Source organism: Phenylobacterium sp. (assembly GCF_036563285.1).
Taxonomy (GTDB): domain Bacteria; phylum Pseudomonadota; class Alphaproteobacteria; order Caulobacterales; family Caulobacteraceae; genus Phenylobacterium.
Genome location: NZ_DATCMR010000004.1, coordinates 1 through 48,412, shown reverse-complemented (window position 1 = coordinate 48,412; position 48,412 = coordinate 1). Strand labels below are relative to the sequence as shown.

Annotated in this window: 49 protein-coding genes, 1 tRNA gene and 1 pseudogene; 27 read left to right on the top strand and 24 right to left on the bottom strand. The window is 70.6% G+C overall.

What is annotated here, in order from left to right; translation table 11 throughout:
• Positions 1 to 442: pseudogene (locus VIL76_RS03255) on the top strand (dihydrolipoyl dehydrogenase); the annotation flags it as partial.
• A 471-nt stretch (positions 443 to 913) separates the two neighbouring features.
• Here VIL76_RS03255 and VIL76_RS03250 read toward each other — a convergent pair.
• The 3 genes from VIL76_RS03250 to VIL76_RS03240 form a co-directional block, all read right to left on the bottom strand.
• Positions 914 to 1,351: a hypothetical protein gene (locus VIL76_RS03250; protein ID WP_332043555.1), complete on the bottom strand. Its 438-nt coding sequence runs from the start codon at positions 1,349 to 1,351 to the stop codon at positions 914 to 916.
• A complete protein-coding gene (locus tag VIL76_RS03245; protein ID WP_332043554.1) occupies positions 1,348 to 2,904 on the bottom strand; it encodes an AMP-binding protein in 1,557 nt (518 codons plus the stop codon). The genes VIL76_RS03250 and VIL76_RS03245 overlap by 4 nt, the downstream gene beginning before the upstream one ends.
• Before the next feature lie 238 nt (positions 2,905 to 3,142).
• A complete protein-coding gene (locus tag VIL76_RS03240) occupies positions 3,143 to 4,030 on the bottom strand; it encodes an SIMPL domain-containing protein (protein WP_332043553.1) in 888 nt (295 codons plus the stop codon).
• 121 nt (positions 4,031 to 4,151) lie between these two features.
• Here VIL76_RS03240 and lipA point away from each other — a divergent pair, with 121 nt between their 5' ends.
• Positions 4,152 to 5,111 carry a lipoyl synthase gene (gene lipA, locus VIL76_RS03235; RefSeq protein ID WP_332043552.1) on the top strand — a complete coding sequence of 320 codons (960 nt, stop codon included), beginning with the start codon at positions 4,152 to 4,154 and terminating at the stop codon, positions 5,109 to 5,111.
• A 9-nt stretch (positions 5,112 to 5,120) separates the two neighbouring features.
• Positions 5,121 to 5,621: a type II toxin-antitoxin system RatA family toxin gene (locus tag VIL76_RS03230; RefSeq protein ID WP_414695407.1), complete on the top strand. Its 501-nt coding sequence runs from the start codon at positions 5,121 to 5,123 to the stop codon at positions 5,619 to 5,621.
• Between the two features lie 136 nt (positions 5,622 to 5,757).
• On the opposite strand, the gene VIL76_RS03225 is transcribed toward VIL76_RS03230, so the two are convergent.
• Positions 5,758 to 6,249 (bottom strand): CinA family protein, encoded by a 492-nt coding sequence (locus tag VIL76_RS03225; RefSeq protein WP_332043551.1) that lies wholly within the window; start codon positions 6,247 to 6,249, stop codon positions 5,758 to 5,760.
• 65 nt (positions 6,250 to 6,314) lie between these two features.
• On the opposite strand from VIL76_RS03225, the gene VIL76_RS03220 reads away from it, so the two are divergent.
• Positions 6,315 to 8,603 (top strand): fused MFS/spermidine synthase, encoded by a 2,289-nt coding sequence (locus VIL76_RS03220; protein WP_332043550.1) that lies wholly within the window; start codon positions 6,315 to 6,317, stop codon positions 8,601 to 8,603.
• 1 nt (position 8,604) lies between these two features.
• Here the strand turns inward: VIL76_RS03220 and VIL76_RS03215 are convergent, their stop codons facing one another.
• Complete coding sequence (locus VIL76_RS03215) at positions 8,605 to 9,750, bottom strand: bifunctional 2-C-methyl-D-erythritol 4-phosphate cytidylyltransferase/2-C-methyl-D-erythritol 2,4-cyclodiphosphate synthase (RefSeq protein WP_332043549.1); 1,146 nt, start codon at positions 9,748 to 9,750, stop codon at positions 8,605 to 8,607.
• Positions 9,751 to 9,840: 90 nt separating this feature from the next.
• Between VIL76_RS03215 and dusB the strand changes: the two genes are divergently transcribed.
• The 9 genes from dusB (at position 9,841) to VIL76_RS03170 (ending at position 20,516) form a co-directional block, all read left to right on the top strand.
• Positions 9,841 to 10,848: a tRNA dihydrouridine synthase DusB gene (dusB, locus tag VIL76_RS03210; protein ID WP_332043548.1), complete on the top strand. Its 1,008-nt coding sequence runs from the start codon at positions 9,841 to 9,843 to the stop codon at positions 10,846 to 10,848.
• Positions 10,845 to 11,957: a two-component system sensor histidine kinase NtrB gene (locus VIL76_RS03205; protein ID WP_332043547.1), complete on the top strand. Its 1,113-nt coding sequence runs from the start codon at positions 10,845 to 10,847 to the stop codon at positions 11,955 to 11,957. The genes dusB and VIL76_RS03205 overlap by 4 nt, the downstream gene beginning before the upstream one ends.
• Positions 11,958 to 11,962: 5 nt before the next feature.
• The gene (gene ntrC / locus VIL76_RS03200; protein WP_332043546.1) at positions 11,963 to 13,384 is read left to right on the top strand and encodes a nitrogen regulation protein NR(I); all 1,422 of its coding nucleotides are present in this window, start codon (positions 11,963 to 11,965) and stop codon (positions 13,382 to 13,384) included.
• A 66-nt stretch (positions 13,385 to 13,450) separates the two neighbouring features.
• Positions 13,451 to 15,676, top strand: coding sequence for a PAS domain-containing sensor histidine kinase (locus VIL76_RS03195; protein ID WP_332043545.1), 2,226 nt, complete (start codon positions 13,451 to 13,453; stop codon positions 15,674 to 15,676).
• Between the two features lie 13 nt (positions 15,677 to 15,689).
• Positions 15,690 to 17,081 carry a sigma-54 dependent transcriptional regulator gene (locus VIL76_RS03190; protein ID WP_332043544.1) on the top strand — a complete coding sequence of 464 codons (1,392 nt, stop codon included), beginning with the start codon at positions 15,690 to 15,692 and terminating at the stop codon, positions 17,079 to 17,081.
• Positions 17,081 to 17,944 (top strand): D-amino-acid transaminase, encoded by an 864-nt coding sequence (locus VIL76_RS03185; protein WP_332043543.1) that lies wholly within the window; start codon positions 17,081 to 17,083, stop codon positions 17,942 to 17,944. Before VIL76_RS03190 ends, VIL76_RS03185 begins: the two co-directional genes overlap by 1 nt.
• A 102-nt stretch (positions 17,945 to 18,046) precedes the next feature.
• Complete coding sequence (hfq, locus tag VIL76_RS03180) at positions 18,047 to 18,292, top strand: RNA chaperone Hfq (RefSeq protein WP_332043542.1); 246 nt, start codon at positions 18,047 to 18,049, stop codon at positions 18,290 to 18,292.
• Positions 18,293 to 18,336: 44 nt separating this feature from the next.
• Positions 18,337 to 19,605 (top strand): GTPase HflX, encoded by a 1,269-nt coding sequence (hflX, locus tag VIL76_RS03175; RefSeq protein WP_332043541.1) that lies wholly within the window; start codon positions 18,337 to 18,339, stop codon positions 19,603 to 19,605.
• Positions 19,605 to 20,516 (top strand): M20/M25/M40 family metallo-hydrolase, encoded by a 912-nt coding sequence (locus tag VIL76_RS03170; protein WP_332043540.1) that lies wholly within the window; start codon positions 19,605 to 19,607, stop codon positions 20,514 to 20,516. Before hflX ends, VIL76_RS03170 begins: the two co-directional genes overlap by 1 nt.
• On the opposite strand, the gene mazG is transcribed toward VIL76_RS03170, so the two are convergent.
• Together mazG and VIL76_RS03160 are read right to left on the bottom strand one after the other, a co-directional pair.
• Complete coding sequence (gene mazG, locus VIL76_RS03165; RefSeq protein ID WP_332043539.1) at positions 20,513 to 21,325, bottom strand: nucleoside triphosphate pyrophosphohydrolase; 813 nt, start codon at positions 21,323 to 21,325, stop codon at positions 20,513 to 20,515. The two genes, VIL76_RS03170 and mazG, sit on opposite strands and share 4 nt — an antisense overlap.
• 79 nt (positions 21,326 to 21,404) lie before the next feature.
• The gene (locus VIL76_RS03160) at positions 21,405 to 21,890 is read right to left on the bottom strand and encodes a hypothetical protein (RefSeq protein WP_332043538.1); all 486 of its coding nucleotides are present in this window, start codon (positions 21,888 to 21,890) and stop codon (positions 21,405 to 21,407) included.
• Between the two features lie 195 nt (positions 21,891 to 22,085).
• Here VIL76_RS03160 and VIL76_RS03155 point away from each other — a divergent pair, with 195 nt between their 5' ends.
• Positions 22,086 to 23,276 (top strand): MFS transporter, encoded by a 1,191-nt coding sequence (locus tag VIL76_RS03155; RefSeq protein WP_332043537.1) that lies wholly within the window; start codon positions 22,086 to 22,088, stop codon positions 23,274 to 23,276.
• Between the two features lie 33 nt (positions 23,277 to 23,309).
• Positions 23,310 to 24,017 carry a nuclear transport factor 2 family protein gene (locus VIL76_RS03150; protein ID WP_332043536.1) on the top strand — a complete coding sequence of 236 codons (708 nt, stop codon included), beginning with the start codon at positions 23,310 to 23,312 and terminating at the stop codon, positions 24,015 to 24,017.
• Positions 24,018 to 24,076: 59 nt separating this feature from the next.
• On the opposite strand, the gene purN is transcribed toward VIL76_RS03150, so the two are convergent.
• From purN to VIL76_RS03120, 6 genes are read right to left on the bottom strand one after another with little or no spacing between them, the layout of a single operon-like run.
• Positions 24,077 to 24,682 carry a phosphoribosylglycinamide formyltransferase gene (gene purN, locus VIL76_RS03145; protein ID WP_332043535.1) on the bottom strand — a complete coding sequence of 202 codons (606 nt, stop codon included), beginning with the start codon at positions 24,680 to 24,682 and terminating at the stop codon, positions 24,077 to 24,079.
• The gene (locus VIL76_RS03140) at positions 24,679 to 25,503 is read right to left on the bottom strand and encodes an MBL fold metallo-hydrolase (protein WP_332043534.1); all 825 of its coding nucleotides are present in this window, start codon (positions 25,501 to 25,503) and stop codon (positions 24,679 to 24,681) included. Before VIL76_RS03140 ends, purN begins: the two co-directional genes overlap by 4 nt.
• Positions 25,500 to 26,276, bottom strand: a complete 777-nt coding sequence (locus VIL76_RS03135) for a TatD family hydrolase (RefSeq protein WP_332043533.1) — start codon at positions 26,274 to 26,276, stop codon at positions 25,500 to 25,502. Before VIL76_RS03135 ends, VIL76_RS03140 begins: the two co-directional genes overlap by 4 nt.
• Positions 26,277 to 26,293: 17 nt before the next feature.
• Positions 26,294 to 27,289: a DNA polymerase III subunit delta' gene (locus tag VIL76_RS03130; RefSeq protein ID WP_332043532.1), complete on the bottom strand. Its 996-nt coding sequence runs from the start codon at positions 27,287 to 27,289 to the stop codon at positions 26,294 to 26,296.
• Entirely contained in the window at positions 27,282 to 27,917 is a 636-nt protein-coding gene (gene tmk / locus VIL76_RS03125; RefSeq protein ID WP_332043531.1) for a dTMP kinase, read from the bottom strand. The genes VIL76_RS03130 and tmk overlap by 8 nt, the downstream gene beginning before the upstream one ends.
• Positions 27,918 to 27,948: 31 nt before the next feature.
• The gene (locus VIL76_RS03120) at positions 27,949 to 28,527 is read right to left on the bottom strand and encodes a septal ring lytic transglycosylase RlpA family protein (RefSeq protein ID WP_332043530.1); all 579 of its coding nucleotides are present in this window, start codon (positions 28,525 to 28,527) and stop codon (positions 27,949 to 27,951) included.
• 130 nt (positions 28,528 to 28,657) lie between these two features.
• Here VIL76_RS03120 and VIL76_RS03115 point away from each other — a divergent pair.
• Positions 28,658 to 28,747: transfer RNA gene (locus tag VIL76_RS03115), tRNA-Ser, on the top strand.
• 22 nt (positions 28,748 to 28,769) lie between these two features.
• Entirely contained in the window at positions 28,770 to 29,063 is a 294-nt protein-coding gene (locus VIL76_RS03110) for a DUF1294 domain-containing protein (protein WP_332043529.1), read from the top strand.
• On the opposite strand, the gene VIL76_RS03105 is transcribed toward VIL76_RS03110, so the two are convergent.
• Together VIL76_RS03105 and VIL76_RS03100 are read right to left on the bottom strand one after the other, a co-directional pair.
• Complete coding sequence (locus VIL76_RS03105) at positions 29,048 to 29,194, bottom strand: hypothetical protein (RefSeq protein WP_332043528.1); 147 nt, start codon at positions 29,192 to 29,194, stop codon at positions 29,048 to 29,050. The genes VIL76_RS03110 and VIL76_RS03105 overlap by 16 nt on opposite strands.
• Positions 29,195 to 29,245: 51 nt before the next feature.
• Positions 29,246 to 30,265: an AraC family transcriptional regulator gene (locus tag VIL76_RS03100; RefSeq protein WP_332043527.1), complete on the bottom strand. Its 1,020-nt coding sequence runs from the start codon at positions 30,263 to 30,265 to the stop codon at positions 29,246 to 29,248.
• Positions 30,266 to 30,368: 103 nt separating this feature from the next.
• Between VIL76_RS03100 and VIL76_RS03095 the strand changes: the two genes are divergently transcribed.
• The 4 genes from VIL76_RS03095 (at position 30,369) to VIL76_RS03080 (ending at position 33,278) form a co-directional block, all read left to right on the top strand.
• A complete protein-coding gene (locus tag VIL76_RS03095) occupies positions 30,369 to 30,737 on the top strand; it encodes a GntR family transcriptional regulator (RefSeq protein WP_332043526.1) in 369 nt (122 codons plus the stop codon).
• 3 nt (positions 30,738 to 30,740) lie between these two features.
• Positions 30,741 to 31,613 (top strand): ABC transporter ATP-binding protein, encoded by an 873-nt coding sequence (locus VIL76_RS03090; RefSeq protein WP_332043525.1) that lies wholly within the window; start codon positions 30,741 to 30,743, stop codon positions 31,611 to 31,613.
• Positions 31,610 to 32,512 carry a hypothetical protein gene (locus VIL76_RS03085; RefSeq protein WP_332043524.1) on the top strand — a complete coding sequence of 301 codons (903 nt, stop codon included), beginning with the start codon at positions 31,610 to 31,612 and terminating at the stop codon, positions 32,510 to 32,512. The genes VIL76_RS03090 and VIL76_RS03085 overlap by 4 nt, the downstream gene beginning before the upstream one ends.
• A 94-nt stretch (positions 32,513 to 32,606) precedes the next feature.
• Complete coding sequence (locus VIL76_RS03080) at positions 32,607 to 33,278, top strand: hypothetical protein (protein WP_332043523.1); 672 nt, start codon at positions 32,607 to 32,609, stop codon at positions 33,276 to 33,278.
• 3 nt (positions 33,279 to 33,281) lie between these two features.
• On the opposite strand, the gene VIL76_RS03075 is transcribed toward VIL76_RS03080, so the two are convergent.
• Positions 33,282 to 33,725, bottom strand: coding sequence for a cupin domain-containing protein (locus VIL76_RS03075; protein WP_332043522.1), 444 nt, complete (start codon positions 33,723 to 33,725; stop codon positions 33,282 to 33,284).
• Positions 33,726 to 33,808: 83 nt separating this feature from the next.
• On the opposite strand from VIL76_RS03075, the gene VIL76_RS03070 reads away from it, so the two are divergent.
• On the top strand, positions 33,809 to 34,798 hold the full coding sequence (locus VIL76_RS03070; protein WP_332043521.1) for an isopenicillin N synthase family dioxygenase: 990 nt from the start codon (positions 33,809 to 33,811) through the stop codon (positions 34,796 to 34,798).
• 141 nt (positions 34,799 to 34,939) lie between these two features.
• Here the strand turns inward: VIL76_RS03070 and VIL76_RS03065 are convergent, their stop codons facing one another.
• Both VIL76_RS03065 and VIL76_RS03060 read right to left on the bottom strand, forming a co-directional pair.
• Positions 34,940 to 35,482, bottom strand: coding sequence for an MOSC domain-containing protein (locus tag VIL76_RS03065; protein WP_332043520.1), 543 nt, complete (start codon positions 35,480 to 35,482; stop codon positions 34,940 to 34,942).
• A complete protein-coding gene (locus VIL76_RS03060) occupies positions 35,479 to 36,588 on the bottom strand; it encodes an S-(hydroxymethyl)glutathione dehydrogenase/class III alcohol dehydrogenase (protein WP_332043519.1) in 1,110 nt (369 codons plus the stop codon). The genes VIL76_RS03065 and VIL76_RS03060 overlap by 4 nt, the downstream gene beginning before the upstream one ends.
• Positions 36,589 to 36,690: 102 nt before the next feature.
• Between VIL76_RS03060 and VIL76_RS03055 the strand changes: the two genes are divergently transcribed.
• Positions 36,691 to 36,972 (top strand): hypothetical protein, encoded by a 282-nt coding sequence (locus tag VIL76_RS03055; protein WP_332043518.1) that lies wholly within the window; start codon positions 36,691 to 36,693, stop codon positions 36,970 to 36,972.
• A gap of 105 nt (positions 36,973 to 37,077) precedes the next feature.
• Complete coding sequence (locus VIL76_RS03050; protein ID WP_332043517.1) at positions 37,078 to 37,416, top strand: hypothetical protein; 339 nt, start codon at positions 37,078 to 37,080, stop codon at positions 37,414 to 37,416.
• A 4-nt stretch (positions 37,417 to 37,420) separates the two neighbouring features.
• Here VIL76_RS03050 and VIL76_RS03045 read toward each other — a convergent pair whose 3' ends face one another.
• Positions 37,421 to 38,872, bottom strand: a complete 1,452-nt coding sequence (locus VIL76_RS03045) for an MFS transporter (RefSeq protein WP_332043516.1) — start codon at positions 38,870 to 38,872, stop codon at positions 37,421 to 37,423.
• Positions 38,873 to 38,957: 85 nt separating this feature from the next.
• Here VIL76_RS03045 and VIL76_RS03040 point away from each other — a divergent pair, with 85 nt between their 5' ends.
• Positions 38,958 to 39,188, top strand: a complete 231-nt coding sequence (locus VIL76_RS03040; RefSeq protein WP_332043515.1) for a sulfurtransferase TusA family protein — start codon at positions 38,958 to 38,960, stop codon at positions 39,186 to 39,188.
• On the opposite strand, the gene VIL76_RS03035 is transcribed toward VIL76_RS03040, so the two are convergent.
• From VIL76_RS03035 to VIL76_RS03025, 3 genes are all read right to left on the bottom strand, one after another.
• Positions 39,163 to 40,014 (bottom strand): YihY/virulence factor BrkB family protein, encoded by an 852-nt coding sequence (locus VIL76_RS03035; protein WP_332043514.1) that lies wholly within the window; start codon positions 40,012 to 40,014, stop codon positions 39,163 to 39,165. The two genes, VIL76_RS03040 and VIL76_RS03035, sit on opposite strands and share 26 nt — an antisense overlap.
• A 278-nt stretch (positions 40,015 to 40,292) precedes the next feature.
• Positions 40,293 to 41,429 carry a CaiB/BaiF CoA-transferase family protein gene (locus VIL76_RS03030; RefSeq protein ID WP_332043513.1) on the bottom strand — a complete coding sequence of 379 codons (1,137 nt, stop codon included), beginning with the start codon at positions 41,427 to 41,429 and terminating at the stop codon, positions 40,293 to 40,295.
• A 186-nt stretch (positions 41,430 to 41,615) separates the two neighbouring features.
• Positions 41,616 to 42,242 carry an SDR family NAD(P)-dependent oxidoreductase gene (locus tag VIL76_RS03025; protein ID WP_332043512.1) on the bottom strand — a complete coding sequence of 209 codons (627 nt, stop codon included), beginning with the start codon at positions 42,240 to 42,242 and terminating at the stop codon, positions 41,616 to 41,618.
• Positions 42,243 to 42,355: 113 nt separating this feature from the next.
• Here VIL76_RS03025 and VIL76_RS03020 point away from each other — a divergent pair, with 113 nt between their 5' ends.
• Positions 42,356 to 43,687 (top strand): diguanylate cyclase domain-containing protein, encoded by a 1,332-nt coding sequence (locus VIL76_RS03020; protein WP_332043511.1) that lies wholly within the window; start codon positions 42,356 to 42,358, stop codon positions 43,685 to 43,687.
• Entirely contained in the window at positions 43,687 to 44,241 is a 555-nt protein-coding gene (locus VIL76_RS03015; RefSeq protein ID WP_332043510.1) for a hypothetical protein, read from the top strand. The genes VIL76_RS03020 and VIL76_RS03015 overlap by 1 nt, the downstream gene beginning before the upstream one ends.
• Position 44,242: 1 nt before the next feature.
• On the opposite strand, the gene mfd is transcribed toward VIL76_RS03015, so the two are convergent.
• Together mfd and VIL76_RS03005 are read right to left on the bottom strand one after the other, a co-directional pair.
• Positions 44,243 to 47,710 carry a transcription-repair coupling factor gene (mfd, locus tag VIL76_RS03010; RefSeq protein WP_332043556.1) on the bottom strand — a complete coding sequence of 1,156 codons (3,468 nt, stop codon included), beginning with the start codon at positions 47,708 to 47,710 and terminating at the stop codon, positions 44,243 to 44,245.
• A 13-nt stretch (positions 47,711 to 47,723) separates the two neighbouring features.
• A complete protein-coding gene (locus VIL76_RS03005; protein ID WP_332043509.1) occupies positions 47,724 to 48,017 on the bottom strand; it encodes a succinate dehydrogenase assembly factor 2 in 294 nt (97 codons plus the stop codon).
• Positions 48,018 to 48,412: the final 395 nt, after the last annotated feature.

The following is a 48,412-nucleotide window of genomic DNA, read 5'->3' as shown; positions in this document are numbered from 1 at the left end:
GGCCCACAAGGCGTCCCACGAGGGCGTCCACTGCGTCGAGCACATCGCCGGCCTGAAGCCCACCAACCTGAAGAGCCCGATCCCCGGCTGCACCTATTCGAACCCGCAGATCGCCTCCGTCGGCCTCACCGAGGCCCAGGCTAAGGAGCAGGGGCTGGAGCCGAAGGTCGGCCGCTTCCCCTTCCGTGTGAACGGCAAGGCCATTGCGGCCGGCGAAACCGAGGGCTTCGTGAAGACGGTGTTCGACGGCAGGACGGGCGCCCTCATCGGCGCCCACATGCTCGGCCACGAGGTCACCGAGATGATCCAGGGCTTCACCCTGGCCATGACCCTGGAAGCGACCGAAGCCGAGCTCCAGGCCACCGTCTTCCCGCACCCCACCATGAGCGAGGCCATGCACGAGGCCAGCCTCGACGCCTACGGCCGGGTGCTGCATATCTGAGAGCTGTGCTCGATGAGGTCCCATGCCACCGCGCATAAGAGGCAGACCGACGTCCAGATCAGCACCACCTCGCTCCACGGAGGGGTGGTGTACGGCAGCGGCCAGACGTGCTCCATCAATTCCAAGCGGTAAGTCAGGCGGGACATCGCCGCCGCGGCTGCGGTGCAGGCCGCTACCCGAGCCACACGCACCCATGGCCTGAGTGGCGCCCACACGCCGCACAGGAGACCTGCCCCGATAGGCGCCAGCCCTCCAAGCGCGGTGATCGCAAAGATCTCAAGCGGGAGGAAAATGAGGGCGCCGAGAAGAGCCACGCCTGGAGGCAGAGCATCCGCGACTGGGGCCGCAAGAAGCCGCGCAAATCGGGCGAGCCCGGCCAGGAAGCTGCCAGCCCCGACAAAGAACAGAAGGGCCGCAACAGGGCGTTGCTTACGGCGGGCGCTGCGCGAAATGCTCCCCATCTGAGCGCGATCAGAACCGGGCCGCCCGGGGCCAGGCCAGCGTGCAGATCGCGGAGGCGAGGGCCCACACGGTCATGACATGCCAGGCCTCCGGCGCGCGAACGAATTGGCCGTCGCCTGGCGGGAAGAGGCGATAGGTGAGCAGGGCTGCGGCCCCCGCGGCGGCCGTGCAAGTCGCGACGCGGATCACCGGGTGGCGGCGGGCGCCATAGACGATGGCGGCGGCCGCAGGCGCCAGGAATCCGGCGAAAAGGGCGATCCCGCTCGCTGCGAACCAGAAGTAGAGGTAGGCGAAGATCTCGAAGGGGTTCACGCCCACTGCGGCCCGCGCCTCGGGGTAGGGCCGGTTCAGCGCCAGTGCGCCGAGCAGCAGCGCCAGTCCGGCGATCGGCGCCCCAGCGAAGTAGTAGAAGCCGATCCTGTGGAGGAGCTGGAGCCTGGGGCTCACGCGGCCCGGCGCTCTTCGGCGTCGACGATCCTCTGCAGGGCCACGTAGTCGGTCTTGCCGCTGCCCAGCACCGGGATCTCAGGGACCCGGATGATCCGGCGCGGGACCGCGATCTCGGGCGCGCCGATGGCCTTGGCGTGGGCGATCAGCGGGGCGGAGTCAGCGTCGCGGAAATCGGTGACCAGCACCAGGCGCTCGCCCTTCTTCGGGTCGGCCACCGCCACCACGGCGTGCCGGCAATCCGGCCAGACGGAGCTCGCCAGGTCCTCCGCCGCCGTCAGCGAGACCATCTCCCCGCCCACCTTGGCGAAGCGCTTCACCCGGCCCAGGATCTTGATCCACTTGTCGTCGCTGATCGAGACCACATCGCCGGTGTCGTGCCAGCCGCCGACCGGCGGCTCGACGGTCCCGTCGGCCGCCAGGTAACCCGCCATCACGTTGGGGCCGCGGACGTAGAGCTTGCCGCCGCCGGGGATGCCCTCCACTGGCTCCAGCTTGGTCTCGATGCCCGGCAGGAGGCCGCCCACCGTGCCACGACGGTTATCGTTGGGCTTGTTCACCGCGATCACCGGCGAGGCCTCGGTCGCGCCGTAGCCCTCCAGCAGCGGTATCGGCCCGAACCGCTCGGTGATCAGGTTGTGCGTCTCCTCGCGCACCTTCTCCGCCCCGCAGACCACGAACTTCAGGCCGGAGAGGTCGCCCGGGTCGGCGGCCCGCGCGTACTGGTTCACGAAGGTGTCGGTGGCGAGCAGCACGGCCGCGCCTGTGTCCTTCAGCAGCGGCGGGATCTGCCGGGTGTGCAGCGGCGAGGGGTACTGGAAAGCCTTCATGCCGGTGAGGATCGGCAGGATCACCCCGCCGGTCAGGCCGAAGCAGTGGAAGGTCGGCAGCGGGTTGAAGAAGACCCACGAGGGGTCGAGGTCGATATGCGCCTCGATCTGCCGGGCGTTGGCCACCAGGTTGCGGTTGGAGAGCACCACGCCCCGCGGTGAGCCGAAGCTGCCCGAGGTGAACAGGATGACGCCGGGGTCCTCCGCCCGCACGGGCGCCCGGAACCGCAGCGGGAAGGCGCCGGCCGCCGCCGCGAACGCCTTGTCGGCGATCCCCACCGTCTCGCGGACGTCCTCCAGGTAGGTCACCGTCGTCATCGTCTCCAGCGCGTCGACGATGTCGTGCAGCTTGCCCTGCTCGACGAAGCGGTGGGAGGTGAGCACCCGCTTGACGCCCGCCAACTCGCACGCCGCCCGCAGGTTGCGGATGCCGGCCGTGAAGTTGAGCATCGTCGGGATGCGGCCGAAGGCGTGCAGGGCGAAGAAGGTCACCACCACGCCTGCGCTGGACGGCAGCAGCACGCCCACCCGCTCGCGGGGCTTAGTGAAGGCCGAGATCTTGCGGCCGAGCGCGAACGAGGCCCGGATCAGGTCCTGATAGCTGAGGGGCCGGCGCTCCTGGTCCTCCAGGATCGGCTTCTTGGCCCCGTGGACGCGGCTTGCCTCGATGAGCGCGTCGAAGACCGAGGTCTCCGCGCGGCGGACGTCAAACGGCGGCGCCAAACGGCGGCCCTCCCACGTTTTCGTTGGAGCTGAACCTATCCCCCGGATTCCCGGATGAAAACCTTCCTTTCCCGCCGAAGGCGGGAGAGGGGGACCGCGCCCCGCAGAGGGCGTGGTGGAGAGGGAGGGCGGCCGCACTGCCTCGGCCCGCCGTCTCCGCCACCCGCTCTTCGGCTCGCTGGCGCCAGCCTCGACGGGCGGTCCCCCTCTCCCCGCTTTGCGGGGAAAGGAAGGGAACTCACCCCAGGCTGTAGACCACGCACGCCCGCGCCTCGAGCCGCTGCAGCGGCGGCTGGACCGGCAACTGGATGGCCTCGACGTTCAGGCCCACCTCGCGCGCCCGGCGAGCGGCGGTGACGGTGATATCCTCCATCACGGCCGGCGGCGCAGGCGGGGGCGGGGGCGGAGGCGGCGGGGCGACCTGGTAGGCGTCCCGGTCGCCGCCGTAGCTGCGTCCGGCGCCGGCCACCAGCACGTCGGTCTCGCAGGCCCGCCCCGTCGGATCGATCAGCTTCACCGCGCCGACCAGGGTCCCGGCGGCGTCGGTGGCCAGGCTCGCCCTGCGGCGCGCGTCCTCGACCGCCAGCCTGAACATCTGGGTGCGGGTCTCGTTCTCCGGCTCCAGCCGGAAGGTCACCGGCCGGGTGGAGGACGGCTTGGCCGCCATCAGCGTCGCATAGACCCGCTCGGCCAGGCGCACGTCGCGGATCTCCGTGCGCACCTCCGCCACCACCTGGTAGCGCTCGATCTGGTCGGCGCGGCGGTTCTCGTTCACTTCGCCCTGGCGGTCGCGGTACTGCTCGTAGAGCGGCTGGACCCGGAACGAGGTCTCCACGCGGACCTTCTCGGCGCCGTAGGCGGCCAGCGCCTGCCCCAGGGCCCGGACCTTGTCGGCGGCGGCCTTCTGGGCCTGGGAGAGGTCCTTGTCGACCGCCTCGTAGGTGGCGGCGGCGTTGGCCCGGTTCGCGGCCACCTCGGTCCAGACGTAGCCGGTCGAGGCGATGATCGGCTTGTCCATCCACCAGGGCGCGGGGTCGTAGGCGCGCGGCGTCACCGGGACGACGGTCTGGGCGGCCGCGGGCGAAACGAGGGTGGCGAGCGCTAGGGCTGCGAAGGCAAGGCGCATGGATGCTCCGGCATCGAATGTCCCCCCACGGACAGACTAGACGAGCTTTGCCGCCCCTGTCTCCCGTCCACATCGCCACGCCTGGGTTGATCCTGACGCCCGGACAGACGATCTAGGGCCCATGGCCGTGGTCATCGACACGACGGGGAAGCGCCCCCGCCACCCGGAGAAGCAGGCGAACCCCGACACGCCGATCCTCCGCAAGCCCGAGTGGCTGCGTGTCCGCGCGCCCGGCTCGCCGGGCTATGCCGCCACCCGCGAGATCGTGAAGACCCACCGCCTCGTGACCGTCTGCGAGGAGGCGGCCTGCCCCAACATCGGCGAGTGCTGGGACAAGAGCCACGCCACCTTCATGATCCTGGGCGAGGTCTGCACGCGCGCCTGCGCCTTCTGCAACGTGGCCACCGGCAAGCCCGCGCCGGTGGACCTGGACGAGCCCGCCCGAGTCGGCGACGCCGTCGCCAAGATGGGGCTGAAGCACGTCGTCATCACCTCGGTGGACCGAGACGACCTCGCCGACGGCGGCGCGCGGCAGTTCGTGGACGTGATCCGCGCGATCCGCGCCGCCTCGCCCGCGACCACTATCGAGATCCTGACGCCGGACTTCGCCCGCAAGCCGATCGCCGCCCTTGAGAGCGTCATCGACGCCCGGCCGGACGTCTTCAACCACAACCTGGAGACCGTCCCGCGCCTCTACCTCGGCATCCGACCGGGGGCCCGCTACTACCACTCGCTGCGCCTGCTGGAGCGTGTGAAGGAGCGCGATCCGACCCAATTCACCAAGTCGGGCGTTATGGTCGGTCTGGGGGAGACCAAGGAGGAGGTGATGCAGGTCATGGACGACATGCGCTCGGCCCGCGTCGACTTCATCACCATCGGCCAGTACCTGCAGCCCACCCGGAAGCACGCGCCCATCGACCGCTTCGTCCATCCCGACGAGTTCCGGGCGCTGGAGGAAATTGCCCGAGCCAAGGGCTTCCTGATGGTCGCCTCGTCTCCGCTGACCCGCTCGTCGCACCACGCCGGCGACGACTTCGCCCGCCTGCAGGCCGCGCGCATCGCGCGCGAGAGCGCCGCTTAGGAGCGGACGGTGCGCCACCACGTCTCCAAGATGCTGCCCTATACGCCGGACCAGCTGTTCCAGCTGGTGGGCGACGTGGCCAGGTACGCCGACTTCGTCCCCTGGGTGACCGAGATGCGCACCTGGAACGGCCGCAAGCTCTCCGAGGGCGTCGATGCGGTCGACGCCGAGGCGAAGGTGGGGTTCTCGTTCCTGAAGGAGCGGTTCTCCACTCGGGTGCGGCGCGACGCCATCAACAAGCAGATCGACACCAGCCTGCTCTCCGGCCCGTTCAGGAAGCTGGAGAACCGCTGGCGCTTCCTCGACGCCGGCCACGGCTGCACCCGCATCGAGTTCGACATCGACTTCGAGTTCAAGAGCCGCCTGCTGTCGGCCCTGCTGACCGCCAACTTCACCACCGCCGTCGACCGGCTGATGCATTGCTTCGAGGCCCGCGCGAAGAAGCTCTACGGCGAGCCGGGCCAGCCTCTCCCCCAGCAGGTCGCCGCCGAAGCGGCGTCCCCGGGCTGACCCACCAATACTTTGGCGTTGGAGGCGTACACTCTCGCGTACGCTCTTTGACGCGTTAATTCAGAGACTTAGTCCATCTCGAGAGTTGTCGCGCTGGGTGGTGCAAATAGCGCTGACGCGGCGTGTGACACGCCGCTCAGGCCATCCGGTCGCGCAGCATCTGCAGGGCCGACTGCACCGCCGCCAGCTGGATGCCCTCGCGGGTCTCGTCCTCGAAGAACTCCTGCCTGTGCATGAGCCGCTGGTTGGACCTCGCCGTGGCGATGTGCACCGTGCCCACCGGCTTCATCGGCGTGCCGCCGGCCGGGCCCGCGATCCCGGTGATCGCCACCGCCAGGTGGGCGTTGGAGTTCTCCAGGGCGCCCTCCGCCATCATCCGCGCCACCGGCTCGGAGACCGCGCCGAGGTCGGCGATCAGGTCGCCCGGCACCCCCAGCATCTCCTGCTTGGCCCGGTTCGAATAGGTGACGAACCCCCGCTCGAACACGTCCGAGGCCCCCGACACCTGGCAGATGGCGCCCGCTACCAGGCCGCCGGTGCAGCTCTCCGCCGTGACGATGCGCAGGGACCGCTCCCGCGCCTCGTCCACCAGCAACCGGGCCAGGGTGACGATCTCCAGCGAAAACATTTGGGCGCGCCCCCGAAGCACTCATAAGGTCCGCCGACCACAGCACAGCAGGGCCGACCGCGTCCATGACCTCAGCCGCCGCCGTCAGGCCAGCCGCACGACCGCCCGAGGCCCTGTTCGCGATCACCGTCTTCTCCTCCGCCGCCCTGGTCTTCCTGGTGCAGCCGATGGTGGCCAAGCTGGTCCTGCCCCTGCTGGGCGGCAGCCCGTCAGTCTGGAACACCAGCATGGTGTTCTTCCAGGCCGCCCTGCTGGCGGGCTACGGCTACGCCCACGCCCTGCAGCGGATCGCCAGCGTCAGGACCCAGGCCTTGGTCCACTGCGCCGCCCTGCTGGTCGCCGCGCTCGCCCTGCCGCTGCGGGTCAACGAGCTGCTCGGCCAGCCCTCTGTGGAGCACCCGAACCTGTGGCTGCTCGGCGTGCTGGCGCTCTCCATCGGCGCCCCCTTCGCGGTGCTCTCGGCCACAGCCCCGCTGGTGCAGGCCTGGCACGCCCGCACGGTCGGCAACGAGGACGGCAAGGAGCCGTACGTCCTCTACGCCGCCAGCAACCTCGGCAGCCTGCTGGCGCTGCTCGCGTACCCGATCGCCGTGGAGCCCGCCTTGACGCTCGCCGGCCAGAAGGGCGGCTGGAGCCTCGGCTACGCCGCCTTTGTGGCGCTGATGGCGGGGCTGGCGCTGTTCGTCGGCCGCGCCCGCACCGCCGCCGCGGTGGAAGCCGACAGCTCGGCCCCGGCTCCGCCGATCACCTGGCGCGACCGCCTGGCCTGGGTCGCCCTGGCGGCGATCCCGTCGAGCCTGATGCTGGGGGTCACCACCCACATCACCACCGACGTGGCCTCGGCGCCCTTCCTCTGGGTCGTGCCGCTTGCGCTGTACCTCGCGACCTTCATCATCGCCTTCCAGGCGCGGCCGCTGATCCCGCCGGATGTGACGCTGCTCCTGCAGGCCGCCGCCGTCGCCGCCTGCGCGGCCATGCTGCCCTTCAAGTCGTCGAATTACCTGATGCAACTGGGCGTCCACCTCGCGGCCTTCTTCCTGACGGCGCTGATGTGCCACCAGACCCTGGTGGCGCGACGCCCCGACCCGCGGCGCCTGACCGAGTTCTACCTGCTGATGTCGCTGGGCGGGGTGCTCGGCGGGGCCTTCAACGCCCTTCTGGCCCCGGTGATCTTCAGCAACATCTGGGAGTACCCCGCGGTCCTGGCGCTCTCCTGCCTGGTGCGGCCGATGGGGCCGGCGAAGGTGGGCCTGTGGGACTGGACCTGGCTCTTCCTGGGCGTGGCCGCCGCCGCGTTCGCGCCCGTGGTGATGACCTTCATCGCGCCCAGCACGACCGTCGAGCCGGTGCTCGGCAACTTCAGTCAGCGCGAGCTTGTGGAGATCGGCACCCGCACCCTGCTGGCCACGGCCGTGGTGTCGGCCTTCCTGCTGCGCCGCTACGCCATCATGTTCTTCGGGGTGATCGTGGTGATCTCGGTCTGCGCCCAGGCGGTCGGCAACCGTGTCGAGGAAAGCCGCACGTGGCGCAGCTTCTTCGGGGTGCTGGAGAAGTCCCACACCTATGTCCCCGGCTTGAACGGTCGGGTGAACATGCTGGCCCACGGCACCACCTTGCACGGCGCCCAGGCGACCGCGCCGGAGTTCCGCTGCAGCCCGCTCGTCTACTACACCCCCAACTCGCCCATCGGGCAGGTGTTCGACGCGGTGAAGGCGGACAAGCCGGCCATCCGCGTCGCCGCCGTGGGCCTCGGCACCGGCACGGTGGCCGCCTACACCCGGCCCGGCGACCACCTGACCTTCTTCGAGATCGATCCGCTGGTGGTGAAGGTGTCCACCGACCCGAAGAACTTCAGCTACACGACCGAGTGCGCCAAGGGTCGGATCGACTATGTCCTCGGCGACGCGCGCCTCACGGTGGCCAAGCAGCCCAAGGCGCTGTTCGACGTGATGCTGATCGACGCCTTCTCGTCGGACGCCGTCCCGGCCCACCTGCTGACCGTCGAAGCCGTGCGCGACTACCTCACCCACCTGACGCCTGACGGGGTGCTGATCCTGCACCTCTCCAACCGCAACCTCGACCTGATGGGCCCGGCGCAGGCGGTGGCGGCGGCCGCCGGCGGCGTGGCCATGGTGCAGGAGTACCGGCCCGGAGACGACCCGGCGGGCACCTGGGAGTCTGCGGAGGACGCGGTCATCGTCGCCCGGTCGCCGGCCGGAATGGCCTGGTTCGCCGACGACCCGCGCTGGCGGCGCGTCGACGCCGGCAAGGCCCGGCCATGGACCGACGACTACATCAACATCGCCGGCGCGCTCTATCGCCGCCTGAAGGAGAACTGGACCTGGCTGCCGTGAGCTAGAGGGGGGTCTCGACGGCCACGACGGCCTGGGCCATCAGCCCTTCCTCGCGGCCGGTGAAGCCCATGCCTTCGGTCGTCGTGGCCTTGACGCTGACCCGGTCCGTCGGCACCCGCAGCAAGTCGGCGATCCGTTGGCGCATGTCGGCCCGGTGCGGCCCCACCTTCGGCCGCTCGCAGACTAGGGTGACGTCGGCGTTGAGGATCCGGCCGCCGCGCGCAGTGAGCATAGCCACCGCGTGGGTGAGGAACTGGTCGGACGAGGCGCCTTTCCAGCGGGGGTCAGAAGGCGGGAAGTGCTCACCGATGTCGCCCGCGCCGATCGCGCCCAGGACGGCGTCCGTCAAGGCGTGAAGACCGGCGTCGGCGTCGGAGTGGCCGACCAGGCCCACGTCGTGCTGGATGCGGATGCCACACAGCCAGACCACGTCGCCCGGCCCGAACCTGTGGGCGTCGATCCCCAGCCCCATGCGTACGATCCGCCGCGAAGCCGCCAGCTGCTCGGCCATGAGGAAGTCCTCAGGGTAGGTCAGCTTCATCAGCATGGGGTCGCCGGGGATCATGGCGACGCTGCCGCCGGCGCGCTCCACGACAGCCGCATCGTCGGTCGGCTCTTCGCCGGTCGGCCAACGGCGGTAGGCGGCCTTCAGGCGGCCGAGGCGGAAGGCCTGCGGGGTCTGCGCGCGGTAGAGCCCTTCGCGGGAGACCGTCTCGTCCACGAGGGAGTCGCCGCGCTTCAGGGTGTCAGGGACGGGCAGGGCAGGGACCGCCCCGTCGGCGAGGTCGAGGGCCGCCAGCAGCCGGTCGACATGGGTGCGGGTGACGAACGGGCGGGCGGCGTCGTGGACCAGCACCGGCTGGTTGCGCGGCGCGGTCACCGCGGCGAGGCCCGCCTGGACGGAATCGGCGCGAGTGACGCCTCCCGTCACGGCCTTCCAGCCCTCAAGGCCGGCCAGCGCCTCGTCCACCTGGCCCAGCCGCTCGCGCGCCACCACGACGATCACCTCGCGCGCGCCGGCCGCCAGCAGGCCCTCGACGGACCAGCGCACGAGCGGTCGGGAGCCGAGTGTCCGCCAGGCCTTGGGCTCACCCGGCCCGGCCCGCAATCCCGCCCCCGCCGCGACCACCACCGCGGAAAAACTCATGGCTGTTGTTTAGGGCGGGAATCCGCGCGGTTCCAGCTTTACGGCGCCGCACAATGTGCCTAAAAAGACGGCGTTTGGGATGATTAGAAAATGAGCAGTGCGCTCGAGCTTGGTCGAGTCAGGGTCCGCGGTCGCGTCTGGATCGCGCCGATGACCGGCGTTTCGGACCTCCCGTTCCGCCGCGCCGCCAGCCGCTTAGGCGCGGCCTATGTCTCCACCGAAATGGTGGCCTGCGCCGAGCTCGCCCGCGGCCGGCCCGACGTGGTCCGCCGGGCGGCAGTCGGCGAAGGCCTGCCGCTGATGGTGGTCCAGCTGATCGGCCGCGAGCCCGCCGCGTTGGCGGAAGGTGCTCGGCTGGCCGCACGGGCGGGCGCCCAGGTCATCGACCTCAACTTCGGCTGCCCGGCGCGCGAGGTGACCGGCGCGCAGTGCGGCTCGGCGCTGATGCGCGAGCCGGACCTCGCCATGGAGCTGGTCTCCGCAGCCGTGGAGGCGGTCGATGTCCCGGTGACGGTCAAGATGCGCCTGGGCTGGGACGACAGATCAAGGAACGCTCCGGAGTTCGCGGCCCGCGCGGAGGCGCTGGGGGTGAAGGGCATCACCGTCCACGGCCGCACGCGCTGCCAATTCTACAAGGGCCGCGCCGACTGGGCCGCCGTGGCCGAGGTGAAGAGGGCGGTTTCTGTTCCCGTCACTGTCAACGGCGACATCGTCGATACCGCCACCGCCCGGCAGGCGCTGGAAGCCTCCGGCGCGGACGCGGTGATGATCGGCCGCGGCGTCTACGGGAGGCCTTGGATCGCCGCCCAGATCGGGACGGAGCTGGACGGGCGAGCGTTCGCTGAGCCTGGCCCCGAGGAACGTCTGCAGATCGCGCTGGCCCACTTCCGAGACAGCATCGCCTTCTATGGGGAGCGGCTCGGGATCCGCATCTTTCGCAAGCACCTGGCGTCCTACATCGAGAACGCGCCCTGGCCGGCGTCCCCAGAGGCGCGCCGGCAGGCGCGCTCGACGCTCTGCCGTCTGGAGGATGCCGCCGCCGTCGAGCGGGGGCTCACCGAGCTCTGGCTGAACGCCGGCGCAAGGCTGGCGGCATGACCGGCAGCACGCGCACCCGCGCCAAGGGGCTCGACGGCGACGCCCTGAAGGCCGCGGCTTTCGAGCTCTCCCCCGACCCAGCGATGGTGGTGGATGCCGACGGCGCGCTTGTGGCGGTCAACGAGGCCGCCGAGGCGCTGTTCGGCCAGGGGCTGGGCCTGCTCGCCCGCGGCCGTTTCCGGGCCGCCCTGCCGCCCGGCTCGGCGCTGGTCTCCCTGCTCACCCGTGCGCTGGAGGAGGACGCCCGCGTCCGCGAGCGTGGGGTGGAGATCAACCTGTTCGGCCTCCCGCCGTTCGAGGCGGACGGCGCGGCCGCGCCGCTCGGCGACGGCTCGGTGCTGCTGACGCTCTCGGTCCGGACTGGGCTGGGCGTGGAGCGCGGCGGGGCGGAGGCGGCGGGCCTTCGCTCCATCGTCGGCCTCGGCCGAATGCTGGCCCACGAGATCAAGAACCCGTTGGCGGGCATCCGCGGGGCGGCGCAGCTGCTCAAGTCCGGCGCCAAGCCTGAGGACGCCCCGCTCGCCCAGCTGATCGTCGACGAGACCGACCGCGTGCGCCGCCTCGTGGAGCGGATGGAGGCGTTCTCCGACGACCACCTGCCGTCGCTCACCCCCCTGAACATCCACCAGATCCTGGACCGGGTGCGCGCGCTGGCGGCCAACGGCGTCGCCGACGGGCTGGTGCTGCGCGAGCAGTACGATCCCTCGCTGCCGCCGGTGCTCGGCGACGAAGACCAGCTCATCCAGGTCTTCCTGAACCTGGTGAAGAACGCCGCCGAGGCCGCGCACGCCCGTGGGGACGGCCGTGGCGAGATCGCCATCTACACCGCCTACCGCCACGGCGTGCGCGTCCGCGCCGCCAAGGGCCAGTCCCTGCGCGGTGCGCCGCTGGAAGTGCGGATCGTGGACAATGGCCCCGGCGTGCCGGCCCACCTGCGCGAGCACCTGTTCCAGCCCTTCGTCACCTCCAAGCCGAACGGCGCGGGGTTAGGCCTGGCCCTGGTGTCCAAGCTGGTCGCCGGCCACGGCGGCCTGATCGACTTCGAGTCCGAGCCCGGCCGCACGGTCTTCCGGGTCTTGCTCCCCATCGTTTCCGAAGAGGACGTCTGAGGCCCATGAACGCGGCTACGAAGAAGATCCTGATCGCCGACGATGACGCTTCCATCCGACTGGTGCTCAGCCAGGCCTTCACGCGGCTGGGCTATCAGGTCCGGGCGACGGGCAACGCCGCCACGCTGCTGAAGTGGGTGTCGGACGGGGAAGGTGATCTGGTGGTCACCGACGTGGTCATGCCCGACGAGAACGTCTTCGACGTCCTGCCACGCATCAAGAAGGAGCGGCCGAAGCTCCCGATCATCGTGATGAGCGCGCAGAACAACCTCCTTACCGCCGTCAATGCGGCCGAGGTGGGCGCCTTCGACTATGTGCCGAAGCCCTTCGACCTGGATGACATGACCTCGGCCGCGCGCCGGGCCCTGTCGCGGCCCGCCGACGCCGAGGCCGCGAAGGCGCAGGCGCGGGCGGTGCGCGACGACCGTCTGCCGCTGATCGGGCGGTCGGGGCCGATGCAGGACGTCTACCGGACCATCGCGCGACTGGTGGGCGCCGACCTCACCGTCCTCATCCTCGGCGAGAGCGGCACCGGCAAGGAGCTGGTCGCTCGCGCGCTGCACGACATGGGCCGTCGCCGCGACGGCAGGTTCGTGACCATCAACCTGGCCGCCGTGCCGCGCGAGCGGGTGGAGGCCGAGCTGTTTGGCAAGGAGGACGGCGACCACGGCAAGCTGGTGGAGGCCGACGGCGGCACGCTGTTCCTGGACGAGATCGGCGACATGCCGCTGGACGCCCAGACCCGCCTCCTGCGGGTGATCGACGGGTCCGAGCCCGCCCTTAACCCCAAGACCGGGCGGCGGCCGAACGTCCGCATCATCGCCGCCACCAACCGCGACCTGCGCGCCCTCATCCGTGAGGGTCTGTTCCGCGAGGACCTGTTCTTCCGCCTCAACGTGGCGCCCCTGCGCCTGCCGCCGCTGCGCGACCGGACGGAGGACATCCCCGACCTCGCCCGCGCCTTCCTGCTGCGCGCCAACCGCGAGGGCCTGCCGGCCAAGACCATCGACTCGGGCGCGCTCGAGCGCCTGAAGCGCCACGCCTGGCCGGGGAACGTCCGCGAGCTGGAGAACCTGATCCGCCGCGTCTGCGCGCTGTACGGCGAGGACCTGATCTCCGCCCGCATCGTCGAGCGCGAGCTCGCCGACCAGCAGCCCGCGGCCGAAGGGCAGGAGGGCCCGACGACGCTCTCCCAACTCGTGGAGCGCAAGCTCTCCACCTACTTCGCCGACCAGCCGGACGGCCTTCCGCCTGCCGGCCTGTACGACCGCGTCCTTGAGGAGGTGGAGCGGCCGCTCATCCAGCTGACCCTGGCGGCCACCCGCGGCAACCAGGTCCGCGCCGCCGAGATCCTCGGGCTGAACCGCAATACCCTGCGCAAGAAGATCCAGGACCTCGGCGTCGAGATGGGCCGTGGCCGGCGCTGAGTTAAGTGCCCCATTGGCAACATAGCTGTTGAGTTTAGGGCACAGTGCCGTAGGCTCCCCTCGCTCATGGCGTTGCTTGCGGAACACATCTGGTCCAGCGCGGGCGCCGCCCGGGTCTGGCGGGCGGTGAATTCCCGCGCAGTGCTGGTCGGGGGCTACGTCCTGGCCGCAGTGCTGACCGGCGTGGCCATCCTGCTCGCCACCTCGCCGCCGCCCAGCGGCACGCCGATCGGCCCGGCGAGCCGGGTGATCCTCACCGTCCTTTCGCTCAACCTGGTGCTGATCGTGGCCCTGGCCACCATCGTCGCCGTGCGCTTCGCCGCCCTGGTGAGCGCCCGCGAGGTGGACGCCGGGGCGCGCCTGCACGTGCGCTTCGTCATGCTGTTCGCGCTGGCCGCGGTCGTCCCGGCCGTGGTGTCGCTGGTCTTCTACGGCGTGCTGGTCACCCGCGGGGTGGACAACTGGTTCAGCGAGCGCGTGCGCTCGGCGATGGAGAACTCGGCCACCGTTTTCCGCACCTACATCGAGGAGCAGAGCCGCTACATCGGAGACCACGTCACCCCGATGGCCGCCGATCTCAACCGCGAGACGCCCGCCCTGCAGGGCCGCTCCAACGAGGCCTCACGTTACCTGGAGGCGCTGGCCTCCTACCACGCGTTCCCCTCGGCCTACATCATCGACTCCCGGGGAAGGATCCTGGCCCGCGCGGAGGCGCCGGACGCGCCGGCCTTCCAGGCGCCGCCGCCCACGAGCTTCAAGGCTGCCGACGAGGGCGACATCGCCGTGCCCGAGTTCCGCGAGTCGGAGGTCATGCGGGCCCTCTACCGGCTGCGCGCCTATCCCGACGCCTATCTGTGGGTCTCCCGGCCGCTGCAGGCCGGGATCATGTCGTCCCTGCGGGAGGCCGAGGGCGCGATAGCCCCATATCAGGAGGCCGAGCGGGACCGGCAGCTGATCCAGATGATCTTCGCCCTGTCCTACGCGGAGACGGCGCTGCTGGTGCTGGTGGGCTCGGTCTGGCTGGGCATGGGCGCCGCCAACGCCATCTCCGCGCCGGTGGGCCGGCTCGTGCAGGCCGCCGGCCGGGTCGCGAGCGGCGACCTCTCCGCCCGCGTCGATGCCGAGTCCGACCCGGAGGAGATCGCGGTCCTCAGCCGGGCCTTCAATTCCATGACCCACGACCTGCAGGCCCAGCAGGAGGCGCTGCGGCGCGCCCACGAGGAGGCCGAACGGCGGCGGCAGTTCATCGAGACCGTGCTGGCCGAGGTGAGCGCCGGCGTCATCGGCCTCGACCGCAATGGCAAGATCTCGGCCGCCAACAGGCAGGCCGCCCTGCTGCTCGACCTTCCCGGCGACCACGGCCGCGGCCGCAAGCTCGCGCAGGTGGCGCCGGAGCTGAAGGGCATCACCGAGCAGGCCGGCCGCGGCGGCGAGGCGGAGGACGAGGTCGACGTGGTGCGGGGCCGTGAGAGCCGCCGCCTGCGCGTCCGCGCCAGCCGCTCGGAGGATGGCCTGGTTCTGACCTTCGACGACATCACCCGCCTGGTCACCGCCCAGCGCAACGCCGCCTGGCGCGACGTGGCCCGCCGCATCGCGCACGAGATCAAGAACCCGCTGACGCCCATCCAGCTGTCGGCCGAGCGGCTGCGGAAGAAGTACCGCAAGGACATCGCCGAGACGGAGCTGGAGACCTTCGACCGCTGCACCGAGACCATCGTGCGCCAGGTCGGCGACATCGGCCGCATGGTCGATGAGTTCTCCGCCTTCGCCCGCATGCCCGCGCCGAAGTTCGCCAAAAACGACGCCGCCGAGCTGATCCGGGCCGCCGTCTTCGCCCAGCGCGTGGCGAGCCCCGAGATCGAGGTCGAGCTTGAGGAGCCGACGCCGGAGGCCACGGTCCTGGCCGACGGCCGGATGCTCGGCCAGGCCTTGACCAATGTGCTCAAGAACGCGGCCGAGGCCGTCAGCGCCCGGCACGCCAAGGCGCCGAATCTGAAGGGCAGGATCACCGCGCGGCTGGTGCTGGACGACGCTGGCCTCGCCTTCGAGGTCGAGGACAACGGTATAGGCCTGCCGGAGAAGGATCGGGACCGGCTGACGGAGCCCTATGTGACGACCCGCGAGAAGGGCACCGGCCTCGGCCTCGCGATCGTCAAACGGATCATGGAAGACCACGGCGGCGAGCTCGAGCTCGCCGACGCGCGGAGCGGGCAGGGGGCGCTGGCGGTCCTGCGCCTGCCGCAGAGCGCGGTCGTGCAGGCGCAGGCGCCTGCCGAAGCCGTGACGGCTTGAAGGGAAGAGACGAATGGCGGCTGACGTTCTGGTGGTCGACGACGAGGCGGACATCCGCGAGCTGGTTGCGGGCATCCTCTCGGACGAGGGCTACGCCGTGCGGACGGCGACGGATTCGGAATCGGCGCTGGCCGCCATCCGCGCGCGCAAGCCCGCGCTGCTGATCCTTGACATCTGGATGACCGGCGGCGGGATGGACGGCCTGGAGCTGCTCGACCTCGTCAAGCAGCTCGATCCGGACCTGCCTGTGATCATCATCTCCGGCCACGGCAACATCGAGACTGCGGTGAGCGCCATCAAGCGCGGCGCCTACGAGTACCTGGAGAAGCCGTTCAAGTCGGACCGGCTGGTGCTGTGCGTCGAGCGTGCGCTGGAAGCCACGAACCTGCGCCGCGAGAACCGCCGGCTGCGCGTCCAGGCGATCACGCCCGAAGGCCTGATCGGCCGTTCCGTCGCCGCCCAGCAGCTGCGCCAGATGATCGCCAAGCTTGCGGGCGCCAACAGTCGGGTGCTGATCTCCGGGCCCCCAGGTTCCGGCAAGGAGACGGTCGCCCGCCTGATCCACGGCGCATCGCCGCGCGCCCGCAACGAGTTCGTCGTGCTCTCCGCTGCCGGCATGACGCCCGAGCGCATGGACGTCGAGCTGTTCGGGGAGGAGGGCGAAGCCGGCCGCACGGCGAAGATCGGCGTCTTCGAGCGCGCCCACGGCGGCACACTCTACCTCGACAAGGTCGCCGACATGCCGCGCGACACCCAGAGCCGGATCCTGCGTGTGCTGGTCGAGCAGCGCTTCCGCCGCGTCGGCGGCGACAGCGACGTGCAGGTGGACGTGCGCGTGATCTCGTCCACCTCCAAGGACCTGCGCGAGGAGATCGCCGCCGGCCGGTTCCGCGAGGACCTGTTCCACCGCCTCAACGTGGTGCCGGTGAACGTGCCGGGCCTCTCTGAGCGGCGCGAGGACATCCCGGAGCTGGTGGACTACTTCATCGACCGGATCTGCGGCGCCACCGGCATGCCGCGGCGCAAGCTCGCCGACGATGCGCTGGCGACCCTGCAGGTGCGCGCCTGGCCGGGGAACCTGCGCCAGCTGCGCAACAACGTGGAGCGGATGCTGATCCTGGCCTCGGGCGTTCCGTCCGAGCCGATCACGGCCGACATGCTGCCGGCCGAGGCCACGGTGAACGACCAGGCCTCCAGCCTGGGCGCCGAGCGGATCATCGCCCTGCCGCTGCGCGAGGCGCGCGAGGTCTTCGAACGTGAGTACCTGAACGCCCAAATGCTGCGGTTCTCCGGCAACATCTCGCGCACCGCCGCCTTCATCGGCATGGAGCGCTCGGCCCTGCACCGGAAGCTGAAGTCGCTCGGCCTTTCCGGAGGTCGCCAGCTCGAGGAAGAGGTCGGCTGATGGGCCGCGTCGCCTACGTCAACGGCCGCTTCGTGCCGCATGCCGACGCGGTCGTCCACATCGAGGACCGCGGCTACCAGCTGGCCGACGCCGTCTACGAGGTCTGGGCCCTGTTCGACGGCAAGCTGGCCGACGCGGAGGGCCACTTCGCCCGGCTGGAGCGCAGCCTCTCGGAGCTCTCGATCCCCATGCCGATGAGCCGGGCGGCCCTGACGCTCGTCCTGAGGGAGGCCGTACGCCGCAACCGCGTCCGCGACGGCCTGCTCTACCTGCAGGTCAGCCGCGGCGTGGCGCCCCGCGACCACGCCTTCCCGGCCGTCCTGGTCCGTCCAGCGGTGATCATGACGGTGAAGGCCGTCGATCGCGCGAAGGACGAGGCCCGCGCCGCCATGGGCGTCGGCGTCGTCACCACGCCGGAGAACCGCTGGGGCCGCTGCGACATCAAGACGGTGGGCCTGCTCCCCAATGCGCTGGCCAAGCAGAAGGCCCGCGAGGCGGGCGCCGCCGAGGCCTGGTTCGTCGACGAGCTCGGATTCGTCACTGAGGGGGCCTCCTCCAACGCCTGGATCGTCGACGGCGAAGGCCGCCTGCGCACCCGCGACACCAACGCCAACATCCTGCGCGGCGTCACCCGCCACACCCTGCTGGACGTAATCTCGAACGAGGGCCTGCAGGTGGACGAGCGGCCATTCACGCCCGCCGACGCGCTCGCCGCCAAGGAGGCCTTCATCACCGGAGCCGGCACCCTGGTGCTGCCCGTGGTGAGCGTGGATGGCAAGAAGGTGGGCGACGGCGCCCCGGGACCGGTGGCGACGCGGCTGCGGCGTCTCTATATCGAGCGGGCCAGGGCGACCGCGATCTGACGGCGCGGTGCGTGATTGCGCCCGTCGCAATTCCCGTTCTAGCGTGACTTTGCGTGTGTGGGCGGCGCGTGGCCGGCCGATTCAAAAAAAGGCGGAAAGCCGATGAGCGACAAGAAACAGAACCTGCAGGACACCTTCCTCAACAGCGTGCGCAAGTCGAAGACGCCGCTGACCATCTTCCTGGTGAACGGCGTGAAGTTGCAGGGGGTGGTGAGCTGGTTCGACAACTTCTGCGTTCTGCTCCGCAGGGACGGGCAATCCCAGCTCGTCTACAAGCACGCCATCTCCACCATCATGCCGGCCCAGCCCGTGCAGTTGTACGAGCCGGCTGAAGACGAGGCCGATTGAACTCGAAATCCATAGACCGTGAGGCGCCCGTACAGGGCGCGGTCGTGATCCACCCCGACCGGGAAGGCCGTGGCTCTTCGCGGGCCCCTGAAGCACGCCTCGAGGAAGCCATCGGCCTGGCCGAGGCGCTTGACCTGGACGTGCGCGAGAGCCTGGTCGCGTCTTTGCGCAAGCTCACGCCCGCGACCCTGTTCGGCAAGGGCAAGGTCGAGGAGATCGCCGCCACCGTGCGCGCGGTGGAGGCCGACGTCGTCATCGTCGACGACGCGCTCACGCCCGTGCAGCAGCGCAACCTCGAGAAGGCCTGGGACGCCAAGGTCATCGACCGCACGGGCCTGATCCTGGAGATCTTCGCCCGCCGCGCGCGCACCCGCGAAGGGCGCCTGCAGGTGGAGCTGGCGAGGCTCACCTACGAGCGCTCGCGCCTGGTCCGCACCTGGACCCACCTGGAGCGCCAGCGCGGCGGCTTCGGGGTGATGGGCGGTCCCGGCGAAACCCAGATCGAGACCGACCGGCGGCTGATCTCCGAGAAGATCACCAAGCTCAAGAAGGAGCTGGTGGAGGTGCGCCGCACGCGCACCCTTCAGCGGTCCGGGCGCAAGCGCGTGCCGTACCCGACCGTCGCGCTGGTGGGCTACACCAACGCCGGCAAGTCGACGCTGTTCAACCGGCTGACCCACGCCGAGGTGGTGGCTGAGGACATGCTCTTCGCGACCCTGGACCCGACGCTGCGCGCCCTGAAGCTGCCCGACGGCCGCCCGGCCATCCTGTCCGACACGATGGGCTTCATCTCCGACCTGCCGCACGAGCTGGTGGAGGCCTTCCGCGCTACCCTCGAGGAGGTGCAAGAGGCGGACGTGGTGCTCCACGTGCGCGACATCGCCAGTGAGGAGAGCCAAGCCCAGGCGGCCGACGTGCGCACTGTGCTGGAGCGGCTGGGCGTCGACATGGACGAGCGTCGGATCCTGGAGGTCTGGAACAAGGTCGACCTACTTCCCCAAGAGGACCGCGGAGATCTTGCCGGCGACGCCCGGCGGGCCCATCCGCCCGCCATCCCCGTGTCTGCGGTCACGGGTGAGGGGGCCGACGAGCTGCTCCGCGCGGTCTCGGCCCTGGTGGACGAGGCGCCGCCGGTGGACGTCTATGCCCCGGCAGGCGAGGGGGCCGCGATCGCCTGGCTCTACCGCCACGGCCGGGTCGTGGAGCGCAACGATGGCAAGGACGGCAGCGTCCGCCTGGCGGTAAGCCTCTCGCCTCAGGCGCTCGGCCAGTTCGAGCAGCTGTTCCCGCAGGCGGAAGTGCGCGCCCACTGATGCTTCGCCTTGCGGCCGTAGCCGCCGCCGTCCTCTGCCTGGGCGCAGCTCCTGCTGACCGGATCCTGGACGACGTGCGCGTCCTCTCCGCCGACGACATGCAGGGCCGCGAGATCGGGTCGCCGGGCTCCGCGAAGGCGCGCGCCTACCTCCTGCAGCGGTTCAACGAGATCGGCCTGAAGCCGGTTGGCGCGACCTTTGAGCAACCCTTTGCCGGCGTCATTCGCGGCCAGCCCAGGGACGGCGTGAACCTGGTCGGCCGCATCGAGGGACGCTCGCCGTCAGGTCCCATCCTGCTCGTCTCCGCCCACTACGACCACCTGGGCGTCCAAAACGGCGAGGTCTTCAACGGCGCGGACGACAATGCCTCGGGCGTGGCCGCCGTGCTCGCCATCGCCGAGGCCTTCCGGGAAGACCCGCCGCGTCACACCGTGATCATCGCTCTGTGGGACGGGGAGGAGGGCGGCCTCGCCGGGTCGCGGGCTTTCGTGAAGGCCTATCCGGCGCGGGTGGCCCGCACGGCGCTCATCATGAACCTCGACATGGTCGGCCGGGGGGACAAGGACGAGCTCTATGTGGCCGGCGCCAGCCACTATCCGTTCCTAAAGCCGCGGCTGGAGGCGCTGGCCACGCGGGCGCGGGTGAAGCTCAAGCTGGGGCACGACGGGCCGCCCTGGACCGGTCACGAGGACTGGACGCACCAGTCCGACCACGCCGCCTTTCACGCCGCCAAGGTCCCCTTCGCCTACTTCGGGGTCGAGGACCATCCAGACTACCACAAGCCCACGGACCACTTCGAAAAGATCCCCGCGGCCTTCTATCGCCGCTCGGTCGCTACCCTGGTCGAGGCCGCGCGGATGTTCGACCGCGAACTCGGCGCGATCGCCAAGGAGTCCGGCCGCAGCTTCTAGGCCTTGTCGGCGGCGCGGATCTCGTCCCAGAGGGCGTCCATCTCCGCGAGGTCCGACTCCGCCGGCGTCTTGCCGCGCTCCGCCAGCCGCTGCTCGATGTAGCGGAAGCGGCGGACGAACTTGGCGTTGGTCGCTCGCAGCGCATCCTCCGGATCGACGTCCAGAGTGCGGGCCAGGTTGGCCACCACGAACAAGACGTCGCCGATCTCGTGGCGGGCCTTCTCAAGGTCACCGGCGGCGACTTCGGCCTCCATCTCGGCGACCTCCTCGTGCAGCTTCTTCAGCACGTCCTCGACCGTCGGCCAGACGAAGCCCACGCCAGCGGCGCGCTTGGAGAGCTTCACGGCGCGGGTGAGGGCGGGCAGCCCCACCGGCACGTCGTCGAGCAGGCTCTCCTGGCGACCCTTGGCGGCGCGCTCCTCCGCCTTCAGCTCTTCCCAGCCGGCCTTCTGGTGCTCGAGGCTCTCGTAGGTCTCTTCGCCGAACACGTGCGGGTGCCGGCGCACCATCTTGTCGTTGATCGCGCGCGCCACATCCTCGAAGGCGAAGGCGCCCTGTTCCTCGGCCATGCGCGCGTGGAACACCACCTGCAGCAGCAGGTCGCCGAGCTCCTCCTTCAGGTCCGAGAGGTCGCCCCGTTCGATGGCGTCGGCCACCTCGTAGGCCTCCTCGACCGTGTAGGGGGCGATGGTGGCGAAGGTCTGCTCGATGTCCCAGGGACAGCCGCTCTCGCGATCGCGCAGCCGGGCCATGATGGCCAGCAGCCGCTCCATGGGCGGCAGGTCGCCCGAAGGCGGGGAGGAGGTCATCGGCTGTCCATAAACGCGAACCGGCGCACGGTCGATCAGGACCATGCGCCGGCGTGCGGCTCAGGTTGTGGAGCGAGCCTTAGCGGCTGGCGAGGGTCTCGCCGCGGGCGAGCCGCGCGGCGAAGCGGTCGAACGTCCACTGGGCGTCGTGCCAGGTGGTGGTCGCCCAGGAATTGCGGATGTCGGTCTCGTACCAGCGGTAGCTCAGCGGGGTGACCGAGCCGTCCGCGCGGATCGCATGGCCCTCGATGGTCGCACCGCCGACGCCGAAGCTCTCGAAGGACAGGCCCATCTTGGACATCTGCTGCATGGTCGGCCGGTTGGGCTTGGCGTCGGTCAGCACCAGCTCGACGCGGGCGCCGTCATAGGCGCCGGTCTTGGCGAGCTCGCGCTCGACCTCCTTGCGCAGGTCGGCGGCGAGGCGTTCGACGTCACGGACGCCGAATTCCTTCTGCGCCTTGGCGGTCAGTTCGGGGCCGACGGTGACGGAGACGGTGGCGGGGGCGGCGAGGGCGGCGGAGCCGCTGGCGAGCAGGGCGGCCGCGGCGAAGGCGAGGGTGCGCATGTGGGTCATTCCCGGAACGGCGTTGTCTGTGTTCAGTAAGAACTAAATGTAGGGCGCGGGAGGCGACGCGCAAGCGCAACCGTGCGCCCGGCAAGATGAACGGCCGCTGTACGGCCGGAATCGTGTAGGAAGCTTCGCCATGGCCTCCATGCTCCCACCGTCAGGACCCGCGCACCCGCGGGCGACGAGGGGCCGTTGACGCGGCCGCGCTGGCTGGTGGCCTCGGGGCTCGGCCTGGCGCAGCTGATCGCCTTCGGGAGCACGCTCTATCTGCTGACGGTGCTGGGCCAGCCGATCCACGTCGACACCGGCTGGCCGTTCACCTGGGTCGTCGCCGGCATGTCGGTGGGCTCGCTGGCCGGCGCGGCCATCGCGCCGCGTGTCGGCCGCTGGATCCGCGCCGAGGGGGGCAAGCCGGCGCTCACTGCTTCGTCGCTGCTGTTCGCCGCCGGCCTGGGCACGCTGGCGCTCTCGCCGAACCTGCCGGTCTATTTCGCGGGCTGGGTGCTGATCGGCCTGGCCATGCCGACCGGCTACTACGACGCGGCCTTCGGGGCCCTGGGGCGGCTCTATGGGCTCGACGCGCGCCGGGCCATCACCATGGTGACGCTGTGGGGCGGTTTCGCCAGCACCACCTTTTGGCCACTCTCCGGCTTCCTGCTCACCCAGGTGGGCTGGCGCGGGACCTGCGGGATCTATGCGCTCATACATCTGGCCATCGCGCTGCCGATCTACCGCTTCCTCCTGCCCGACGCGGAAAAGGTTAAGGGGGCAGGGAGCGCCGGCGCAGGCGAGGGGACGCACGCCGCGCTCTCCAGGACCGCCAGGGCCGCGGCGGTCACCCTCGGCCTCGTGCTCATGGCCGAGACCATGGCGGCGACCATTGTCTCGGTGCACCTGGTCACCATCCTGCGCGAGCGCGGCCTGAGCCTCGCGGCTGCGGTCGCCGTCGGCGTGTTCATCGGACCGGCCCAGGTCAGCGCGCGGTTCGGCGAGTCGATCTTCGGCGCGCGCTACCATCCGAGCCTCACGATGATCATCGCCATCGGCGCGATTGCGCTGGGCGTCGGCCTGCTGCCATGGCTGCCCACGGGCGCGATGATCCCGGCGCTCATGTGCTACGGCGCGGGCATCGGATTGGTGTCGGTGGCGCGCGGCGCGCTGCCGCTGTTCCTGTTCGGGCCGCTGGAAGCGCCGGTGATCTCGGGCCGCATCGGCCGGCCGGTGGCCATCACCCAGGCGCTCGCGCCGTCCATCGGCGCCTTCCTGATCTCCAGCCTCGGCGGAACGGCCACGCTTTGGGCGCTAACCGCCATCTGCCTGCTGAGCCTCGGAGCGGCGGTGGTCCTGCGCCGGCTGTCGCAGCAGATGGCCGCCGAACCCTGAGCGGGTTAACCTGGGCAGATGCAACGGCGAAGCTTGCTCATCGGGCTCGTGGCTGCGGGCGTGGCCGGCCCTGCGGCGGGACAGGACCGCGCCGGCAAGGTCCAGGCCGAGCTGCGCGCGCTGATGGATGACCTCAACGCGGCCATCGCGCGGCGGGACCGCAAGGCGCTCGAGGAGATCTACGCGCCCGAGTTCGTCTGGGTGCATGCGCCGGGCTACGTAGAGGACCGGGCGACGCAGCTGCGCAACCTGACCAGGCGGGACCGTGCGCCGGCGCCCTTGCCACCGTTAAGTTTTGAGCCGCCCGCGAGCCTCGTGGTGAGCGGCGACACCGCGATCCTGCGCACAGTGTTGCAACGGGACGGACGACCGGGGGCCTGGGGCTCGACGGTCTACGTCCGCCGGGGCGGAAGGTGGCGAATCCTGCAGATGCAGTCCACGCCTTTGCCGCCGCCGCGCGCCACCGCGGCCTTGAACCAGGTCCAGCTCGGCCGCTTCGCCGGCGCCTACGCGCAGGAAAACGGCGTCACGACCGAGCTGCGGATCGAGGCCGGCGCGCTGCACATGAAGGCGCCGCGATTTCCCGCGCGCCCGCTGACGCCGACAGGCGCGTCCACCTTCGTGGACCCGCTCGGCAACGAGATCGCGTTCGAGGTCGACGCCGCCGGCCACGTCACAGGCTATCGGATGAGGTTTCGCGACGGCCGCACGACCCAGGGGAGACGCACTTCTCCGCCCTGAGGGGGCGCAGACAATCTGCGCCTAAGGAAGATTATCGGAAATATAGAGCATCCCGGATTTCAGGTGGGCAGCCCGAGCGTTCCCTCGGCGATCTTCCTCAGGGTCTCGACGAAGAACAGCGGCTCCATGGCCGTGACGCGGGCCTCCAGCGTCTCCGGCGTGTCGCCGGCCTCCACCGGCACGCTGCGCTGGGCCACGATCGGGCCGCGGTCGTATTCCTCGTCCACCAGATGGATCGCCGCGCCGCTCTCGGCGACGCCGGCGGCGATCACCGCCTCGTGCACGCGCCGGCCGTACATGCCGTGGCCGCCGAAGGCCGGCAGCGGCCCTGGATGGATGTTCAGGATCCTGCCCCCGTAGCGCGCCAGCGTCGCCGGTCCGAGCTTCCTCAGATAGCCCGACAGCACGATCAGCTCGACGCCATGCTCGGCCATCTCGGCGGCCAGGCTTTCGTCCGCGCCCTCGGGATCGGCATGGGTCGGAATGCACAGCGTGGGCACGCCGGCCTCGCGCGCCCAGTCCAGCGCCGGCGCCGTGCGATTGTTGCTGACCAGCAGCCGCGTCTCGGCCGGGATTTGGCCCGCCTTGATGGCGTTGACGATGGCCCGAGCGCTGGTGCCGTTGCCGGACGCGAGGAAACCCAGCTTAAGGCGCGAAAGACTCACGCGAATTCGCCTTCCAGATGATGTTCGAACCGCAGGCCGTCGTAGGCCACGTCCACGCCCGGCGGCAGCTCCTTCGACAGCGTCTCGTAGTCGAGGTCGATGTGCAGGTTCGTCAGGATGGCCCGCCGTGGCTTCACCCGCGCGATCCACTCCAGCGTCCGTTCCACGTGCGCATGCGTCGGATGCGGCCGGTAGCGCAGCGCATCCACGATCCAGACGTCGAGCCCCTCCAGCGCCGCGAACGCCGCCTCGTCCAGGTTAACCACGTCGGAGGAATAGGCCACGCCGCCGAACCGGTAGCCCACGGAGCGGACCTCGCCGTGGTCCTGGTCGAAGGTCCTGACCGGGATCGGCCCGGACGGTCCCTCGATATCCCAGGTTGTCCCGTGCGGCGGGATCGCACGCCGGTCGCAGATCGCCGGATAGCCGCCCTCGCCTTCGAAGATGTAGCCGAACCGACGCATCATGGTGGCGTCCGTGGCCGCGTCCATGAAGCACGGGATCCGCGCCCGCTGGCGCAGGAAGAAGGCCCGCACGTCGTCGAGCCCGTGCACCTGGTCGGCGTGGTCGTGGCTGAGCAGCACCGCGTCCAGCCGCTTGGCCCCGGCCTCGGCAGTCTGCACGCGCAGGTCCGGCGAGGTGTCGACAATGACCGTCGTCTCCTGCTCCGCCCCCTCCCCGCGCCGCCGCACCAGCAGGGAGCAGCGGGAGCGCCGGTTCTTCGGGTTCGAAGGATCGCAGGCGCCCCACTCCCCGTCCGCCCGCGGCACCCCGCCGGACGAGCCGCAGCCCAGGATGGTGATTTCCAGCACCCCGCTCACGGCCGCGGGATCCGGTCGAACAGCGCGAAGAAGGCGTCCTCGGTCCGCCGCTCCGCCTCCTTCAGCTCCCAGCCGCGGACCTCCGCCAGCTTGGCCAGCACGTGAGGCAGCATGGCCGGCTCGTTGCGCCGCCCGCGGTAGGGCACGGGCGCGAGGTACGGACAGTCGGTCTCCACGATGATGCGGTCTTCGGGCATCTCGCGGATCACCGCGCGCACGTCCTCCGCGGCCTTGAAGGTGGCGATGCCCGAGACCGAGAACCACGCCCCCAGGGCCGCGCACCGCCGCGCGAGTTCCGCGCCCGAGGTGTAGCAGTGCATCAGCAGGCGGAACGGTCCGCGGGCGTGCTCCTCTTCGAGGATGTCACCCATCACGGCGTCGGCCTCGCGGGTGTGCACCACCAGCGGCAGGCCGGTCTCCCGCGCGGCGGCGATGTGCGCCCGGAACACCTTGGCCTGCACCTCGCGCGGGCTCAGGTCGTAGTGGAAGTCGAGGCCGCACTCGCCGATGCCCACCACGCGGGTGTCGGCCGCCAGCTCGATCAGCCGCTCCGGCGCCAGGTCCGGGTCTTCCTTGGCCTCGTGCGGATGGGTGCCGACGGTGCACCAGATGTCCGGGTGCTGCGCCACGTGGCGCACCTTGTCGTAGTTCGACAGCTTGTCCGAGATGTTCACCATCAGGCGCACGCCGGCGGCCAGCGCGCGGCTGATCACCGCCTCGCGGTCGTCGTCGAACTGGGGGGCGTGCAGGTTGACGTGGCTGTCGATCAGCATCCGGAGCGCGGAGGTCCCTAGGCGCGGGCCGCCTGGCGCAGCTCGCCCAACGCCGTGAAAAGCGCATCGGTGCGATCGAGGTTCAGGGCCTCTACCTCCCGCGGCAGGCGCTGCAGCGTCTCCCACGCCTGCGCCCAGCGATCAAGCGGCCCCGCCCCCTGGGCCATCCGGGTCAGGGTCATCTCGTGCACCCGTTGCGCCAGGCGATCGAACAGCAGGTTGAGCTGCGCCTGCCCCTCCCCGCCGCGGAACCGGTCGGCCAGCGAGAGCGCCATGGCCTCGTCCACGCGCGGCAGGTCGGCCAGGAGGTGGCGCGCCGCGTCGTCGATGGCCAGCGCATTGGCCTCGCCCAGCGCCAGCGCCTTGCCCGGCGCGCCATGGGCCATCTTGGCGAGCCGCAGCGCGTCCTCCTCGTTGGTCCCGGCGCGGGCCTCCACGAAGGCAGCGGCGGCCTCCAGCTCCAGCGGCGCGAACGCCAGTCGCCGGCAGCGCGAGCGGATGGTGGCGATCAGCCGGCCCGGCGCGTGGCTGACCATCAGCAGCACGCCCCTCGGGGGCGGCTCCTCCAGCGTCTTCAGGAGCGCGTTGGCGGCGGCGTTGTTGAGGTCGTCGGCGGCGTCGACGATGGCCACCCGGTGCGGCGCGCTGGCCGGCGACTTGGAGAAGAACTCGGCGAGCTTGCGCACGTCGTCGACAGGGATGACCTTGCGCGGCTTGCCATCCTCCCCGACCCGCTCCAGCACCATCAGGTCGGGGTGCGAGCGGGCCATCACCTGGCGGCTCACCGGATGCGCTGGATCGGCGCCCAGGACCCCGAATTCCGTGTCCGCCGGCGCCCCCAGCAGGCGCCGGGCCGCGCGGTAGGCGAAGGTCGCCTTCCCCACCCCCTCCGGCCCGGTCAGCAGCCAGGCGTGGTGCAGCCGCCCCCGCGCGCGGGCGGCTTCGAACGCCGCTTCGGAGGCCTCGTGCCCCTCCAGCTCGAACACCTCGCGCGGGTGCGGGACGTCAGCCATGGACCGCGAGCCTGGCCTCGACGGCCGCCCACACCGCCTGCTCCACCGCCTCCAGCGAGCCCGTGGCGTCGATCACCGCGCACCGCTCTGGCTCCGCACGCGCGATGGCCAGGAAGCCGTCCCGCAGCCGCTCGTGGAACGCCGAGCCCTTGCTCTCGAAGCGCATTTCCGTCCCGGCCCGCGCATGCGCCCGCTCCAGTCCGACTTCGACCGGCAGGTCGAACACCAGCGTGAGGTCCGGCCGGGTGTCTTCCAGGATGTGGCTCTCCAGCGCCGAGATCAGCCCGGGATCGGTGCCGCCCGCCGCGCCCTGGTAGGCCCGCGTGGAGTCGGCGAACCGGTCGCAGACCACCCAGGCGCCGCGCGCCAGCGCCGGGCGGATCACCCGCTCGATGTGGTCGCGCCGCGCGGCGTACATCAGCAGCGTCTCGGTCACCGGGCTCCAGCGGTCGGCGGCGCCCTTCAGCACCAGTTCGCGGATGCTCTCCGCGCCCGGCGATCCCCCCGGCTCGCGGGTGGCCACCACCTCCTGCCCCTGGTCCTGCAGGCGGGCGGCGAGCCGCTTGAGCTGGGTGGATTTCCCCGCCCCCTCGCCCCCTTCGAATGTGATGAACCGGCCGCGCGTCATGCGGCCAACTTGTCCGGTTCGCGCCGGATGTCTAGTCGATCCACACCTGGATGGTGGCGGTCTCGATGTGGGCGTCCGCGCCGACATAGCGCACGCGCACCTTGGCCACGCCCTGCTTCTCGAAGCCGAGCTTGCGGGCGGCCTCTTGGCTCAGGTCAATGATGCGGCCGTCCACGAACGGCCCGCGGTCGTTGACCCGCACCTTCAGGCGCTTGCCGTTCTCCAGGTTGGTGACCTCGACGATCGACGGCAGTGGCAGGGTCTTGTGCGCGCCCGAGACGGCGTTCATGTCGAACCGCTCGCCGTTGGCGGTGGGCTTGCCCTGGTGCTGTCGGCCGTACCAGGAGGCCAGGCCGACCTCGCTGTACTTGGGGTCGGGCTTGGGCGTGTAGCGGCGGCCGTTCACCTCGTAAGGCTTGCCGATCTTCTGGCCCGGCGCGGCCTTCGCCTGCTTGCCGCCGCGCTTGGCCTTGCCCGGCTTCTCGGCGCGGGCCGGCGGCTCGTGGTCGTAGGCGTAGCGCGGCTCCACGGTCGCGCAGGCGGCCAGCGACGCCGCGCCGGCGGCGACCGCGGCCAGGCGCACGAGGCGCGAAATCAAAGACTTATCCATCGGCGACGCCCCCAGCGGCGGCTCCGCCCCCCGCAGGCGTCTTAAGCCTTGCCGCAGAACCTTGCTCTGCGGTTAACCGCCGCGCGACGGTGGAGGCCCCTCGCCTGCCCTGCTATGAGCCGCGGTGTCCGGATGGGTGGCCGAGTGGTTTAAGGCAGCGGTCTTGAAAACCGCCGTGGGTTCACGCCCACCGTGGGTTCGAATCCCACCCCATCCGCCACCCGCGCGGGGCCGACGCTAGGATGATCCTGTTCGCCGCGCTCTATCTGGTGGTCATCAACGTCGGCACGTACGCGGCCTTTGCGGATGACAAGCGCCGCGCGGTGCGTGGCGACCGCCGGGCGCCCGAGCGGACGCTTCTCGAGCTCGCAGTGATGGGGGGGGCGGTGGGCGCGATCGCGGCCCAGCAGCTGCTGCGTCATAAGACCAGCAAGGAGCCGTTCAGGACCCGGCTCCTGATCATCGCCGTCGTCCAGGCGCTGGCGCTCGGCGCGCTGGCCTGGTGGGCCGTCGGCAGGCCTCAGGCCTGGCCGTAGAAGACCAGGCCGCTGAGGTCGTCGTCGGTGGTCGGGCGGGCGCGGCGGACGCTCGGCGGCGCATGGCGCCAGACCAGCTTGCGCTTCCTGACGACTTCGAATTCGCGTCGCTGCGGACGGGGGGATTTCATGGCGTAGCTCCGGTTCGCCGCCCTGAACAGGCGGCGGCCGGTATGGTTCCGCTAGCTATCGATCTTCGTCGCGACCTTCGGCGGCTTCCCCGTCCAGCGCTTGAAGGCCCGCGAGAACGCGCTGGGGTCGGAGAACCCCACCAGGTAGGCCGTCTCGTTCACCGAGACCTTTTTGCCCGAGAGGTAGTGCAAGGCGAGCGTGCGCCGCAGCTCGTCGAGTACGCCCACGAAGGTCACGCCCTCCGCGCGCAGCTTGCGGAACAGGGTCTGGCGGCTCATGCCGAGCTCGCTGGCGATGGCGTCCATGTTGACCTCGCCCTTGTGCAGGACGGGCATCAGCAGCTTCTCCACCTTGCCGCGGGTGCTGCGGGCGCTCTCCAGCTCCCTCAGCAGGGCCTCGGCGCGCTCGCTCAGCACCCCGAAGACGTAGCGATTCATCGTGGCCGGGATCCGCAGGTTCGCGGCGGCCTCGTGCACCTCCATGGCGTTGCGGTCGCTGTTGAAGGTGACCGGCGACTGGAAGATCCGCTCGTATTCGGCCGCGTGCGGCGGTTCCGGGTGGGTGACGTGCACCGCCTTGACGAAGGTGAAGCCCGTCGCCCGCCTTGCGCCGCAGACCAGCTGGGCAAAGGCCGACTCGGTCAGCTCCGGGAAATCGTTGGGGTTGGCGCGGGTGTCGGTGAGCCAGACCCCCTTGCGGTCCCGCACCAGCTGGAAGCGCTCGGTCGCGCCCACGGCCTCGGCCTCGACGATCAACCGGACATAGCGGTTCAGCTGGGCCAGCGCCTCGTCCATCGTCTCGGCCGCCTGGCTGATCAGGCCCGCGATCGAGACGTCGGCGATGTCGACCCCCTCCCCGTAGTGGAGGCCCAGGGCGCTGTCGCCCGACAGCGCTTTACCGGCGCGCATGATCGCCTTGTAGGTGGAGAACGGGACGCGCGCGTCCGGGTCTTCCAGCGCGCGCGGATCGACCCCGCTCGCCTCGGCCAGCGCCGCCCTCGGCGCACCCTTGGCCACCGCCAGCTCGAAGAGACCCCTGGCGAACCCTGCGCCTACCGTCGGTTCGGACATCTCAGCCCCGGATCGAATTTCCACTTGCCATGTCGTTAGTGTTATACATAACTACAACACCAGTGCAACGCCGGAGTCCGGCCCCTTGCGGCCCGGAGCCATCATGGACCCAGAGTGGAATGACAGTCAGCCGATCTACCGCCAGCTCCGCGACCGGGTGGTGGCGATGATCCTCGATGGCCACCTCAAGGAGGGCGATCCCCTGCCGTCGGTGCGCAGCGTCGCGACCGACTCGCGCATCAACCCGCTGACCGTGCTGAGGGCCTACCAGCAGCTCGTCGACGAGGGCCTGGTGGAGAAGCGTCGCGGCATCGGCATGTATATCAACTCCGGGGCGCCGGAGCTGCTGCGGCTCGCCGAGCGGCACAAGTTCCTCACCGAGCAGTGGCCCGAGATCCACGCCACGATCCGCCGCCTCGGCCTGTCTATCGAGGACCTGCTGGCCGCAGGTCCGCAGGCGGCGGAGGCCTGATCCATGAACGTGATCGAAGCCCGCAACCTGAGGAAGGCCTACGGCAAGACCGTCGCCCTGGGCGGCGTCGACCTCACCGTCGGCCAGGGCCGGATCGTCGGCCTGATCGGCCCGAACGGCGCCGGCAAGAGCACCACCTTCAACGCCATCCTCGGCCTCACCCCCTGCGAGGGGCAGCTGCGCGTCCTGGGACGGGATCCGTGGAGCGAACGCGACCGGCTGATGCAGGACGTCTGCTTCATCGCCGACGTGGCGGTGATCCCCCGCTGGCTGCGCGTGCGCCAGGCGCTCGACTACGTGGAAGGTGTGCATCCGAAGTTCGACCGCGCCAAGGCCGAGGCCTTCCTGGAGCGCACCGACATCAAGCGCACCAGCCGCGTGCGCGAGCTCTCCAAGGGCATGGTGACCCAGCTTCACCTGGCGCTGATCATGGCCATCGACGCCAGGCTCCTGGTGCTCGACGAGCCGACGCTCGGCCTCGACATCCTCTACCGCAAGGCCTTCTACGACAGTCTGATCAACGACTACTTCGACGGTGACCGCACCATCGTGGTCTCCACCCACCAGGTGGAGGAGATCCAGCACATCCTCACCGACGTGGTCTTCATCCACCACGGCCGGGTGGTGCTCGAGGCCGCCATGGAGGACCTGGAGCGGCGCTTCGTGGAGGTGGCGGTCAGACCCGACGAGCTGGCCAAGGCCCGCGCCCTGAAGCCGCTGCACGAGCGTCAGGTGTTCGACCGCAGCTACCTGATCTTCGAGGACCAGGACCGCGACCGCATGGCCCTGATGGGCGAGGCCCGCACCCCCAGCCTGGCCGACCTGTTCGTCGCGCTGATGGGACCCAATCCGATGGCCGCCGGGAGGGCCGCATGACCGTGGACGCCGTCGCAGCCCCTACCCCTGCCCCGAACCGCAAGGTCCGCCCGTTCCTGGCCTCGGTCCGCCGTGAGCTGTGGGAGAACCCGGCGGTCTATGTCGCCCCGGCCATCGTCGCCGGGGTGGTGCTGCTCGCCTTCTTCTATGAGTCCCGCAACCTGCCCGCCCACGTGCTGCGGGCCGCTTCGGATCCCAAGGCGGCCCTCAGCCTGAACATGCCCTTCGCGGCCGCCGCGGCGGCCACCTTCCTGATCAGCGGCATCGTGGCGGTGTTCTACTGCCTGGGCGCCCTGCACGGAGAGCGGCGCGATCGCAGCCTGCTGTTCTGGAAGTCCCTGCCGGTCTCGGACCTGACGACGGTCCTGTCGAAGGCGGCCATCCCCATGCTCGTGCAGCCTGCGGTCATCATCGCCGTGACCCTGGCCACCCACCTGATCATGCTGGCCTGGAGCTTCGCGGTGCTGATCGCCAACGGGGTCGATCCGTCCCTGTTCTGGAAGCATCTGCAGCTGTCGATGTTCTGGGTGATGATCCCCTACGGCCTGCTGGTCAGCATGCTCTGGGACCTGCCCCTCTACGGCTGGCTGCTGATGGTCTCGGCCTGGGCCAAGCGAATGACCTTCGTGTGGGCGGTGGCGCCCTGGCTGGTCCTGGCGATGTTCGAGTTCCTGGCGTTCCAGACGCGCCACGTCCTGGGGCTGCTGGAGTCGCGGGTGTTCGGCGGCTTCAACCAGGCCTTCACGGTCGGCGGCCGGGGCAAGGCGGCGATCAGCCGGCTCTCGGAGGTCGATCCCATGCAGGTGCTCGCGAACCCCGACCTCTGGGCGGGCCTGGTCGTGGGCGTCGCCTTCCTGGGCGTCTGCGTCTGGCTGCGCCGGCGGCAGGACCCGGTCTGAGCCGCGGATTGTCGCGCAAGGTCAAACGTTTGACCTCCGCGGTCATGGTCCCCGGCGGCAGGCCGCGGGACAATTGGGAATGTCGGAGGTTCTCATGATCGACACGGTTCCCGCGCCCCTGCTCATTGCCCACGTCGCCGCCGGCGGGGTGGCCATCCTCGCCGGTTTCGGCGCCCTCACCGCGCGCAAGGGCGGCGGCCTCCACCGCACGGCGGGCCATGTCTTCTTCGGAGCCATGCTGCTGATGGCCGCCAGCGCCGCGGTCATGTCGCTCCTGGGTCCGCAGAAGATGGCGCTGGGCTCGCTCTTCGTCATGTACCTGGTCGCCACCGGCTGGCAGGCCGCGCGGACGCCGCCGGGTCAGGTGGGGCTGGCCGAGCGGGCCGGTTTCGTGGCGGCCGCCGCCTTCGTCCTGGCCATCGGCGTGCTCACACTGCTGGGCGCGGCGACAACGGGCGACGGGGTGGGAGGCGGCGTGTTCCTGACGGCGATCGGCGGCCTGTGCGCCTACGACGACCTGTCCGTGATCCGCCGCGGCGGGCTGGTAGGGTCATCGCGCCTGGCCCGCCACATCTGGCGCATGTCGGCGGCCTGCTTCGTCGCCACCGGATCCTTCTTCCTCGGCCAGCAGGAGGTGATGCCGGAGGAGGTGCGCGGCTCGCCGATGCTCTTCGTGCTCGCCTTCGCGCCGCTCGCCGTGATGGCCTACTGGCTGCTGAAGACCCGCGCGCGCCGCCGGCGCAGCCCGTCGGTCGCCGCCGCCTGAGGCTCAGGCGCTGGCGGGCACGAGCCCGCCGGGCGCCGCCGCGCCGCCCTTGAGCCGGCGCTTCACCGCCCGCACCGCGCCGACGAATTTCAGCACCGGCTTCGGCAGCGGATCGCGGCAGAAGGCCACCTTCTTCACGTACTGCGGCACGCGCCAGGTCGACCAAGTGCCCGCCGGGAACAGCGCCACGTCACCGGCCTTTAGGGTGCGGACGCCGTCGTCGCCGGAGACCAGCACCTCGCCCTCGAGGATGTGCACCGTCTCGTCGCCGGCGAAGAACCAGTTGAAGGTGCCCGCCGTACAGTCCCAGAGCGCGGTCAGCGCCGTCCCGTCCGGCGAGCGCGACAGCTCGGCGCTGCGGGCGAGCGGCTGGCCCTCCATCACCCATTCGGGCCGGATCGGCGCGGGCTCGAGCCTGGCGTCCTCGAGGCGGGCGTGGACGATCATGCGCAGGGCCTCCCAAAGCTTGGCTGCAAGGCCGAAACCCGGCCGCGCTTGACCGGTTCCCGGCCTGTGCGCTTGCTGCGCCCATGGAGAGCCTGCCGATCATCGACATCGCCCCGCTGGTGGGCCACGGGGACCACGTCCGCGTCGCCGAGGAGATCGCCGCGGCCTGCGAGGCCCACGGCTTCTTCTACGCCGTCGGCCACGGCGTCGCGCCGGACGTGCTGCAGGCGCTGGAGGAGGAGAGCCGCCGCTTCTTCGCCCTGCCGCTGGAGCGGAAGATGGCCATCGCCATGAGCCGGGGCGGCCGCGCCTGGCGGGGCTACTTCCCGATCGGCGGGGAACTCACCTCCGGAAGGCCGGACCTCAAGGAGGGGCTCTACCTCGGGACCGAGCTCTCGCCCGACCACCCTCGCGTGCGGGCAGGCGTGCCCATGCACGGCGCGAACCTCTGGCCGGAGGAGGTCCCCGGACTGAAGGCGGCCGCCACCGCGTACATGGAGGGCGCGACGCGAGCGGCCGCCGCGCTGATGCAGGGCGTCTCACTGAGCCTCGGCCTCGACGCGGACTGGTTCTCGCGCACCTACACGGCCGAGCCCACCGTGCTCTTTCGCATCTTCCACTATCCGGCCGGGGGCTCGCAGGAGCACTGGGGGGTCGGCGAGCACACCGACTACGGCCTGCTCACCCTGCTCGCCCAGGATCGCTACGGCGGCCTGCAGGTGAGGACGCCGTCGGGCTGGATCGAGGCGCCGCCGATCGAGGACGCCCTGGTCTGCAACATCGGCGACATGCTGGAGCGGCTGACCGGCGGGCGCTTCAAGTCCACGCCGCACCGCGTGCGCAACGTCAGCGGCCACGACCGCCTCTCCTTCCCGCTGTTCTTCGACCCGGATTTCGAGGCCCGGCTACAGCCCCTGCCCGTGGCCGCCGACCGCATCGAGGCGGACAAGTCCGAGCGGTGGGACCGCGCCAGCGTCCACGAGTTCGAGGGCACGTACGGGGACTACCTGCTCGCCAAGGTCGGCAAGGTCTTCCCCCAGCTGAAGGACACGGCCCTCGGCGCAAGTTCGTGAGCGCCATTATTTGGCGCCCGCCGGGCCTCGTGAGACACTTAAAGAGCGGTCTTTGACAACTGAATCAATAGGTTGGACAACGCAGAGAGTTGTCGCGCTCACCTGTGCAAATAGCCCTGACGCGCGACGTAACACCCGCGGCTAGACGGGCTTCAGCGCCTCGTGCGGCCCGGCAGGAAGCTCCACCCCGATCGGGTCGCCGGCTCTGACCTCGCCGCCCTTCAGCACGATCCCCATCACCCCCGCCTTGCGCAGCGGTTCGTTGCCCGGGCCGCGCCCGAGGCAGGCAGCCATCAGGCCCGCCTGCAGCTTCTCCAGCTGAATGCAGGGGTTCCGCAGCCCGGTGACCTCCACGACGGCCTCTTCGCCGAGCCTCAGGCGCGCGCCCTTGGGGAGCCCGAGCAGGTCGACACCGCGGGTGGTGACGTTCTCACCCATCAAACCGGGCGTGACCGCGAAGCCCTGCTCCGCCAGCTCGTCGAACAGCTCGGCCTGCAGCAGGTGCACCTGACGCAGGTTCGCCATGTCGGGGAACTGCCGCCGGCGGCTGCGGTGCTTCACGGTGGCGCCGGCATGGGCGTCGCCCTCTACCCCGTGGTTCTCCACGAGCCGGATCACCAGCTGCGGCTTCTTCTTCGGTCCGTGCGAGGCCTTGCGGGCCACGCAGATCACCTCGCCGCTCAATAGACCACCACGCTCCTGATGCTCTCGCCGGCGTGCATCAGGTCGAAGCCCTTGTTGATGTCCTCCAGCGACAGCTTGTGGGTGATCATCGGGTCGATCTCGATCTTCCCGTCCATGTACCAGTCGACGATCTTCGGCGTGTCGGTGCGCCCGCGCGCGCCGCCGAACGCCGTCCCCTTCCAGACCCGGCCGGTGACCAGCTGGAAGGGCCGCGTCGCGATCTCCTTGCCGGCTTCGGCCACGCCGATGATGATCGACTGACCCCAGCCGCGGTGGCAGGCCTCCAGGGCCTGGCGCATCACGGTCGTGTTGCCGGTGGCGTCGAAGGTGTAGTCAGCGCCGCCGCCGGTCAGCTCCACGAGGTGGGCCACCAGCTCGCCCTGAACCTCCTTTGGATTGACGAAGTGGGTCATGCCGAACCGGCGGCCCCATTCCTCACGCGCCGGGTTGATGTCAACGCCGACGATCATTCCGGCGCCCACCAGCTTCAGCCCCTGGATGACGTTCAGCCCGATCCCGCCCAGGCCGAAGACGATGCAGTTGGCTCCCGCCTCCACGTCGGCCGTGTTGACGACGGCGCCGACGCCCGTGGTCACCCCGCAGCCCACGTAGCAGGCGGTCTCGAACGGCGCGTCCTTGCGGATCTTCGCCACCGCGATCTCCGGCAGCACCGTGTAGTTCGAGAAGGTCGAGCAGCCCATGTAGTGGAAGATGGTGTCGCCGTTGTACGAGAACCGGCTGGTCCCGTCCGGCATCAGCCCCTTTCCCTGGGTGGCGCGGATCGCGGTGCAGAGGTTGGTCTTGCGGCTGAGGCAGCTTTTGCACTGCCGGCATTCCGGCGTGTAGAGCGGGATCACGTGGTCGCCCACAGCCACGCTCGTCACCCCGGGCCCCACTTCCACCACCACGCCCGCGCCCTCGTGGCCGAGGATCGACGGGAAGATCCCCTCGCTGTCCAAGCCGTCCAGCGTATAGGCGTCGGTGTGGCAGATCCCAGTCGCCTTGATCTCCACCAGCACCTCGCCGGCGCGGGGGCCTTCGAGGTCAAGCTCCACGATCTCCAGCGGCTGCTTGGCCGCGAACGCCACGGCGGCTCTGGTCTTCATCGGGCCCCTCTCCTTGAACGCTGCGGACCCTCCCAAATGCCGGCCGCGAAGGGAAGCCCGGCCACGGCCAAATCACAACCGCGTTGGAGGTCGGCAACGCGGATGCCCGGTCGGCGTTTGGCGAACATGCTTGCCCCCTACGAGCTGACCTCCGACGAACGCGCCGTGCTCACCGCGGCCCTTGAAGCACCGCTGGTGGACCGCGACCCGGTGGTGCTCGGCCTGTGCCTCCGGCTCTGCGGCCGACGCCTCATGCAGCGCGCCGGCGCCGCCGCGGCCGCCAACGGCTGGCGCGGCTCGCCGCACGCGTTCGTGCTCACCCGGGAGGGCTGGGCCGTGCTGAAGGCCGAGCGGCTCTGCGGCCCCGTGCGCCGAGCCGGCTGACCGCGTCATTTCCTAACCGCGATCACGTTTTCGGAACTCCTCCCCGGGCGTGTGGTTGGCGCGGCGGGGCGGCCAACCGGGCCGCCTTTCGGAGGGAGATCACAGATGAAATCGAGACCCTGGGCTGCGGCCCTCATCGCCACCGGCGCGCTTAGCCTGCTGGCGGCCTGCGGTAACAAGTCTGAGGACGCTGGCGCGACTGCGGCGTCCGACAGCGCCGCCTCCGACGCGGCCGCCAGCGCGTCGATGGCTACGACCGGCACGGGCGCCGACACGGCCGCGACCGGGACGGTCGGTACGCCCAGCTCGGGCGCGGAGGGCGCGGGCATGAACTCCGGCTCGGCCGGCGCCACCAGCGGCGGCTCGCCGGGCATGACGGGCACGAGCGGCAATACGGGCGCCACCAGCGCGCCGGGCGGCGGCAGCCCGACCACGCCTCAGTAGCCGGTCAGCGCCGCTCTTCTGACGCCAGGGAGAGCGGCGCGGCCACCATCTCCAGCGGCTTGCGCTCGGCCTTGACGCCGAGGAACCAGGCCGCGAGCGCCCCCACCAGCATTAACCCGCCGCCCAGCAGGTAGCCCAGGAACACCTCGCCCCGCTCGCCCTGACCGATCAGGGCGCCGAACAGCGCCGGCGCGCCCACGCCGCCCAGCAGGGTCCCGAAGGCCACAAACAGCGAGATGGTCATCGCCCGGGTCTCGAGCGGGAAGAGTTCGCCCACCGTCAGGTAGGCGGCGCTTGCCGCCGCCGAGGCGAAGAAGAAGATCACGCTCCAGGCGATGGTCTGGGTCTCGGCGGTGAGCATGCCTTGCGCGAACATCCAGCCGGTCAGGCACAGCAGCACGCCGGAGATCGCGTAGCTGCCGCCGATCATCGGCCGCCGACCCCAGCTGTCGAAGAGCCGCCCCAGCACCAGCGGCCCCAAGACGTTGCCCAGCGCGAACGGCAGGATGAACCAGCCGACGTTCTTGGGCGGCACGTCGTAGAAGCGGGTCAGCATCTGGGCGTAGGTGAAGAAGATGGCGTTGTAGCAGAAGGCCTGGGTGGCCATCAGGATGACGCCAAGCACCGTCCGCTTCGGATGGGTCTTGAACAGCGTAATCGCCACTTCGGACCAGCTGGTCCGGGTCCGGCCGACGAGCCGGATCTTCGGGTGCGGCGCGAACATCGGCGGCAGCGCCGTGCGCCGCTCCACCCGACGCTCGATGGCCGCGACGATGGCCTGGGCCTCCTCGTGCCGGCCATGGGTCATCAGCCAGCGGGGGCTCTCCGGCACGTAGCGGCGGATGAACAGGATCACGACGGCGAGCAGCCCGCCCGTGAAGAAGGCCAACCGCCATCCCCAGTCCTGGGAGATCACCGCCGGGTCCAGCAGGAAGGTAGAGCCCACCGCGCCCAGGGCGGTGCCGACCCACCACGTGCCGTTCACCGCCACCGCCGTGAAGCCGCGGCGGCGCGCCGGCACCAGCTCGTCGATGGCGGAGTTGATGGCGCCGTACTCGCCGCCGATGCCCATGCCGGTTGCGAACCGGAACAGCATGAAGGACCAGAAGTCCCAGCTGAAGCCGCTGGCCACGGTGGCCGCGGCGTAGATCCCGACCGTGATCATGAACATCCGCCGGCGACCGAAGATGTCGGTGAGCCGGCCGAACACCACCGCCCCCACCACCACGCCAAACACGTAGGCGCTGGCGGTGAGACCAATCTGGGCGTCGGAGAGGCCGAGGCCGAGCGGCCCCTTCAGCGCCGGGGCGAGCGCGCCGACAAGTGTCACCTCGAGGCCGTCGAGGATCCAGGTGATCCCCAGCGCCGCCACCACCAGCCAGTGGAAGTGGCTCCACGGCAGCCGGTCCAGCCGCGCCGGCACGTCCGTCTCGAAAACCTCCCCCACCCCTCTCATCCGCGCCTTCTTTGTTCCCGGTCCGGCCTCAACGCACAAAGGCCAAGCTTGGGTTCATGCCCCCCGGTGTTGTATCCGCCGGCTCATGCCCGCTGAAGAGATCCTTGTCGACGCCCGCGGCCACCGCTGCCCGGTGCCGACGCTGCGCCTGCGCCGGGCGCTGGAGGATGCGCCGGCCGGCGCGCGGGTCCGGCTGCTGGCCGACGATCCCCTGGCCCGCATCGACGTGCCCCACTTCGCGGCCGAGGCGGGCTTCGAGCTGCTCGAGCGCGGCGAGGAGGCGGGCGTCCTCAGCTTCCTGGTGTCGAAGGGCTGACCGGGCGATTGGCGTAGATGGCGAGCTCCACCTCGGTGGCGAGCGCTCCACCGAAGAACAGCGCGTTCACGTTCCAGGAGAGCCAGATCAGGAACACCACAACGGTGGCTACCGAACCGTAGGTGGCGCCCAGTTCGGCGATCTGCTCGACGTAGTAGCCCAGAGCCCAGGACGCGAAAATGCACAGCGCCGCCGCAGACGCGCCGCCGAGCGCCGAGGCCGCCCAATGCACCGGCTTGCGCGACATCGCCCAGCGGTAGATCAGCGCCATGCCGAGCGTCAGGCCCGCGCTGGCCCAGGTCCACTCGCTGAACAACCAGATGACGCCACGGAGCGGTCGAAGCTCGAAGGTTTCGCCGAGGATCCGAAAGCTGAAGAACACCGTCGACAGCACGCCGAGCGCGGCGAAGGTGGCGATGAGCACGGCCAGCGCCAGAAGGTTGAAGCCCACGAAGCCCCGCGGCTGGTCCTCGTCGTGGATGAAGGACAGGCCCGCCAGCAGGGCCTTGAAGCCGCGATGCGCCGCATAGCCGCCGATCAGCAGAGCCAGGCCGCTCTGCATCGAGATGGCGTCGCGCGGCGCGTGCGCCAGGCGGATGAGCTCGCTTTCGAAGACCAGCCGCGTGGCGTCTGGCATCAGCCGGGCGAGCCATGCCCCCTGCTCCGCCGTCCGCGCAGGGTCGGCCAGCAGGGAATAAAGGCCCATGGCAATGGCCAGCGCCGGAAAAATGGCGAGCATGACGAAGAAGGAGACGCCGCCGTTGTAGAGCATGACGTCGCGACCCCAGAGGCGGATCAGCGACCGTCCCAGGATCTTGAGGGACATCCGACTCCAGTGGAGAGGATCCCACTCCACGGGCCGCACGCGCGCCAAGAACCTGCCCATGGCCATCGTCGCGGAGGGTGGGGCGACTCGCGGTCAAGGCAAGCGCGCAAATGGAAACGGCCCGCCACCCGGTTGAGGGATGGCGGGCCGCCGATGGGCGTGTCGTTCCATCAGGCTGGCCGCCGCTTCGAGGGACGGGAGAGCGCGACGAGCAACCTGGGATGAGTTTTGCGCCCCCGCGGCTGAACCCAACCTGAACGCCACCGTCAGGAAACGTCTCAGGTTGCCGGGGCCGCTTCCCTGTCGAGCGCCTCGATCTCAGGCCCGGTGAAGCCCCAGTCCAGCAGGGCCTCACGGGTGTGGGCGCCGATGGCCGGCGGTGGTCCCTGGATCTTGCCGGGCGTGGCCGAGAACCGCGGCGCGGGCGCCGGCTGGGTGACCCCGCTCACCTCCACGAAGGTCTGGCGGGCGACGTTATGGGGATGTTTGGGGGCCTCGTCGAGGTCGAGGACGGGGGCGAAGCAGACGTCGGTGCCGCCCATGATCGCCTCCCACTCGTCGCGGGTCTTGCTGGCGATCACCTCGGCGAGCTTGCCGCGCAGGCCGTCCCAGGCGCCGCGGTCCATCTGGCGCTTGAAGTCGGGGTCCTGGATGCCGGTCTTCTCCAGCAGCAGGGCGTAGAACTGCGGCTCGATGGAGCCGATCGCCACCCACCTGCCGTCGGCGCAGCGGTAGGTGTCGTAGAAGTACGCGCCGCCGTCGAGCAGGTTCGACCGCCGCTTCTCCTGCCACATCCCCGAGGCCTTGAAGCCGTAGAACATGGCCATGAGCGAGGCCGCGCCGTCGGTCATGGCGCAGTCGACCACCTGCCCCTTGCCTGTCTCGCGGGCGTGGATGATCCCGGCCAGCAGGCCGAAGGCGAGGTAGAGGGCGCCGCCCCCGAAGTCGCCGACCAGGTTCAGCGGCGGGGTCGGCTTGTCGTCGGTGCCGATGGCGTGCAGGGCCCCCGTGAGCGCGATGTAGTTCATGTCGTGGCCGGCGGCATTCGCCCACGGCCCCGTCTGGCCCCAGCCGGTCATACGGCCGTAGACGAGCTTCGGGTTGCGCCGCAGGGCGACGTCCGGACCCAGCCCCAGCCGCTCCATCACGCCGGGCCGGAAGCCCTCGATGATGCCGTCCGCCCTCTCTATCAGCTTCAGGCAGGTCTCGACCGCGGCAGGGTTCTTGAGGTCCAGGGCCACCGATCGGCGGCCGCGTGAGGTGACGTCGGCCGGCGCGCCGCCGCGGCTGGCGCCCTTGCGGTCGATGCGGACCACGTCGGCGCCGAGGTCGGACAGGAGCATGCCGCAGAAGGGCCCGGGGCCAATGCCGGCGAACTCGACGATCTTCAGGCCGGAAAGCGGTCCTTGGCGCATGTCTCACTCCCTTTGGCGCGAGACTAGGCCCCTGCCCTTCCGTCATTCAACCGCCGCCGGGCAGCGACTGGCCGTCGTCCACGGTGATGATGCTCCCGGTGATGGCGCGGCCCGCGGGGCCGGCCAGCATCAGGAAGGCGGCATCGAGGTCGGAGGCGTCCATCAGCCGCCGGCGCGGGAAGCCCTTCAGCTGCCTCTGCCCCCCCTCCGTGGGCCACAGTCGGCGTTGATGTCGGTCTCGATATAGCCCGGCGCGAGCGCGTTCACGGCGATGCCCCGCCGCGCCCATTCGCGCGCGAGGCTCTTGGTCAACATGGCCACCGCGGCCTTAGAGGCGCAGTAGGCGGCGAGCCCCGGCAGAACCGTGTGGCTGGCGATCGAGGCGATGTTGACGATCCGCGCGTCGCCGCGCTCCGCCACCCCGGAGGCCATCATCCGCCTGGCCGCCTCGCGCGCCGCCAGGAAGGTCCCGCGGACATTGACGGCGAAGGTGGCGTCCCAGTCGTCGGCCGACACCTCCAGCGCCAGGCCTTCGCCGCCGACGCCGGCGTTGTTCACCAGGATCGACAGCGGCCCGAGCGTGCGCTCCACCTCGTCCATGGCGGGGCCGATGGCGGCGGCGTCCGCGACGTCGAGCTGCAACGCCAGCGCCCGGCCGCCGAGCTCCGCGGCCAGCGCCTGTACCCGGTCCAGCCGGCGGGCGGTCACGGCCACGGCCGCGCCCTCCCGCGCCAGCAGCCGGGCGAAGTGTTCGCCCAGGCCGCCGGAGGCCCCCGTCACCAGCGCCACCTGCCCCTCCAGGCTCCCTGCCATTCCCGCGACCCCTCGCCGCTGCCGCAACTTCGCCGGGCAGCCTATTGTCCTATTCCCGACGCCCGCGATTCCATGCCAAGGAACCTGTCGGCGTTGGCGCAGGGATGGGGGAAATGGCGGCAGGCGTCCAGGCGCGTATCCTGATCGTTGCGCGCGACGACGTCCTGGCGGGTCCCTTGGCCGACGGCCTGGATCGGCTCGGCTGGCGCACGGTGACGGCGCGCGGCCCCAATGCGGCGATCGCCTGCCTGGCCGACCTGCAGATCGAAGTCGCAATCATCGACCTCAAGGGCGGCGGCGAAGAGGCCCTGGCGCTGGCCAAGCGGCTCAAGGCCGCCTGCGCCCCGCGCAAGCTGCCCGTGGTCGCTATCGGGGAGCCGGACCCGTCGCTCTTCACCCACGGGTTCGACCTGACGCTGGCGCCGCCGCTGCATCCGGCGCAGGCGGCCATGCGGCTGGAGACCCTGGTCCGCCTGGCGGTCGCCGAGGAGGAACTGGAGCTGCGGCAGGAGACCTTCGCCGACCGTGGCCGGGAGATCGACACGCCGGACCCGGACGTAAGCCCCTACCGCGTGCTAGCCATCGGCGAGCCCGCGCCGCAGTTCCTGGCGCTGACCAATGCGCTGCGCGACCAGGGGGCGGAGGTGGTCGGCGCCTTCACCGCCTACACCGCCTTCGACTACCTGCACGAGAAGACCTTCGACGCCGTGGTCCTGTGGGCCGGCGAGAACACGCAGGAGGCGCTGTCCATCGCCGCGGGCCTGCGGCGGAACACGCGCCTCTACCACACGCCTGCGCTGCTCTACATGCAGCGGGAGTCCCACCTCACCATCTCGGAGGCCTACCATCGCGGCATCTCCGACGTGGCCTCGCCGGACACCTCGGAGCGCGAGACGGCCAAGCGGATCGTGGAGCTGGCGCGCAGCTATCGGCGGGGCGCCACGCTGCGTCAGGGGCTGGAGCGGGCGCGTAGCTCGGGGCTGATGGATGCGGCCACGGGGCTTTTCACGCGCGACCTGTTCGCGGCGCATCTGGCGCGGCTGGCGCAGGCCTCGCGGGTGCGCAACCGGCCGCTGTCGATCTGCGTGCTGCGGGTGGCGGAGCGGCCGGAGGTGACCGCGGCGCGGGCCGGCGGCTGGCTCGACCGGGCGATCCCGCAGATCGGCTCGATGATCGGCCGGCTGGTGCGGGTGGAGGACACCGCCGCGCGGCTCGGGCCGGAGGTGTTCGCCCTGGCCCTGCCCGCTACGCCGCTGCCGGCGGCGCGGGCGGCGGGCGAGCGGATCGCGGCGGTGATCGGCTGCACGGCCTTCGAGGCCGGCGACGGCAAGCCGCCGTTCGTGCTCGAGTTCGACATTGGCGCGGCCGAGGTGGGCGGGCCGGAGACGGTCGCCCGCGCCCTGGAGGAGGCCGCGTTCCAGGCGGCGGGGCTGAAGGCAAGCTGATGCTGCCGCACCTGCCGCTGTGGATCTATCTCATCGTCGGCGCCCTGTTCGTGCTGGTGCTGGGGCGCAGCATGAGCCGCCAGACCTTGCGGATCGACCGGCTGTGGATCGTGCCGGCGTCGCTGGTCTTCCTGACGGCGGTGGCGCTGAGCCAGCACCCGGCCACCAGCCTGCCGATGCTGGCGCTCTATGGCTCGGCCATGCTGGCGGGCGCGGCCCTGGGCTGGTGGCGCGGGCAGTTCACCCTGGTGACCGTGAACCCCAAGACCGAGGTGCTCACGGGCCACACCTCGCGGATCGGGATGGCCATCCTTCTGGGCGTGGTGGGGATCCGGCTCGGCATCCGGGCGTGGGTGACCGAGCACGCCAGCGCGTTCAACATGACCGTGGGCGAGGTCACCGACGCCTTCCTGCTGTTCGCCGTCGGCCTCGTCTGCGCCGAGCGGGTCGAGGTGGCGATCCGCGCCACGCGCGCCCTCAACGACGCCCGCCACGAGAAGCGCCGGCAGAAGATCGCGCCCCTGCCCGCCGGCCAGAGGCGCCGGCGGGGTTGAGCTAGGCGGCGAGCTTCGCCAGTTCGGCGAGCACCTTCTCCGCGGCGTTGAGGCGCTGTTCGGGGGTTTCCCACTCGCCCTTCACGACGACCTTGTGGTCGGGCCGCAGGCGCCAGGCGACCTGGTTCTTCTGCACGAAGCCGATCAGGGCCCCCGGGTTCTTGAACTCGTCCCCGCGGAAGGTGACCACGGCGCCCTTCGGGCCGACGTCGATCTTCGACACGTTCGCCTCGCGGCAGAGTCCCTTGATCGCCACGACCTTGAGCAGCTGGCCGGCTTCGGGCGGCAGCGGGCCGAAGCGGTCGATGAGCTCGGCGGCCAGGGCTTCGCGGTCGTCGGCCTTCTCGGCTTCGGAGAGGCGTCGGTACAGCGCCAGGCGCACGTTGAGGTCGGGGACGTACTCCTCCGGAATCAGCACGGCGGCGCCGGTGTTGATCTGGGGCGACCAGCCGCGGTCGACCAGCTCGCCCTCCGTGCCGGCGCGGGCCTTCAGTTCGTTCACCGCATCCTCGAGCATCTGCTGGTAGAGCTCGACGCCGATCTCGCGGATGTGGCCCGACTGCTCCTCGCCCAGCAGGTTGCCGCCGCCGCGGATGTCGAGGTCGTGGCTGGCGAGCTGGAAGCCCGCGCCCAGGCTGTCGAGCGACTGCAGCACCTTCAGGCGCTTCTCCGCCGAGAGCGTGATCTGCTTCTCGGCGGGCGTGGTCAGGTAGGCGTAGGCGCGCGCCTTGGCCCGGCCGACGCGGCCGCGCAGCTGGTAGAGCTGGGACAGCCCGAACATGTCGGCGCGATGGATGATGAGGGTGTTGGCGGTCGGGATGTCGAGGCCGCTCTCGACGATCGTCGTCGACAGCAGCACGTCGTACTGGCCGTCGTAGAAGGCGCTCATCACCTCCTCGAGCTGGGTGGCCGACATCTGGCCGTGGCCGACGACGAACTTCACCTCCGGCACCTGCTCGCGCAGGAACCGCTCCAGCTCCGGCAGGTCAGAGACACGGGGCGCCACGTAGTAGGCCTGGCCGCCGCGGTACTTCTCGCGCAGCAGGGCCTCGCGGACGACGACGGGGTCGTGCGGAGTGATGTAGGTCCGCACCGCCAGCCGGTCGACCGGCGGGGTCGCGATGATCGACATCTCACGCAGGCCCGAGAGCGACATCTGCAGGGTGCGCGGGATCGGCGTGGCGGTCAGGGTGAGCATGTGCACGTCGGCGCGAAGCTCCTTGAGCTTCTCCTTGTGCTTCACGCCGAAGTGCTGCTCCTCGTCGACGATCACCAGGCCGAGGTTCTTGAAGCCCACCTGCTTCGAAAGCACGGCGTGGGTGCCGACGACGATCTCGATCTCGCCGTTCTTCAGCCCTTCGCGCGTCTCGGCCGCTTCCTTGGCGGGCACCAGGCGTGACAGGCGGCGCACCTTCACCGGCCAGCCCTCGAAGCGCTCGGCGAAGGTCTTGTAGTGCTGGCGGGCGAGCAGGGTCGTGGGGGCGACGATCGCCACCTGCTGGCCGCTCATGGCGACCACGAAGGCGGCGCGCAGGGCGACCTCGGTCTTGCCGAAACCCACGTCGCCGCAGATCAGCCGGTCCATCGGCTTGCCGGCGCCCAGGTCCTCCAGCACGTCCCCGATGGCGGCCAGCTGGTCGTCCGTCTCCTCGTAGGGAAAGCGGGCGCAGAATTCGTCGAAGGTGCCGTGCGGCGGCTCGACGGCGTCGGTCTTGCGGGTGGCGCGCTCGGCGGCGATGCGGATCAGGCCCTCGGCCATCTCGCGCAGGCGTTCCTTGGCGCGGGCCTTGCGGGCCTGCCAGGCGGCGCCGCCGAGGCGGTCGAGCTGCACGCCCTCGCTGTCGGCGCCGTAGCGGGTGAGCAGGTCAATGTTCTCGACGGGCAGGTAGAGCTTGGCCTCGCCCCCGTACTGGATCTCCAGGGTATCGTGCGGGGCCGCCTGCACCTCCAGGGTCTTGAGGCCCTCGTAGCGGCCGATGCCGTGGTCGATGTGGACCACCAGGTCGCCCGGCGTGAGCGAGGACGCCTCGGCCAGGAAGTTGGAAGCCCGCCTGCGCCGCTTGGGACGCGCGAGACGGTCGCCCAGGATGTCGGTCTCGGAGATGACCGCCAGGTTGTCGGTCTCGAAGCCGTTCTCCAGCGGCAGGACCACCCGCTGCGGCTTCTTCGGGTCGGCCGAGCGGGCCGCGTCCCAGTAGGCGGCGAAGCGGATGTCCTTCAGGCCGTGGTCGGCCAGCATGTGGCCCAGGCGGTCGGAGGAGCCCTCGGACCAGGAGGCGAACAGCACCCGCTTGCCGTCGGCGGCGAGCTTGCGGGCGTGGTCGGCGGTTGCCTCGAAGAGGTTGACGCTGTCGAGCTTGCGCTCGGCGGAGAAGTTGCGGCCCGCCCGCGCGCCCATGTCGATGACGGCCTCGCCCTCCGCCTCCTGGAAGGAGGAGAAGCGGCGGGTGGAACGCTTGGCGAGGAGGTCGAGCCATTCGTCGCTGTCGAGGTAGAGGCGCTCGGGCTCCAGTGGGTGGTACTGGACCTTGCGCTCGCTCTGGGCGCGGCTCTCGTAGGCGTCGCGGATCAGCGCCAGCCGCTCCTCGCGGGACTCGCGCGCCAGGTGGTCGAGGGCGACCAGGGCGTCCTTCGGCAAGTAGTCGAAGAGGCTCGCCATGCTGTCGTAGAACAGCGGCAGGAAGTGCTCCATGCCGGCGCGGCGGCCGCCTTCCGAGATGGCGGCGTAGAGCGGGTCGTCGCCCGGCGCGCCGAACGCCTCCAGGTAGCCCGTACGGAAGCGAGAGATGGCGTCCTTGTCGAGCAGGGCCTCGGAGACCGGAAGGAGGCTGACCTCCTTCAGCTGCCTGGTGGAGCGCTGGGTCTCGGGATCAAAGGCGCGGATGCTCTCCAGGGTGTCGCCGAACAGGTCGAGGCGGACCGGCTCCTCGGCGCCCGGCGGGAAGACGTCGATCACCCCGCCGCGGATGGCGAACTCGCCCTTCTCCGAGACGGTGGAGGCGCGGCTGTAGCCGTTGACGGCGAAATAGGCCTCCAGATCACCGATATCGACGCTGTTGCCGGACCGGGCCGAATAGCTGGCCCGCTTGATGGCGTTGACCGGCGGCACGCGCTGGATGGCCGCCGGGATGGAGGTCACCAGCAGCACCGGCTTCTTCTCGTCCACCCCCTGGGCGAGGCGAGAAAGCGTGGCCATGCGCTGGGCGGCGACGCCGGCGGAGGGGCCGATGCGGTCGTAGGGCAGGCAGTCCCAGGCCGGGAAGGTCAGGACCTCCACGTCCTGGGCGAAGAAGCGGAAGGCGTCGACGAAGGCCGAGAGGCGCGCGCCGTCGCGGGCCACGAACACCGAGAGGCCTTTCCGCGCCTTGACTACGTCGGCCATGACCAGGGCGTCGAAGCCCTCGGGCGCGCCCACCAGCGACAGCGCGCCGGGGTCGTCGGCCACGCGCCGCAGCTCGGCCCTGGTCACGGGGCGGGAAGCGTCATCCGCCACGGGGGCCTCCTGCAACCGCGCCAGCTTCCGCGGCGAACGCCTTGATGCTGTTGATGATCTGGCCCTCGAACTCCGGCGGCGTGGGCGCCGTCCCCACGATCCATGAATAGAGGTCCTGGTCGGGGACCTCGAGCAGCGCCTCGAAGGCGTCGAGCTGGTCCGGGCCGAATGTGGCGACGTGCTTGTCGGCGAACGGCCCCAGGATGAGGTCCGCTTCCCTGAAGCCCCGGCGCCAGGCGCGGAACCTCAGCTTCTTCAGCCGGGCGTCGTCGGTCGTGGTCATGAAAGAGGTCGCGCATATAGAGCGCCCCTCCCCCGAGCGCCAGTGCGGGGCGGCGAAGCCGCTCTGAAATGACCACGGACCACACGGAAAACACGGAGAACACGAACGGGCCCTGCCGGCTGGGAGGCCGGGGGCTTTGGACGTGTTCGTGGGTTCGCGGACGGATGAGGGCGCCTGGGCGCGTGCCTTGCTACCTCCCCCACCGCGGAAGCGGTGGCGGGAGGGGGACCGCGCGCCGAAGAGCGCGTGGTGGAGGGGGCAGGCCGCGCCTACGAGCTGTCCGGGGGTTCGGCAGCGGTCGCGCCGTCGGCGGTGGCGAGCGCCGCGTGGTCGCCTGCCCCCTCCACCGGTCGCTCTTCGGCGACCGGTCCCCCTCCCGCCGATGCTGCCGCATC

Bases quoted from the DNA above. Each gene is read 5' to 3' on its own strand.
- VIL76_RS03020 (WP_332043511.1), top strand. From the start codon at position 42,356: ATGGCGGCAGGCGTCCAGGCGCGTATCCTGATCGTTGCGCGCGACGAC.
- VIL76_RS03160 (WP_332043538.1), bottom strand. From the start codon at position 21,890: ATGCGCACCCTCGCCTTCGCCGCGGCCGCCCTGCTCGCCAGCGGCTCC.
- VIL76_RS03220 (WP_332043550.1), top strand. From the start codon at position 6,315: ATGACCTCAGCCGCCGCCGTCAGGCCAGCCGCACGACCGCCCGAGGCC.
- VIL76_RS03170 (WP_332043540.1), top strand. From the start codon at position 19,605: ATGCTTCGCCTTGCGGCCGTAGCCGCCGCCGTCCTCTGCCTGGGCGCA.
- VIL76_RS03110 (WP_332043529.1), top strand. From the start codon at position 28,770: ATGATCCTGTTCGCCGCGCTCTATCTGGTGGTCATCAACGTCGGCACG.
- VIL76_RS03085 (WP_332043524.1), top strand. From the start codon at position 31,610: ATGACCGTGGACGCCGTCGCAGCCCCTACCCCTGCCCCGAACCGCAAG.
- VIL76_RS03055 (WP_332043518.1), top strand. From the start codon at position 36,691: ATGCCCGGTCGGCGTTTGGCGAACATGCTTGCCCCCTACGAGCTGACC.
- VIL76_RS03090 (WP_332043525.1), top strand. From the start codon at position 30,741: ATGAACGTGATCGAAGCCCGCAACCTGAGGAAGGCCTACGGCAAGACC.
- VIL76_RS03240 (WP_332043553.1), bottom strand. From the start codon at position 4,030: ATGCGCCTTGCCTTCGCAGCCCTAGCGCTCGCCACCCTCGTTTCGCCC.
- dusB (WP_332043548.1), top strand. From the start codon at position 9,841: ATGAGCAGTGCGCTCGAGCTTGGTCGAGTCAGGGTCCGCGGTCGCGTC.
- VIL76_RS03080 (WP_332043523.1), top strand. From the start codon at position 32,607: ATGATCGACACGGTTCCCGCGCCCCTGCTCATTGCCCACGTCGCCGCC.
- VIL76_RS03070 (WP_332043521.1), top strand. From the start codon at position 33,809: ATGGAGAGCCTGCCGATCATCGACATCGCCCCGCTGGTGGGCCACGGG.
- ntrC (WP_332043546.1), top strand. From the start codon at position 11,963: ATGAACGCGGCTACGAAGAAGATCCTGATCGCCGACGATGACGCTTCC.
- lipA (WP_332043552.1), top strand. From the start codon at position 4,152: ATGGCCGTGGTCATCGACACGACGGGGAAGCGCCCCCGCCACCCGGAG.
- VIL76_RS03130 (WP_332043532.1), bottom strand. From the start codon at position 27,289: ATGGCTGACGTCCCGCACCCGCGCGAGGTGTTCGAGCTGGAGGGGCAC.
- VIL76_RS03075 (WP_332043522.1), bottom strand. From the start codon at position 33,725: ATGATCGTCCACGCCCGCCTCGAGGACGCCAGGCTCGAGCCCGCGCCG.
- VIL76_RS03190 (WP_332043544.1), top strand. From the start codon at position 15,690: ATGGCGGCTGACGTTCTGGTGGTCGACGACGAGGCGGACATCCGCGAG.
- VIL76_RS03215 (WP_332043549.1), bottom strand. From the start codon at position 9,750: ATGAGTTTTTCCGCGGTGGTGGTCGCGGCGGGGGCGGGATTGCGGGCC.
- VIL76_RS03135 (WP_332043533.1), bottom strand. From the start codon at position 26,276: ATGCTGATCGACAGCCACGTCAACCTGCACGCCCCCCAGTTCGACGAC.
- VIL76_RS03225 (WP_332043551.1), bottom strand. From the start codon at position 6,249: ATGTTTTCGCTGGAGATCGTCACCCTGGCCCGGTTGCTGGTGGACGAG.
- VIL76_RS03035 (WP_332043514.1), bottom strand. From the start codon at position 40,014: ATGTCCCTCAAGATCCTGGGACGGTCGCTGATCCGCCTCTGGGGTCGC.
- VIL76_RS03050 (WP_332043517.1), top strand. From the start codon at position 37,078: ATGAAATCGAGACCCTGGGCTGCGGCCCTCATCGCCACCGGCGCGCTT.
- VIL76_RS03030 (WP_332043513.1), bottom strand. From the start codon at position 41,429: ATGCGCCAAGGACCGCTTTCCGGCCTGAAGATCGTCGAGTTCGCCGGC.
- VIL76_RS03025 (WP_332043512.1), bottom strand. From the start codon at position 42,242: ATGGCAGGGAGCCTGGAGGGGCAGGTGGCGCTGGTGACGGGGGCCTCC.
- tmk (WP_332043531.1), bottom strand. From the start codon at position 27,917: ATGACGCGCGGCCGGTTCATCACATTCGAAGGGGGCGAGGGGGCGGGG.
- VIL76_RS03105 (WP_332043528.1), bottom strand. From the start codon at position 29,194: ATGAAATCCCCCCGTCCGCAGCGACGCGAATTCGAAGTCGTCAGGAAG.
- VIL76_RS03015 (WP_332043510.1), top strand. From the start codon at position 43,687: ATGCTGCCGCACCTGCCGCTGTGGATCTATCTCATCGTCGGCGCCCTG.
- VIL76_RS03060 (WP_332043519.1), bottom strand. From the start codon at position 36,588: ATGAAGACCAGAGCCGCCGTGGCGTTCGCGGCCAAGCAGCCGCTGGAG.
- VIL76_RS03100 (WP_332043527.1), bottom strand. From the start codon at position 30,265: ATGTCCGAACCGACGGTAGGCGCAGGGTTCGCCAGGGGTCTCTTCGAG.
- VIL76_RS03205 (WP_332043547.1), top strand. From the start codon at position 10,845: ATGACCGGCAGCACGCGCACCCGCGCCAAGGGGCTCGACGGCGACGCC.
- VIL76_RS03040 (WP_332043515.1), top strand. From the start codon at position 38,958: ATGCCCGCTGAAGAGATCCTTGTCGACGCCCGCGGCCACCGCTGCCCG.
- VIL76_RS03185 (WP_332043543.1), top strand. From the start codon at position 17,081: ATGGGCCGCGTCGCCTACGTCAACGGCCGCTTCGTGCCGCATGCCGAC.
- VIL76_RS03120 (WP_332043530.1), bottom strand. From the start codon at position 28,527: ATGGATAAGTCTTTGATTTCGCGCCTCGTGCGCCTGGCCGCGGTCGCC.
- VIL76_RS03045 (WP_332043516.1), bottom strand. From the start codon at position 38,872: ATGAGAGGGGTGGGGGAGGTTTTCGAGACGGACGTGCCGGCGCGGCTG.
- hfq (WP_332043542.1), top strand. From the start codon at position 18,047: ATGAGCGACAAGAAACAGAACCTGCAGGACACCTTCCTCAACAGCGTG.
- VIL76_RS03195 (WP_332043545.1), top strand. From the start codon at position 13,451: ATGGCGTTGCTTGCGGAACACATCTGGTCCAGCGCGGGCGCCGCCCGG.
- VIL76_RS03005 (WP_332043509.1), bottom strand. From the start codon at position 48,017: ATGACCACGACCGACGACGCCCGGCTGAAGAAGCTGAGGTTCCGCGCC.
- mazG (WP_332043539.1), bottom strand. From the start codon at position 21,325: ATGACCTCCTCCCCGCCTTCGGGCGACCTGCCGCCCATGGAGCGGCTG.
- VIL76_RS03095 (WP_332043526.1), top strand. From the start codon at position 30,369: ATGGACCCAGAGTGGAATGACAGTCAGCCGATCTACCGCCAGCTCCGC.